Annotated in this window: 50 protein-coding genes, 1 pseudogene and 3 riboswitches (1 of these 54 running past the window's edge); of the genes and pseudogenes, 8 read left to right on the top strand and 43 right to left on the bottom strand. The window is 38.8% G+C overall.

The genetic code is table 11. The features are described 5' to 3' along the window. Window positions 1–99 precede the first annotated feature (99 nt). The 32 genes from ACSU6B_RS12765 to ACSU6B_RS12610 form a co-directional block, all read right to left on the bottom strand. Entirely contained in the window at window positions 100–267 is a 168-nt protein-coding gene (locus tag ACSU6B_RS12765; protein WP_410885687.1) for a hypothetical protein, read from the bottom strand. A gap of 148 nt (window positions 268–415) precedes the next feature. Continuing rightward, complete coding sequence (gene purU, locus ACSU6B_RS12760; protein ID WP_410885685.1) at window positions 416–1,285, bottom strand: formyltetrahydrofolate deformylase; 870 nt, start codon at window positions 1,283–1,285, stop codon at window positions 416–418. A gap of 39 nt (window positions 1,286–1,324) precedes the next feature. Continuing rightward, window positions 1,325–2,725, bottom strand: a complete 1,401-nt coding sequence (gene lpdA / locus ACSU6B_RS12755; protein WP_410885683.1) for a dihydrolipoyl dehydrogenase — start codon at window positions 2,723–2,725, stop codon at window positions 1,325–1,327. Between the two features lie 113 nt (window positions 2,726–2,838). Next, window positions 2,839–3,144 (bottom strand): iron-sulfur cluster biosynthesis family protein, encoded by a 306-nt coding sequence (locus tag ACSU6B_RS12750; protein ID WP_410885681.1) that lies wholly within the window; start codon window positions 3,142–3,144, stop codon window positions 2,839–2,841. Window positions 3,145–3,180: 36 nt separating this feature from the next. Beyond that, complete coding sequence (lipA, locus tag ACSU6B_RS12745; RefSeq protein WP_215004547.1) at window positions 3,181–4,059, bottom strand: lipoyl synthase; 879 nt, start codon at window positions 4,057–4,059, stop codon at window positions 3,181–3,183. Window positions 4,060–4,182: 123 nt separating this feature from the next. After that, a complete protein-coding gene (gene gcvPB / locus ACSU6B_RS12740) occupies window positions 4,183–5,667 on the bottom strand; it encodes an aminomethyl-transferring glycine dehydrogenase subunit GcvPB (protein ID WP_215004549.1) in 1,485 nt (494 codons plus the stop codon). Next, window positions 5,660–7,012, bottom strand: coding sequence for an aminomethyl-transferring glycine dehydrogenase subunit GcvPA (gene gcvPA / locus ACSU6B_RS12735; protein WP_410885678.1), 1,353 nt, complete (start codon window positions 7,010–7,012; stop codon window positions 5,660–5,662). The genes gcvPB and gcvPA overlap by 8 nt, the downstream gene beginning before the upstream one ends. A 1-nt stretch (window position 7,013) precedes the next feature. Beyond that, window positions 7,014–7,409 carry a glycine cleavage system protein GcvH gene (gene gcvH / locus ACSU6B_RS12730; RefSeq protein WP_088088213.1) on the bottom strand — a complete coding sequence of 132 codons (396 nt, stop codon included), beginning with the start codon at window positions 7,407–7,409 and terminating at the stop codon, window positions 7,014–7,016. Window positions 7,410–7,534: 125 nt separating this feature from the next. Continuing rightward, window positions 7,535–8,647: a glycine cleavage system aminomethyltransferase GcvT gene (gene gcvT, locus ACSU6B_RS12725; RefSeq protein WP_410885676.1), complete on the bottom strand. Its 1,113-nt coding sequence runs from the start codon at window positions 8,645–8,647 to the stop codon at window positions 7,535–7,537. Between the two features lie 15 nt (window positions 8,648–8,662). Next, window positions 8,663–9,544 (bottom strand): L-serine ammonia-lyase, iron-sulfur-dependent, subunit alpha, encoded by an 882-nt coding sequence (gene sdaAA, locus ACSU6B_RS12720; protein WP_098934092.1) that lies wholly within the window; start codon window positions 9,542–9,544, stop codon window positions 8,663–8,665. Beyond that, window positions 9,544–10,056, bottom strand: a complete 513-nt coding sequence (locus tag ACSU6B_RS12715; RefSeq protein WP_410885674.1) for a serine dehydratase beta chain — start codon at window positions 10,054–10,056, stop codon at window positions 9,544–9,546. The genes sdaAA and ACSU6B_RS12715 overlap by 1 nt, the downstream gene beginning before the upstream one ends. A gap of 15 nt (window positions 10,057–10,071) precedes the next feature. Beyond that, window positions 10,072–11,322 (bottom strand): serine hydroxymethyltransferase, encoded by a 1,251-nt coding sequence (glyA, locus tag ACSU6B_RS12710; protein ID WP_215004559.1) that lies wholly within the window; start codon window positions 11,320–11,322, stop codon window positions 10,072–10,074. Window positions 11,323–11,563: 241 nt separating this feature from the next. Further along, window positions 11,564–11,666, bottom strand: a riboswitch (glycine riboswitch). Between the two features lie 112 nt (window positions 11,667–11,778). Then, the gene (locus ACSU6B_RS12705) at window positions 11,779–13,167 is read right to left on the bottom strand and encodes an amino acid permease (RefSeq protein ID WP_215004561.1); all 1,389 of its coding nucleotides are present in this window, start codon (window positions 13,165–13,167) and stop codon (window positions 11,779–11,781) included. A 354-nt stretch (window positions 13,168–13,521) separates the two neighbouring features. Continuing rightward, window positions 13,522–13,621, bottom strand: a riboswitch (glycine riboswitch). A gap of 148 nt (window positions 13,622–13,769) precedes the next feature. Beyond that, a complete protein-coding gene (locus ACSU6B_RS12700; protein ID WP_410885671.1) occupies window positions 13,770–13,973 on the bottom strand; it encodes a hypothetical protein in 204 nt (67 codons plus the stop codon). 26 nt (window positions 13,974–13,999) lie between these two features. After that, on the bottom strand, window positions 14,000–14,767 hold the full coding sequence (locus ACSU6B_RS12695) for a response regulator transcription factor (RefSeq protein WP_215004563.1): 768 nt from the start codon (window positions 14,765–14,767) through the stop codon (window positions 14,000–14,002). Then, window positions 14,764–16,602: a sensor histidine kinase gene (locus ACSU6B_RS12690; RefSeq protein WP_410885669.1), complete on the bottom strand. Its 1,839-nt coding sequence runs from the start codon at window positions 16,600–16,602 to the stop codon at window positions 14,764–14,766. The genes ACSU6B_RS12695 and ACSU6B_RS12690 overlap by 4 nt, the downstream gene beginning before the upstream one ends. Window positions 16,603–16,700: 98 nt before the next feature. Further along, window positions 16,701–17,726: a TRAP transporter substrate-binding protein gene (locus ACSU6B_RS12685; RefSeq protein WP_410885667.1), complete on the bottom strand. Its 1,026-nt coding sequence runs from the start codon at window positions 17,724–17,726 to the stop codon at window positions 16,701–16,703. A gap of 53 nt (window positions 17,727–17,779) precedes the next feature. Further along, complete coding sequence (locus tag ACSU6B_RS12680; RefSeq protein ID WP_168244361.1) at window positions 17,780–19,075, bottom strand: TRAP transporter large permease; 1,296 nt, start codon at window positions 19,073–19,075, stop codon at window positions 17,780–17,782. Between the two features lies 1 nt (window position 19,076). Then, window positions 19,077–19,574, bottom strand: coding sequence for a TRAP transporter small permease (locus ACSU6B_RS12675; protein WP_168244362.1), 498 nt, complete (start codon window positions 19,572–19,574; stop codon window positions 19,077–19,079). A gap of 673 nt (window positions 19,575–20,247) precedes the next feature. Continuing rightward, entirely contained in the window at window positions 20,248–21,054 is an 807-nt protein-coding gene (locus ACSU6B_RS12670) for an RQC-minor-1 family DNA-binding protein (RefSeq protein WP_410885665.1), read from the bottom strand. A 308-nt stretch (window positions 21,055–21,362) separates the two neighbouring features. Continuing rightward, on the bottom strand, window positions 21,363–21,548 hold the full coding sequence (locus tag ACSU6B_RS12665; protein ID WP_410885662.1) for a hypothetical protein: 186 nt from the start codon (window positions 21,546–21,548) through the stop codon (window positions 21,363–21,365). A gap of 123 nt (window positions 21,549–21,671) precedes the next feature. Beyond that, entirely contained in the window at window positions 21,672–23,072 is a 1,401-nt protein-coding gene (locus ACSU6B_RS12660) for an MFS transporter (protein ID WP_410885660.1), read from the bottom strand. A gap of 93 nt (window positions 23,073–23,165) precedes the next feature. Further along, window positions 23,166–23,885, bottom strand: a complete 720-nt coding sequence (gene deoD, locus ACSU6B_RS12655) for a purine-nucleoside phosphorylase (RefSeq protein WP_410885705.1) — start codon at window positions 23,883–23,885, stop codon at window positions 23,166–23,168. A 301-nt stretch (window positions 23,886–24,186) separates the two neighbouring features. Then, complete coding sequence (locus ACSU6B_RS12650) at window positions 24,187–24,927, bottom strand: GntR family transcriptional regulator (RefSeq protein WP_410885658.1); 741 nt, start codon at window positions 24,925–24,927, stop codon at window positions 24,187–24,189. 343 nt (window positions 24,928–25,270) lie between these two features. Next, complete coding sequence (locus tag ACSU6B_RS12645) at window positions 25,271–25,720, bottom strand: Gp49 family protein (protein ID WP_251033117.1); 450 nt, start codon at window positions 25,718–25,720, stop codon at window positions 25,271–25,273. 413 nt (window positions 25,721–26,133) lie between these two features. Next, window positions 26,134–26,751 (bottom strand): malonate decarboxylase holo-ACP synthase, encoded by a 618-nt coding sequence (locus ACSU6B_RS12640; protein WP_410885656.1) that lies wholly within the window; start codon window positions 26,749–26,751, stop codon window positions 26,134–26,136. Continuing rightward, window positions 26,742–28,439: a biotin-independent malonate decarboxylase subunit beta gene (gene mdcD / locus ACSU6B_RS12635; protein ID WP_410885654.1), complete on the bottom strand. Its 1,698-nt coding sequence runs from the start codon at window positions 28,437–28,439 to the stop codon at window positions 26,742–26,744. The genes ACSU6B_RS12640 and mdcD overlap by 10 nt, the downstream gene beginning before the upstream one ends. Next, the gene (locus ACSU6B_RS12630) at window positions 28,414–28,725 is read right to left on the bottom strand and encodes a malonate decarboxylase subunit delta (RefSeq protein WP_215004581.1); all 312 of its coding nucleotides are present in this window, start codon (window positions 28,723–28,725) and stop codon (window positions 28,414–28,416) included. Before ACSU6B_RS12630 ends, mdcD begins: the two co-directional genes overlap by 26 nt. A 21-nt stretch (window positions 28,726–28,746) precedes the next feature. Continuing rightward, complete coding sequence (locus tag ACSU6B_RS12625) at window positions 28,747–29,616, bottom strand: triphosphoribosyl-dephospho-CoA synthase (RefSeq protein ID WP_410885652.1); 870 nt, start codon at window positions 29,614–29,616, stop codon at window positions 28,747–28,749. 16 nt (window positions 29,617–29,632) lie between these two features. Beyond that, window positions 29,633–31,279, bottom strand: coding sequence for a malonate decarboxylase subunit alpha (mdcA, locus tag ACSU6B_RS12620; protein ID WP_410885650.1), 1,647 nt, complete (start codon window positions 31,277–31,279; stop codon window positions 29,633–29,635). 36 nt (window positions 31,280–31,315) lie between these two features. After that, complete coding sequence (locus ACSU6B_RS12615; RefSeq protein ID WP_410885648.1) at window positions 31,316–32,251, bottom strand: ACP S-malonyltransferase; 936 nt, start codon at window positions 32,249–32,251, stop codon at window positions 31,316–31,318. 37 nt (window positions 32,252–32,288) lie between these two features. Continuing rightward, window positions 32,289–32,939: a GntR family transcriptional regulator gene (locus ACSU6B_RS12610; RefSeq protein ID WP_410885646.1), complete on the bottom strand. Its 651-nt coding sequence runs from the start codon at window positions 32,937–32,939 to the stop codon at window positions 32,289–32,291. Between the two features lie 297 nt (window positions 32,940–33,236). On the opposite strand from ACSU6B_RS12610, the gene madL reads away from it, so the two are divergent. The 3 genes from madL to ACSU6B_RS12595 all read left to right on the top strand — a co-directional run bounded on the left by madL (window position 33,237) and on the right by ACSU6B_RS12595 (window position 34,879). Continuing rightward, window positions 33,237–33,650: a malonate transporter subunit MadL gene (gene madL, locus ACSU6B_RS12605; RefSeq protein WP_410885644.1), complete on the top strand. Its 414-nt coding sequence runs from the start codon at window positions 33,237–33,239 to the stop codon at window positions 33,648–33,650. After that, window positions 33,631–34,395 carry a malonate transporter subunit MadM gene (madM, locus tag ACSU6B_RS12600; RefSeq protein ID WP_410885642.1) on the top strand — a complete coding sequence of 255 codons (765 nt, stop codon included), beginning with the start codon at window positions 33,631–33,633 and terminating at the stop codon, window positions 34,393–34,395. Before madL ends, madM begins: the two co-directional genes overlap by 20 nt. Window positions 34,396–34,699: 304 nt before the next feature. Then, window positions 34,700–34,879, top strand: a complete 180-nt coding sequence (locus ACSU6B_RS12595; RefSeq protein WP_215004593.1) for a small acid-soluble spore protein H — start codon at window positions 34,700–34,702, stop codon at window positions 34,877–34,879. Window positions 34,880–35,107: 228 nt separating this feature from the next. Here the strand turns inward: ACSU6B_RS12595 and ACSU6B_RS12590 are convergent, their stop codons facing one another. The 7 genes from ACSU6B_RS12590 to ACSU6B_RS12560 form a co-directional block, all read right to left on the bottom strand. Further along, window positions 35,108–35,275 (bottom strand): serine protease, encoded by a 168-nt coding sequence (locus ACSU6B_RS12590; protein WP_215004594.1) that lies wholly within the window; start codon window positions 35,273–35,275, stop codon window positions 35,108–35,110. 20 nt (window positions 35,276–35,295) lie between these two features. Next, window positions 35,296–37,080 (bottom strand): phosphomethylpyrimidine synthase ThiC, encoded by a 1,785-nt coding sequence (gene thiC / locus ACSU6B_RS12585; RefSeq protein WP_410885639.1) that lies wholly within the window; start codon window positions 37,078–37,080, stop codon window positions 35,296–35,298. Between the two features lie 142 nt (window positions 37,081–37,222). After that, window positions 37,223–37,337, bottom strand: a riboswitch (TPP riboswitch). A gap of 176 nt (window positions 37,338–37,513) precedes the next feature. Then, on the bottom strand, window positions 37,514–38,722 hold the full coding sequence (locus ACSU6B_RS12580) for a Ger(x)C family spore germination protein (RefSeq protein WP_410885637.1): 1,209 nt from the start codon (window positions 38,720–38,722) through the stop codon (window positions 37,514–37,516). Further along, on the bottom strand, window positions 38,719–39,810 hold the full coding sequence (locus ACSU6B_RS12575) for a spore germination protein (protein WP_410885635.1): 1,092 nt from the start codon (window positions 39,808–39,810) through the stop codon (window positions 38,719–38,721). Before ACSU6B_RS12575 ends, ACSU6B_RS12580 begins: the two co-directional genes overlap by 4 nt. 25 nt (window positions 39,811–39,835) lie before the next feature. Next, a complete protein-coding gene (locus ACSU6B_RS12570) occupies window positions 39,836–41,407 on the bottom strand; it encodes a spore germination protein (protein ID WP_410885633.1) in 1,572 nt (523 codons plus the stop codon). 344 nt (window positions 41,408–41,751) lie between these two features. Further along, window positions 41,752–42,456 carry a polysaccharide deacetylase family protein gene (locus ACSU6B_RS12565; RefSeq protein WP_410885631.1) on the bottom strand — a complete coding sequence of 235 codons (705 nt, stop codon included), beginning with the start codon at window positions 42,454–42,456 and terminating at the stop codon, window positions 41,752–41,754. A 281-nt stretch (window positions 42,457–42,737) separates the two neighbouring features. Next, a complete protein-coding gene (locus ACSU6B_RS12560; RefSeq protein WP_410885629.1) occupies window positions 42,738–43,097 on the bottom strand; it encodes a protoglobin domain-containing protein in 360 nt (119 codons plus the stop codon). Window positions 43,098–43,227: 130 nt separating this feature from the next. Between ACSU6B_RS12560 and ACSU6B_RS12555 the strand changes: the two genes are divergently transcribed. Beyond that, complete coding sequence (locus ACSU6B_RS12555; RefSeq protein WP_410885627.1) at window positions 43,228–43,437, top strand: hypothetical protein; 210 nt, start codon at window positions 43,228–43,230, stop codon at window positions 43,435–43,437. Window positions 43,438–43,456: 19 nt separating this feature from the next. Here ACSU6B_RS12555 and ACSU6B_RS12550 read toward each other — a convergent pair whose 3' ends face one another. Beyond that, window positions 43,457–43,624 (bottom strand): hypothetical protein, encoded by a 168-nt coding sequence (locus ACSU6B_RS12550; RefSeq protein ID WP_410885625.1) that lies wholly within the window; start codon window positions 43,622–43,624, stop codon window positions 43,457–43,459. 113 nt (window positions 43,625–43,737) lie between these two features. Further along, window positions 43,738–44,037 carry a zinc ribbon domain-containing protein gene (locus ACSU6B_RS12545; RefSeq protein ID WP_410885623.1) on the bottom strand — a complete coding sequence of 100 codons (300 nt, stop codon included), beginning with the start codon at window positions 44,035–44,037 and terminating at the stop codon, window positions 43,738–43,740. Between the two features lie 357 nt (window positions 44,038–44,394). Between ACSU6B_RS12545 and ACSU6B_RS12540 the strand changes: the two genes are divergently transcribed. The 4 genes and pseudogenes from ACSU6B_RS12540 to ACSU6B_RS12525 all read left to right on the top strand — a co-directional run bounded on the left by ACSU6B_RS12540 (window position 44,395) and on the right by ACSU6B_RS12525 (window position 46,160). Then, window positions 44,395–44,781, top strand: a complete 387-nt coding sequence (locus tag ACSU6B_RS12540; RefSeq protein WP_410885621.1) for a hypothetical protein — start codon at window positions 44,395–44,397, stop codon at window positions 44,779–44,781. A 294-nt stretch (window positions 44,782–45,075) separates the two neighbouring features. Beyond that, window positions 45,076–45,204, top strand: a pseudogene (locus ACSU6B_RS12535) (amidohydrolase family protein); the annotation flags it as partial. 54 nt (window positions 45,205–45,258) lie between these two features. Continuing rightward, window positions 45,259–45,393, top strand: coding sequence for a hypothetical protein (locus ACSU6B_RS12530; RefSeq protein WP_410885619.1), 135 nt, complete (start codon window positions 45,259–45,261; stop codon window positions 45,391–45,393). Window positions 45,394–45,782: 389 nt separating this feature from the next. Next, entirely contained in the window at window positions 45,783–46,160 is a 378-nt protein-coding gene (locus ACSU6B_RS12525) for a DoxX family protein (RefSeq protein WP_410885703.1), read from the top strand. 170 nt (window positions 46,161–46,330) lie between these two features. On the opposite strand, the gene ACSU6B_RS12520 is transcribed toward ACSU6B_RS12525, so the two are convergent. Continuing rightward, window positions 46,331–47,713, bottom strand: a complete 1,383-nt coding sequence (locus ACSU6B_RS12520; RefSeq protein WP_215003994.1) for a purine-cytosine permease family protein — start codon at window positions 47,711–47,713, stop codon at window positions 46,331–46,333. Between the two features lie 39 nt (window positions 47,714–47,752). Beyond that, a protein-coding gene (speB, locus tag ACSU6B_RS12515) for an agmatinase (RefSeq protein ID WP_410885617.1) crosses the window boundary here: on the bottom strand, window positions 47,753–47,811 show its 3' portion. It continues 934 nt past the right edge of the window; the window shows 59 of its 993 coding nt (coding positions 935–993); the start codon falls outside the window, past its right edge — the gene reads right to left on this strand; the stop codon is at window positions 47,753–47,755.

Here is a 47,811-nt window from a genome sequence, read left to right as displayed (position 1 = left end):
AAGAATAAAAAATTGCCGAGAAAAATACCCTTTCTCGACAATCTGAAAACGCTCAATTTGAGCGTTTTTTCATTTGCAAATTTGATTGAAGGTTAGCCTTTATGACCACTTCACTAGTGAATTAAGTAATATACCCACGGCAAAAAGCAGCAGCATGATATGTGTGTAGGTTAACGTACGCTTTCGTTTATTTTGAAGAAAAATCAAAATCCAAAGAATAGCTAAAACGATATGAATAAAGTCCAGTAAATGTTCATCTCCTGCCATTAGCATCATCTCCTAGGATCTTCGTTTACATGTGTTTCCGAAAATCCCCCGATATCCCCTCATCCTTATCTTTTGAGCCATTTTTAGGCTCCTATCTTCCGATTCCAAATGACCATTTAAACAGGGGCAACCACCTTATGAAACCCACTCATGCAAATACAATCGTTTTATTTCCATGAACAAGTACTTTATCTTCAACATGCCAGGAAACGGCTTCGGCGAGAACTCTTTTTTCCACATGACGTCCCGCAGTCTTTAAATCCGCTACTGTATAGCGATGATTAATACGCTGAACATCTTGTTCAATAATTGGTCCTTCATCAAGATCATTTGTTACATAATGGGCAGTTGCTCCTATTAACTTCACCCCTCGGTTAAACGCTCTTACATAAGGATTTGCCCCAACAAAAGCCGGTAAGAATGAGTGATGGATGTTTATGATTTGTTTAGGATAATGCGAAATGAAATTAGGAGAAAGAATTTGCATATACCTGGCCAGAACAATAAAATCTACTTTCCCTTTCAATAGTTCAAGTGCTTTCTGTTCGGCATCTCCTTTCGTTTCTTGAGACAGCGGGATATGATAAAAAGGGATGCCATAACCCTCAACCAATTCTTTTAAATCAGTATGATTACTGATCACCATAGGGATATCCACAGGAATTTCATTAGATTTCCACCGCCATAAAAGCTCACTTAGACAGTGGTCCGCTTTGGAAACAAAGATGGCCATTCGCTTTCTTCTTTCATTACTGCTCAATTGCCAATCCAAAGCATAATCTTGCGCCATCACATGTAGATCTTTTTCAAGTTTTTCAAATGTAGAATCAAATTCTTCCAAATCAAACTCGATCCGCATAAAGAAAATTCCTGCTTGGGGATCCGTTGTATGTTGGTCAAAATGTACAATATTCGCTTTGTGTTCTAATAAAAAATTCGTTACCGTCGAGATGATCCCCGGCTTTTCCGGACAAGAAATTAATAATTTTGCACGGTTCAGCTTTACCTTTGTGTTCATTTCTCTTCCACCATCCTTAGGATTATGATTGATGTTATTTTATGCATGAATTGCCTTTCCATCTACGGCAAGGGCAGCTTCACCAATTGCTTCAGCTAATGTCGGGTGGGGATGGATTGTATGAGCAATATCCATGGCTGTTGCGTTTAATACACGAGCGAGGCCAATTTCTGTAATCATATCCGTTACATGAGGACCTACCATATGGGCTCCTAACAGCTTATTCGTTCCTTCTTCAACAACCAGTTTGACAAAACCATCTGATTCACCAAAAACCAATGCCTTTCCGATTGCACGGAATGAAAATTTACCAGTTTTTACTTGATACCCTTTTCCCTTTGCTTCTCCTTCTGTGAGCCCAACACTTGCTACTTCTGGGCTGCTGTATACACATTTTGAAACAAGAGTCGAATCAAGTGGTGCAGGGTTTTCTCCTGCCATATGCTCAATCGCGATGATTCCTTCATGTGAGGCAACATGGGCAAGCTGAAGGCCGCCAATCACATCACCTATAGCGTATATGTTTGGTTCATTCGTTTGATAAAACTCATTTGTTTTAATAAAATCTCGATCCAGATCAATGGTAGTTTTTTCAAGCCCAATGCCTTCCGTATTTGGTAATCGCCCTACGGAAACTAAAAGCTTATCAGCAGAAAATGGCGTTTCTTTTCCTTTATGCTCTGCTTTAATCGAAACACCCTCACCTTTTTCAAGTGTCTCAGGCAGCACCTTTGCACTAGTGACGATTTTCACACCTTTTTTCTTCATTAAACGCTGGATTTCCTTTGATACATCTTGATCTTCTGTTGGTAATATACGGTCGGCATATTCAAGTACGGTTACTTGTAATCCGAAGTCCACGAGCATCGATGCCCATTCGATTCCAATCACTCCGCCGCCAACAATGATAATCGATTTTGGAAGCGTCTCCATTTTCAAGGCTTCATCCGATGTCATCACATACCTTTCATCTACTTCAAGACCATGGAGTGTTCTTGGACGAGAGCCTGTTGCAATCAAAATATTCCGGGGGCTTAAAATGATTTCCTCTTCTTGGTTATTCAATTCCACTAGAACATCTTTTGACTGCAAAATACTACCTTTCCCATCATAAACATCGATCTTTCCTTTTTTCATTAAATGCTGGACACCTTTAAATAGCTGGGCCGTAATTTCTTCTTTCCGAGCCTGTACTTTTGAGAAATCAAGTCCAACTTCTGAGGCAATAACACCATACTTGCCTACGTTTTTTGTTTGAGCGTACACTTCTGCGCTTCTTAATAAGGCCTTACTCGGGATACAACCAGCATGAAGGCATGTTCCACCTAATTTTCCTTTTTCAATGACCGCCACTTTTAAACCTAATTGAGAGGCGCGAATGGCTGCAACGTACCCGCCTGTTCCACCGCCGATAATAACAACATCATATTCTTTTGTCATCTTCGTGACTCCTTTAATAAAAATATGTAATTATATCTATAGGAAAACTTGGTTTAATATTTTCATAAATAGCTATTAGCTCCATTCAGTAATAGACATCAACCATTTTCCAATTAATCGAATTCAATTGCACATGCACTAGAGGCAAAGCTTTCGCCAACTAGAAAACCTTGTTCGTCTCTATAATCAATTTGTGTTTCTTCATCTAAATAGCGTTTTGTAAAACGATCCAACCGAATCTGAATCCCATCCGTCTCAATGCATAAATCATTTCGCCGTGGTCCATCAAAAACAATTGAAAACTTAACAGTCATCCCGCATCCGCCAGCGACCTCGGCGTCAATCCGAGGAGTTTGCTCTCTTTTGACCGACATTTCCTTAAGCTTGTTCATTGCTGCTTCTGTCATTTTTATCATCATAGGACTTCCCGCCCCTTATTCGCCTATTTTAATTGATTACGCATTCGCTTTTGCTGCATTAACCTGTTCGTCTGCATGATAAGAGGAGCGTACGAGCGGACCTGCTTCGCAGTGACTAAAGCCTTTTGACATGGCAATGTTCTTTAGATCTTCAAATTCTTGTGGACTCCAGTATTTTTGGACTTTAAGATGATGTTTGGTTGGCTGCAAATATTGACCGATTGTCATAATATCTACATTGTTTGCACGAAGATCGTCCATTGTTTCTATAATTTCTTCTTTTGTCTCTCCTAGACCAATCATAATGCTTGATTTTGTTGGAATAGTAGCATTCATTTCTTTTGCTCGGCTCAAAAACTCAAGGGAACGTTCGTAAGTTGCCCGTGAACGAATTCTAGGTGATAAACGTTTCACTGTCTCAATATTGTGATTTAAAATGTCTGGCCTGGCATCCATTAATGTTTTTAAGTTGTCATATTCACCCTTCATATCGGACGGGAGAACTTCAATGCTGCAAAATGGATTGCGGCGTCTTACTGCCCGTACTGTTTCTGCAAAAACCCCAGCTCCACCATCTTTTAAATCATCACGAGCAACAGCGGTAATCACTACATGCTTTAGTCTCATTTTTTCCACTGACTCTGCAACACGCTCTGGCTCATCCCAATCCAACTCTGTCGGAAGCCCTGTTTGAACCGCACAGAAACGGCATGCACGGGTGCATATACTTCCTAAAATCATAAAGGTTGCGGTTTTGCGTTCCGCCCAGCATTCATGAATGTTTGGACATTTCGCTTCTTCGCAGACCGTATGTAGCTTTTTTTCACGCATCATTTTTTTTAAGCCAGTATACTCTTCATTCGTATTTAATTTTATTTTTAGCCATTCTGGTTTGCGAACATGATCAATTGACATCTCTTCCACTCCTATGAACAGTCATGAAGTTTTCGGTTTATTTTAAACCACCAAGAATGACATAGTGAGAAAATTTATTTTCTCTTTATCTTCATTCTCAGTGGTTCATGTTTACTAATTCGTTTAAGACATTACGGTTTCTCTTTTTACTGCTTCTTCTTTTGTATAACGTAAGATTGGTGTTCTAGCTGCCTGTACTTCATCCAAGCGGCCAATAACCGTAGTATGTGGTGCGTCTAATACGACACCTGGATTTTCTTCCACTTCTTTTGCAATTTGAATCATGACATCTGCAAAAGCATCTAGTGTTTCTTTTGACTCTGTTTCTGTCGGTTCAATCATCAAACATTCCTCCACATTTAGCGGGAAGTAGATGGTAGGTGGATGGTAGCCAAAATCAAGCAGCCGTTTGGCCATATCAAGTGTTCTTACACCAAGTTTTTTCTGTCTTGATCCAGATAACACAAATTCATGCTTACAAATTTGTGAATACGGTGCTTCAAAATACGGCTCGAGTTTTTTGCGCAGATAATTCGCATGTAGTACTGCACTTTCCGACACTTGACGTAACCCTTCAGGTCCCATTGTGCGAATATAGGTGTACGCACGTAATAGAATACCGAAGTTTCCATAGTATCCCTTAACTCGACCGATAGATAACGGTTGGTTAGAATCTAGCACATATACCTCATTCACTTTCTCAACACGCGGTACTGGTAAAAACGGAATCAGTTTCTCTTTCACACCGACTGGACCTGCACCTGGGCCGCCGCCCCCATGAGGTGTAGTAAATGTTTTATGAAGATTTAAGTGCACGATGTCAAAGCCCATTTGACCCGGAGTAGATTTCCCTAAGATGGCATTCGCATTAGCTCCATCATAGTATAATAAGCCGCCTGCTTCGTGAACAACCTTGGCGATTTCTACAATTTCTTTTTCAAACAGGCCGAGAGTATTTGGATTTGTTAGCATCAGTGCTGCTGTATTATCATTTACATGCTTCTTTAATTCTTCTAAATCGACTAACCCATGCTCATTGGATGGAATCGTTATCGTTTCAAAACCGGCAACCGATGCACTTGCAGGGTTTGTTCCGTGTGCAGAGTCTGGTACAAGGACTTTCGTTCTTACCTCTCCTTTTTGCTTATGGTAGGCTTTGACCATCATTAACCCTGTCCATTCACCTTGAGCTCCTGCTGAAGGCTGTAAAGTCACTGCATCCATTCCTGTGATGACAGCTAACTCTTCCTGTAATTCATATAAGACCTCTAGTGCGCCTTGTACTGTTTCTATTGGCTGGTATGGATGAATGCGGCTAAACCCTTCCAAACGTGCTACATCTTCATTAATTTTCGGATTGTACTTCATCGTACAAGAACCAAGTGGATAGAAGCCATTATCAATCCCATGGTTTTTATTCGAAAGCGCTGTGTAATGGCGAACAAGCTGCAACTCTGATACTTCCGGGAGTTCTGCTGGCAGGTCACGAATCAAATGCTTGGGAAGTTTATCATTTAGATCAACAGTATCAACGTCACTTTCCGGAAGGCTTGATCCAACACGTCCTTGACGACTGATTTCAAAAATTAGGTCATTATATTCAACCATTTACAACTGCCTCCAATACCTCGATAAATTGGTCAATCTCTTCTTTTGTCCTCTGCTCTGTTACTGCTAGCAGCATTTGATTTTCTAAACCGTAATCCGTTCCTAAATCAAACCCACCGATGATACCTGCCTCAAGAAGTTTGGCATTGACTTCCTTTACCGGACGAGGAAGCTTAACAACAAATTCATTAAAGAATGGCGCTTTATTCATAATGGTAAAGCCTTTTTTATTTAGAGATTTTGCCATGTAATCGGCTTTTTCAAAGTTTAATTGGGCCATATGACGAATTCCTTGCTTTCCAAGTGCACTCATGCAAACCGCAGAAGCAAGTGCATTTAATGCTTGGTTTGAACAAATATTGGATGATGCTTTATCACGGCGAATATGTTGTTCGCGTGCTTGCAGGGTTAATACAAATCCGCGTTGTCCTTTTTCATCTTTCGTTTGCCCGACAATTCGTCCTGGGATTTTTCGCATGAATTTCTTACTTACCGTAAAATAACCGCAATGTGGGCCGCCGAAGGACATCGGGATTCCTAATGGCTGCATATCCCCAATCACAATGTCTGCTCCAAGTTTACCAGGAGCCTGCAAGAGTGCCAGTGCCAATGGATTGGCGCTTACAATTAAAATCGCTCCTTTTGTATCCGCGATATTCTTAATTTCTGCTAGATCCTCAATGGAACCGAAAAAGTTTGGGTATTGAACAATAACAGCAGCAGTGTTTTTATCAATTTGTCCTTGCAGCTTCACTAAGCTTGTCTCATCATCAGTAAGATTGACGTCTTCAACTATATAACCTTGGCCATCTGCTACCGTATTTAAAATGGCACGTGATTCAGGATGAACTGCCTTTGACACAAGTACTTTGGAACGTCGTGTTGATGCAACAGCAAGTGATGCAGCTTCCGCAAGAGATGTAAAACCATCGTACATCGAAGAATTGGCCACATCCATTCCCGTCAGTTCACAAACCATGGTTTGGAATTCAAAAATCGCCTGTAATTCACCTTGGCTGATTTCCGGTTGGTATGGTGTATAGGCTGTGTAAAATTCGGACCGTGAAATCATATGATTGACCACACTTGGAATATAGTGATCATAAGTTCCTGCACCAAGAAAGGTTGGGTAATGATTAGCATTTTTATTTTTGGAAGCCAGTTGATTCATTTTTTTCAAAAGAAGCGGCTCAGGCACTGCCGCTGGAATAGGCAGCTCACCGTTTAGTTGAATTTCAGCTGGAATATCTTCAAATAACTCATCTATCGAAGAAATATTTAAAAAAGCGAGCATTTCCTCTTGATCTTGTTTCGTATCAGGGAGGTATCGATAAGTGGAAGTCATTTTATTCCTCTCCTTCATTAATAAATGCTTGGTACGCATCTTCATTTAAAAGTGATTCCAATTCTTCAGGATTGGACATTTCCACTTCCACTAACCAACCTGCTTCAAATGGATGTTCGTTAATCGTCTCCGGAGCATCTCCTAACTCTTCGTTTACAGTAACAACCGTACCTGATACAGGAGAGTATAGGTCAGAAACTGCTTTTACTGATTCGATGGTCCCCATTGATTCATTCGCTTTTACTTCATCATCCACTTCTAAGGTTTCAACAAAGACAATATCTCCTAATTGCTTTTGTGCAAAATCAGAGATTCCAATACGTACTCGATTTCCGTCTAATTGTAATACCCACTCATGTTCTTTGCTATATAGTAAAGTTGCTGTCGCTTTAGTCATTGTTTCTCTTCCTTCCGATTGTAAATTCAAGTTTGATCATTCAGGTCTTGATTTCAAGTAAGTTTACGTACAGTCGGCCTTCCGATCATCTTTATGCAAGTTAACCAGAGAACTCTATCACTCTATTAACCCTTTTTATAGAACGGTGTTTTAACAACAACCGCCTCAATCTGCTTATTACGGATGACCACTTTTAATGGTGTTCCCACTTCTGCATGTTCTGCGGATATTAGTGCAAGGCCTATGCTTTTCTTTAAAGATGGTGATTGGGTTCCTGATGTAACAACACCAATTGCCTCTCCACCTTCTGAAACTACTTGATAACCGTGGCGTGGAATCCCCCGGCCTGTTACCTCAATTCCTACTAATTTTCTTTTTAATCCGGCTTCTTTTTGTGCTGAAAGTGCGGATTTACCGATAAAATCACTTTCTTTTTTCGTTTTTACGGCAAAGCCGATTCCAGCTTCAAGGGGACTAATATCACTTAATAGCTCTTGACCATAGAGTGCAAGACGTGCTTCTAAACGAAGCGTGTCACGTGCACCGAGGCCACATGGTTTTAAGCCATCATCACTTCCTACTTCTAAAAGCTTTACCCAAAGTGCTTCGACTTGTGCAGCATCTAAATAAAGCTCAAAACCATCTTCTCCTGTATAACCTGTCCGAGATACGAGCACATCTGTAATCCCGTCCAGGTTGACATGTTGAGCAAATTTAAATGGGCCAATTTCTGATAGATCTGCTTCCGTTAACTTTTGTAAAATGCCTTCAGCCTTTGGACCTTGGATGGCAAGCTGTGCAATGTCATTCGAAATATTTTGGAGCGTCACATCTCCTTTTACATGCTGCTTCATCCATTCATAATCTTTCTCAATGTTTGAGGCATTAATGACGAGTAAATATTTTTCATCTGCTAATTTGTACACTAATAAATCATCGACTGTTCCGCCGTCTGGATAGCACATTGCTGTATATTGTGCTTGATCGATACTAAGCTTTGTTACATCGTTAGTAACAAGGTAGTTAATATAACTCTCTGCATCTTTGCCTTCAACAAGCACTTCACCCATATGTGAGACATCAAAAAGACCTGCTTTTGTTCGAACAACCTCATGCTCATCTAAAATGCTGGAAAATTGTACTGGCAATGCCCAGCCTCCAAAATCAATGACCTTCGCACCTGAGTTTCCATAAATTCCAAAAAGTGGTGTTTGCTTTAATGCTATTTCTGTCCCCATTGATAGACCCCCTACTTATGATTTCCTACAAAATAGTCGTTCCTTCACCTGTTTACCTGTTTCTGTCGTTGCTAAACCTCCAAGCGCTGTTTCCCGAAGTGTCCGAGGCATATCTTTTCCAACCCTATACATCGCTTCAATTACTTCATCACACGGAATGCGACTTTCAATCCCAGCAAGAGACATATCAGCCGCTGAAAATGCGATAGAGGTTCCAATCACATTTCGCTTTATGCAAGGCACCTCAACAAGACCTGCGACTGGATCACAAACTAAACCCAAGAGTGACTTCATGGCAATGGCCGTCGCATTCACTGCTTGCTGTGGCGTGCCCCCTTTTAACTCAACGATTGTTCCTGCGGCCATGGCTGTTGCAGACCCTACCTCTGCTTGGCAGCCTCCAGCTGCCCCAGAAATGAATGAACGATTTGCAATGACAAACCCGAGCATACTTGCTGTGAACAACCCCATGACTAAATCTTTATAGGGTGTGCCATCATTTTTATGAAGCGAAAACAATACACCAGGCAAAATACCGGCTGCCCCAGCAGTTGGCGTGGCTACAATAACCCCCATCCGTGCATTGCTTTCAGAAGTTGCCAATGAAAAGCTCATTGCATTGCTTACATAACTACCCGACAGAGATTTACCTTGATGTACGTAATCATACATTTTCACGGCATCCCCGCCAGAAATTCCACTCGGTGCGGTTGAGGCATCTTTTATACCGCTATCAACGGCTTCTTTCATTTTGATCAATCGCTCTTCCATCATGCTTATTATGGTTTCTTGGTCTCTTCCTGATTTTTCTGTTTCCATCATCAACATGATTTCACCAATGGTTTTTTGTTCTCTTTCACAAGCTTCAATCAGCTCTTTCATGGACTGTATCTTCATTAAATTGCCTCCATAAGTACTTTCCCTCTTGGTTGATAAGAACTAGCAAGGACTGTAAAGTCATCGCCTGCACTTAAACGAATATCTACCATCTTCTCGTTAATCATAAAGATTTTTGATAAGCCTCCACCAAGTGATGCACCGCCAACCTTTACAACACGATCTTCGAGTTTCACTGTCACGATTGTTGTATTTGGGTGGTCATAGTAGTCACAGATATCTTCAAATTCGAAATGGTACTGCATGCCAGCCTCTTTTGCCCACTCCAATGAATGTTTAATGCGTGTATCATCGGTATCCATCCCAAGCAATCCGCCAAGAAGTGCTTTATCTGTTCCATGTCCTTGATAAGTTTCAGCAAAGGAATCATAAAATACAATCTTGACCTCTTGTGGACAATCTCCTAACAGTTCATAAATAAATTTCCCGATAGATACGACACCTGCTGTATGAGAACTCGACGGTCCCACCATAATCGGGCCAATAATGTCAAAACAACTCTGAAATTCCATCCTCATACCCCTTTCTTATACTGTGACTGCCTGTTGAAATAACGGATAGACTCCACAAATTGCTTTGGTTGTTTCTTTTGCTTTCTCAAGAACGACTTTGTCCCCTTTGCTCTTCAAAACAGCTGCGATAACTTGCCCGATTTTCACCATATCATCCTGTTTCATACCCCGTGTCGTTAAAGCCGCTGTTCCCATGCGAATACCGCTCGTAACAAACGGCTTTTCTGGATCAAATGGAATCGTATTTTTATTTACAGTAATGCCCGCTTCTTCTAATAATTTTTCTGCTTCTTTTCCAGTTAAATTCCACGGACGTAAATCTAAAAGGACGATATGATTATCCGTTCCACCAGAAACAAGGGCTGCACCTTCATTTTTTAATGTTTTGCCTAGTGTGTCGGCATTTAGAATGATTTGTTTTGCATATTCCTTAAAGCTTGGCTGCAATGCTTCATTGAATGCAACCGCCTTAGCTGCAATAATATGCATTAGCGGGCCGCCTTGAATCCCTGGGAACACCGATTTATTAATGGCTTTTATCATATCTTCATCATTTGTTAAAATTATGCCGCCACGCGGTCCTCTCAACGTTTTATGCGTAGTGCTCGTTACAACATCTGCGTATGGAACCGGCGATGGATGAAGACCAGCTGCAACAAGTCCCGCAATATGCGCCATATCTACCATGAATTTTGCGCCAACTTGATCAGCAATTTGTCTAAACCGTGCAAAATCAATCGTTCTAGTGTAAGCACTTGTACCTGCAATGATCAATTTCGGTTTTTCTTTATTCGCGATCGCTTCCAGTTCATCATAATCAATCAATTGAGTATCTTCTCTCACACCATAGGACACTACCTCAAACCATTTTCCTGAAACACTAACAGGACTTCCGTGCGTTAAGTGCCCGCCATGAGAGAGGTTCATCCCCATCACTTTATCACCAGGTTGAAGCAGTGCGAAAAATACAGCAAAATTTGCTTGTGCACCTGAGTGAGGCTGAACATTGGCATATTTAGCACCAAACAGCTGTGTTAGGCGGTCAATCGCTATTTGTTCTGCCACATCGACAAATTCACATCCGCCATAGTAACGCTTCCCTGGATAGCCTTCTGCATATTTGTTCGTCATCACACTTCCCATTGCTTCTAAAACATCTTGGCTTACGAAGTTTTCAGATGCGATCAACTCCAATGTTTGATGCTGACGATGCTGCTCTTTCCTAATTGCTTCAAAAATAGTTGAATCATTTTGTTGTAAACTCAAACCGTTTCCCCCTTGATTCGTTGTATTAGCTACCTCTATCAGTGTTTAACCTCGGATTTTATCTGTTTATTCCAAGATAGAATCTGAAGCGAAACCATACTTTTTTGCACGCAAAAAAGGACAGAAAAGGGTAGCACATGGCTTACTTCTACCCTTCTCTGTCCTTTTACCTGAGAGTTTAAGTTCGATTAAGAACCTTCCCCTTTGGTGGCAAATACTTTATCTGCGCTCTCCAGAGTTGCGTCCAATTGTGGTTCCATCTACCTGAGAGATTTGTTCCAAGGGTCTTTTTGGAACTTGCTCCTTCGGTGGCGTGTAAACTTGCACTCTCCCACAACCATCTTCCGCTTATTTATTTTTATTATTTTCAGAATAATAGTAAATGGAATCTAAGTCAAGCTTTTTTGAAAGCGGAAACATTATTTATTAATAAAAGTTATTTTCTTGGGTTGCAACTTAATTTTCTGCTACTTGTTGTTGATTCTCCTGATCCGCATAATCCGCCTTCTTTATCAACATCTTATAAATTGCAATCAGCATGATAAACCAGACAGGTGTTACGAACAAGGCAACACGAGTGTCTTCCGCAAGTGCAAGGACGACAAGCACGAACGCAAGGAAGGCAAGGATTAAGTAATTGGAAAATGGATAAAGCGGTAATTTAAATTTGTTCGCTTTCGCTAGATCTGGTCTGGTTTTGCGGTATTTCAAATGACTGACGACAGTAATACCCCAAATAAAGATGAAACATACTGTTGAAATACTTGTAATCAACGTAAATACTCCTTCTGGCATTACATAGTTCAAAACAACGGCAATTAAAATAACAACAGTGGAAAAGAACAATGCATTGGAAGGTACCTGACGTGACGTAAGTTTTGCAAATGGTACAGGTGCATTTTTATCTCTGGCAAGTGAGTATACCATCCGGCTTGTACTGAAAATGGCGCTGTTACATGCCGATGCTGCAGATGTTAGAACGACAAAATTGACGATACCAGCAGCTGCAGCGATACCAACCGCCACGAATACTTGAACGAATGGGCTTTTTGCTGGATTGATGGCGTTCCAAGGATAAATACTCATAATGACAATAAGGGCGCCAATGTAGAAAATTAATACCCGAATAGGAATATTATTGATTGCTTTTGGGATAACTTTTTCCGGGTCTTCTGTTTCACCAGCAGTAAGTCCTACAAGTTCAATGCCAACAAACGCAAACACCACCATCTGGAATGAGAGGATAAAGCCATTTATGCCATTTGGGAACATGCCGCCGTGGCTCCATAGATTTGTGAAACTGGATGCTCCTGAATTTGTGGAAAATCCCTTAATAATCATGAAAATTCCGACAACAATTAATGCAAGAATCGCAATAACTTTAATTAATGCGAACCAGAATTCCATTTCGCCAAAAAGCTTTACGGTTGCAAGGTTCATAATTAGCAAAACGACTAGTGCAATTAATCCTGGCATCCATTGTGGTACACTTGGAAACCAAAACTGAGTATAGAGACCAACTGCTGTTAAATCGGCCATTGCAATTGAAATCCAGCAAAACCAGTAGGTCCAGCCAGTAATAAATGCTGCCATATTACCTAAATAGTCTCTAACAAAGTCAACAAAAGAATGATATTTCAAATTGGATAAAAGTAGTTCTCCAAGTGCACGCATGATTAAAAAGCAAATGACACCTGTAATCAAGTAAGCAAATAAAATCGATGGACCTGCTAAATGAATAGATCTACCTGCTCCAAGAAATAATCCTGTTCCGATAGCCCCGCCAATAGCGATAAGTTGAACGTGCCTGTTTTTTAAACCTCTCGACAATGTTTGTTCCTGCATATGAATTCCCTCTTTCTACTTTTTGAGAATGTTTGCAAATTTTTGATGACTTTAAATAATCAAGTAATATGTAAAATCAATAATTGCAAATTGATCCCTATGAAAATTTAATATTTATTTAGTCAATTCGGCATAAATAAGCGCTTACATTTTTCAGAAAAATAAATATTCAACAGGTCAATCATGATGCGCCTCACCAATTATTAGTTTTGTCTTTACCTCCTCCTTTTTATGTTTATTACTATTTTTCTCCACAAAAAAAAGGACAGAGAAAAATAGGCGTTCCCCATTTTCCTCTGTCCTTTTACCTGAGAGTATAACTCCTTTGGTGGCACATGGCGCTCTCCAGAGACGCGTCCTATTGTGGTCCTTTTACCTGAGAGATTGAGCCCAATTTTTGGGACTTGCTCCTTCGGTGCTAAACAATGCGTTTAGTCTCTCCCACAATACTCATCCGCAATTATGAATATAATTTAATCCTAATCTATCGAAAGCATGATGTCAAATGAATTTTCTGAATTTAATTATTATTATAATTTTTTAGAAATATAGAGGGCATTGCTAACAGACTACTATTTAAATCATTCGTGTGCTTTTAACTCTTATTTATATGTTAATCCAAAGTCAAATCCGTAAGAATCCCCATTTTTATTTTTATAGACATAGGAAGGCTTATCTACATACCCTGGAATATCTCCAACCTCGTTATCTACCGCTTCTTTGTTTGCAGGTATCTTTAGACCAAATACGACCGCAAAATTGATATAAATTAAACGCAAACTTAAATCAATAAAAAAAGAAGCCAAAAACTAGATTCTTGGCTCGTCGACCTTTATGGAGTTTTTTCCGGTACCTTTACAAGCGCTGATTTTCGAAACTCTGATGGTGAAAAGCCTGTAATTCTCTTAAAGTTGTTACTAAAATAGGCTAAATCCGAGTATCCCACTCTCTCAGCAATCTCGGCTAATCGTAAGGTTGTATTCAGTAACAAACGTTTGCTTTCCTCAATTCGCAGCTCGGTAATAAAATCGACGAACTTTTTGTTCAGCTGTTGTTTAAATAATTGGCTAAGATAACTAGGATTCATATGGACAGACTCTGCCGCATCCTTCAGTGTAATTTGGTCTAATGGTGTTTTCTCTAAATACTGCAAAACCTTTTCAATCGTTGAGGAAGGAAGATTTTCATCCCCATTTATTGGAGTATTCCTTTTTGTCTCTTCTTTTGATTTCATTTCTAGCCACTTTTCAAGACACCCTTTTAACTCGGCTTCCTCTACTGGTTTTAGAAGGTAATCGGTTACACCGGTTCGAATGGCTTGTTGAACAAATTGAAACTCGTCATGAACACTGATTACAATGACATCCTGTTTCTTCTTCAAATGACTCAATTCTTTTACTAACGAAAGCCCGTCCATTATCGGCATTCGAATATCCGTTAACACTAGATCTGCATCATTATGCTTAATCCAGTCGAGTGCTTCTAACCCGTTTTCACATTCGTGGACCACTTGCAAAGGAAGCTTCAACTTGTTTATCGTCCACTTTAGAGCTGTTCGAACCCATCTCTCATCATCAACCAACAAGATATTTTTCTTCATACTCTCTCCTCCTCCACATGATGATCTAGTATGGGTAAATGGATTAATACCTCAGTCCCTGAACCCTGTTCACTATGAATGGTTATTCCATACTCAGGTCCAAACAAATAATGAATTCTTTGATGAACATTTACGATTCCTATATTTTTCCCATCACTAGTAGACGTTTTTAAGTCCATTCTTTTCTTGATTTCTTCTAAAATATGATCCTTTATTCCTTCACCAGTATCGGAAATGCGAATAACAATGGAAGACTCAGAATGACGGAAAGCTGATATCACAATTTGTAATTTTCTAGTATTAGGACCATAACCATGAACAAAACAATTCTCAACCAATGGCTGGAGTGAAAATTTTACCATTTCTAGTTCCATTACCCATTGAGGAATATCAAACATGTACTCAAAACGGTCCTCAAAGCGAAACTTTTGAATCTGCAGATACATTTCACAAAAATTCACTTCTTCTCTAAAACTCACGATAGATGAATGATTATTAAGATTATACCGAAGTAGTTTTCCAAGTGAGAAAGACATGGTTGCAATATTTTCCTGATTTTCTTCCAATGCCATACCCCTTATAGTTTCAAGAGAATTGTATAAAAAGTGGGGATTCATTTGTGATTGCAGCATTTTTAATTCCACTTCTTTTTGTTTAAGTGACATTTCTGCTTCCCTTAACTTAGAGACGTATACTTCTTCAAGTATGTTGGATAGTTTCTCAACTGTATTATTAAAACCAGCAGTCAATTGTCCGATTTCATCTTTAGAATCCACTCGAACTCTGCCATCTAATTTTCCAATTTCAACTTCCTTCATAAAATGTTGCAGACGACGGATGGGCCGAATGATGCTTGTGGCGAATCCGAACCCGATCAAATAGGCAATGATCAAAGAGACAAGAATGGTTAAGGATATGGCTTTTTCAATTTGAACGATCCCCCCCGCCAAATCTCGGTATGGGACTGCCGATAGAAACCTCCAGCCGAGGTTTCGAGAGAAAGTATAGGTAACAAAATCTCTCCGTTCATTTTCTAAAATTTCCGTGCTGTTTCCTTCTGTTTTCAGGTTTGAAAGTTGTTTGAATTCAACCCTTTTCCCGAGCTTTGAGTAGTCAGGATGGTAAATATAATGCCCGTTCGCATCTAAAATGGAAAAATAGCCATTTTTACTGATGGTTACCTTGTTAGAGATTTCTTCAATTCTTCTGAAATTGATATCAATAATAAGCATGCCTACAGGTAAGAGAGTCTGGGGATTATATAGTCTCCTGACGAGTGAAATGACAGGCTGTTCCTTATTTTCTAATTTTAACTTTCTCATAACTAACATACTCATCCCATTAAGTGGGACAGACGAATACCAATATTCCTCTTTCATTTTCGTAGCAGGATAGAAATTTCTATTTCCAAGAGTATCAATTACCTGATTGTTATTAAGTAGTATAGTGATATTAGTTATATCTGCTCTTGAGTATTCTGCTTCTTTAAGGGTGTTACGAGTTGGTTCAATAAATTGATCTCTATTTTCTGACGTTTTCAATTTCAAAAGGCTCGATAATTCAGGAGAGTTGATAATTTTTAGACTGGTAATCTCAAAATCTTGTAAATAATATTCGATATGTGACTCTACTTGATCAATTACTTGGCTGCTCGATTGTCTAAGTACATTTTCAAGTTCAACCGATGAACGATTGTATGAAATAACTCCAACTGAAATGACTGGAAAAATAACCAGAAAACTGGAGAAAACACAGAGCTTAATCATCAGTGATTGATTTTTTAAGAGGATGTATCGTTCAAGGAATTCTGCGATTTTTCTCCACCACTTCATCATTGTTGTTATTCATTCCTATCTATTAGTGATTTTTTAAACAGAAAAGACCTAGCTGATAAATGGATATATTTACCAGCTAGGTTTACTGCCTCTATCGATTATGGTCGTGCTTTTTCAATGGCATCCATTACCTCTTTATAATCAGTTGAATATTTATCAACCATGGATTTAACAGCGTCTTTCCAAGGTGTAATATCATCAACCTCAGTGAAGGTAACTCCTGCCTCTTTAAGTTTCTTAGTAGAACGCTCTTCCCACTTATCCCATTCATCTCTTTGAGCTTGAACGGAATCAAGTGCTGCTTGTTTCACAATTTTTTGGTCTTTTTCTGAAAGCTTATCCCATGCTGCTTTACTAATAAGCAGGACTTCTGGGATCCGTTGATGATGGTCTAAAATAAAGTTTTTCGCTTCTTGATAATGGTTTGAAGAGTCTAAGCTTGGAATGTTATTTTCTGCGCCGTCAATGATCCCTGTTTGCAGTGCACTGAATACTTCGCCATATGGCATTGGTGTCGCACTTGCCCCAAGAGCTGCCATGAAATCAATATTGATTTTACTCTGCTGCACACGGATTTTTTGCCCTTTTAAGTCCTTTACACCTTTTAGTGGTTTAGTAGAATAAAAACTACGTGACCCAGAATCATAATAAGCAAGCCCTTTCATTTTTGACTGCTCTAAACCATCTAACAATTTTGTACCCATTTCACCGTTAAGAAAATTCCATAAGTGTTCTTCACTTTCGAATACATATGGAAGTCCCAGTGCAGTGAACTGATCATTGAACTCAGCAAGCGGACTGGAATTGATTCTTGTGAACTCAATGGCTCCAAGCTGAACCTGTTCCAATACGGATTTTTCATCCCCTAATTGGGCAGATGGAAATACCTCAATTTTAATTCGGCCATTTGTTCTTTCATCAACCAATTCGGCAAACTTTTTGTCTCCAACAACAGTTGGATAATCTGGCGGCTGATTATCTGCCAACCGGAACGTATATTTAGGTTCCTCAGCTTTCGAACCCCCATCTTTTGTACCCGTCGTTGCTTCTTTCCCACAAGCAGCCAGGATGCTCCCCATTAAAAGCGTTGCTGCAAGAATTCCTGTAATCTTTTTTTTCTTCATTCTTGTAACCCTCCCTTAAAAAATTTATTATTTTATTTTCACCTTTCCTTCGGTTACTTGACTAACATATTAGGAAGCCACAGTACTACCTCAGGAATATAGGTAATAACCAACAGAACAACTAGTAAAGCGTAGAAAAATGGCATCATTGCTTTTGTCCCTTGTTGTATCGAGACCTTTCCTATCGCACATCCGACGAACAAAACGGTTCCTACCGGCGGCGTTAATAGGCCAATCCCAGCATTTAAAATCAGGACAATTCCGAAGTGCACCGGATCCATTCCAAAGCTGGTTACAACTGGAAGGAGAATAGGTGTCATAATTAAAATCATTGGCGCCATGTCCATTGGTGCTCCAAGGAGAAGCAACAAAATATTAATAATCAATAGAATAATAATAGGGTTATCAGAAATACTTAAAAATAAGTTCGTTACCATTGAAGGAATTTTCAGGTAAGCTAATATCCATCCAAACGAGGCTGATGCTGCTATTAAGAAAAATACCATCGAAACAGTTCTCATCGTCCGAGTTAATATTTTCCATACATTAGAAAATTTTGCTTCCCTATAGACAACAAACGCTAGAATAAAAGAATACAAACAAGCTAATGCCCCAGATTCCGTTGCAGTAAACCAGCCACTCATAATCCCCCCCAAAATAATTACTGCTGGGCTCAAGGATAAAAGTCCATGTAGAAGGATCCCGCCAATTTCTGACTTTGGAACAGGGTCCGCTTTTTGGTAGCCTCGTTTTCTAGCAATAATGTAACCCGTGATCATTAAGGAAATTAACATAATAAATCCAGGAACAATCCCAGCCATAAATAAACTGGCGATGGAAACACCACCTGCTGCTAAGGAGTACAAAACAAGATTATGACTCGGCGGAACAACTACACCTTGAATGGCCGATGCAATCGTTACTCCCACTGCATAGTCTGCTTCGTATCCCTTCTTTTTCATCATCGGAATCATAACAGACCCAACGGAAGAAACGTCGGCGACGGCAGAACCTGAGATATTTCCAAAGAACAATGCAGCTACACTGTTAACCATGGCGAGCCCACCGCGTATTCTACCAACCATTAAACTTGCCAGATTCACAATTCGAGTCGCAAGGCCGCCTTCACTCATAATTTGTCCGGTCAAAATAAAGAACGGAATCGCAAGTAAAGAAAAGGAATTCATCCCTTGAATCATTTGCTGGCCCACTACCGGAAGAGGTATACCTAGATAGATAACCGTCAGTAATGACGAGGCAATCAACGTAAGGGCAATGGGAAAACGAAGTAAGATTAAAATAACAAAGCTTGAAAGTAAGATAATGATCCCAATTGTGTTGCTGTCCAAGTTACATGCCCTCCTCTATCTCTTTGTGGCGAGTGGTGTTAATGTTAAAGAATTGTAAAAGAGAATAAACACAAATCATCACACCAGTAACTGGCATCACCGCATAGGTGATACTACTTGGCCATTTTGTCGCCGGCAAGGTTGAATCCATCATCAATACCGTGAAGTCCCAGCCCTGGATCACCAAATATAATCCGAAAGCAAAAATAGAAGCACTGATGATTTTATCTAAAACCTTATTAAAACTTTTAGGAAATAGATTCGTGAAAGAATCAATTCCTAAATGGATATACTCTCGGAATCCCACTGCTATAGCCATAAAGGCAAACCAAGCGAGTAACAAAAGAGTAACTTCCTCTGACCAAAAGAAAACAAAATTAAATAATTTCCTGGTAAAAACTTGTAGGGTGACGACAAAAATTAAAGCAATTAACGATAGTAGAGTGAATTTTTCAAAAATGGTATCGATGACTAGACCTACTTTTTTGATTACATTCATTTGATTCCCCCCATTTGAAAACGTTTTCCTGTCTCTCATTTTATGAATCTTTTGAATGTTTTTGAATGTTCTTTTTTTAGGATAATTTGTGATTTTTTTAGGTGGAATTTGAAATTCTTTCTATTTGAGACTATTTATGTATTTTTGTAAGTTTAATAAACAAATAAATTATATATTTAAACTTATCATGTTACCTGTATTCCATCAACTAGTAATAATAATTGGCTCTATCAATAGTAGTTTCGAAACGGTGGAGAAAGATTATTAATAGCATCAATGCTATTGCAATATATAAATGGCATAGAACATGGGGACGTTTCTTATAGGGGACAATCGGAAGTTTTGCGCGCAAAAAGCACAACTAGTGGATTGTCAGCTAGTTGTGCTTTTTTCTGCGTATGTGAGTCTTAAATCGTTGTGTAAGCTTCCTTTGGTTACTGTCAGACTAGTTTTTCCCACTTAGCGGTCATCATTTTTATGATTTTTATGCAAAAGAAAGAACATTTCTCAAAGGGACTCATTTAGAATTCTCACCGCTTTCGGTCTAACACCATGTAACTTCAAAATGTCTGATTCCGTAACTTCTGATAATTGAGCGAGGTTAATATACCCATAATTGGTAATTAGTGTAAAATATTTTCAAAAGTTATTTGCATTATTGATCATTTCTCCTTTAGTCAATAACTCTTGCCACGTTACCACCACACTTGTGACATTCCCCTTCCAATACAATTCCAGTAGGAAATTCTTTGACTGTATATCTTTCAATTTTAACCACATCACAACAAGAACCGCACCAAACATTTTGTTCTAATTTTCTACGGATTTCTGCAGGAATAGTAAGCCATTGTTTATTTGCGGAAAAAGAGATCACTTCTTGATTATGTATTTTTTCAGGTTCTTCTTCTACTTTCTCCAACAGTTCGATAACTTCTTGGATCCTGGTCCTGACTTTTTTATATTCAATCGATTCCCACGCATCCAGGATTGTGATTAACTCTTTATTGCCTGAATTTGCAATCTTATCTAATAAAAGAAGAATCAAGCTGCGGTTCCGGTCTTTTAATGTTTCAACAAATTCATAAGTTCTATTTTCAGCAGCATCAATAAGCTTTTCCAATAATTCATCAGCATAGGTCTCGCGTTCAATGTCCCAGCCATTATCCGTATAGACAAGCAATGGGAGTCTGCCACTATACTCGATGGCTAAATAATGATGAAGAATCAGCCAGTCTATTTTTGCGAGAATCTCTTTTTGCGGAACACCTTTGAATGCCCCGTATACAGGGCTGTGGTGCAATTCTAGTTCTAATAACTTTTTATCTTTTGATCCCGCAAGAATTTTGGCAAGCATTGCCCGGCCGCCACTCAGGATCAAATCATCTGCCCCACGTAAAATAGTTTTAATTTCATTGTCTGGCATCGACTTAATTCCGTTTGGATTAAGTTCATATCTCACTTGTTTTCCTTTTTTAACCATCGTTTGCATCCCTCATTTTAAAAAAACTCAACCTATTACAAATATAGCACCTCGAAAATGGGCTTTAAACCAATAAACAAGAGCGTATGTTTGTATTATTATATCACACCAGCGAACAAAGACTAATAACCATTGAAGAAAAATAATAGCCTCCCTAAAAACCAGAGAGATTTTTTTACACACGGCCACATTCATTTTTCAATATGGCACCTTATCATGAAATCGAAAGCCAAGAAACCATCTATGAGCTAGGTAAGTTTCGTTTTCTTCAATAGTTTTCCGCATTTGTTGTGGTTGAAGACATAAGTCTATGTTTGCTTTATAAAAAATCGCTCAGTCAATTCAACTGAGCGATTTCCTAAATTAAATAAATTGATGATGAATAATTTAATCACTTTTTCAAAGAAAACCTGAGAGATCCAGACCTCACTTACTGACTCCAACAATCCCATTTCAAAGCAAGTATTAATCATATTTTCAAATGTGATTTGCATTATTGATTATTTCTCCTTTAATCAATAACTCCTGCCACTTCATTACCACACTTTTTACATTTCCCTTCCAATACAAATCCACTAGAACAAAACTCCATAAAAGCATGATCAGCACTGTGTCTTCTAGTTACTTACTGCCATTTTCATCTTTCTGCCCACTAAAACCCAGTATAGAAACAAACTGAAAACAGCCAAAAATGCCAGTACAAATAAGACATTACTATATAAGGATGCATTCGAATTGTTGATGTATCCCAGTAGTTTGACTGTCATAGCAGAATTGTCCATCATTGCTGCTGTATAAGCAATTCCAATGGAAGCAGCGACATTAAGGATCAAATTATAAAAACCGATTGCTGTTCCAGAATTTTCTTTTGAGATAGTCCTAATACAATTATCAAGCATCGGTGCATACATGAATGCAAACGAGCTAGAGAATACAACCATTGATAAAACAAATATTATTACCGAACTTTTTACAAAGAATCCGCCTAACAATAGACTAGCTGTGATTCCGATAATTGCAATCGTAATACACTGCTTGGTGCCCATAATTTTAGCTACTTTTCCAGATAGGGCCCCAACAATAGCTGCTAGGACATATGCTGGAATTAATAATAGCGAAATGGTATCTAGTTTCAAATGATAAATCGATTCTAATAAAAATGGAAACAAGAAAATATATGCTAATTGGACAGAATATACAACAAAAGCAACTGCAAGCAGGGAAAGAAACTGCTTATTTTGAAAGAAAGAAATACCAATGAATGCATTTGTATATTTGCTAATATAAACTAGGAAGAGCGCAATGGCTCCAAAAAATAAGAGAAGATAAATCCAATTGAAATCTGTAATATATAATAGAAGAAATGCAGAAATTGATCCAACTAAAAATAATCCTAGCACATCTACATGATTGCCTTTCCCCTCTTCCTTAGGAAGATATTTTAGAATAAAAGGAAGAATGAAAAGGGTGACTAATGGAACTAAAAATAGCGTTGTCCAATGGAAATAAGTAGATATATAGCCGCCTGTTAATGCACCAATTACTTGTGAAAGCGCAAAGCTGCTAGTACTCAATCCTAAAAACTTCTTTTGTTCACTTGCAGGAAGATGTTTGGTTACAAATATAACATATAATGTTTCAGCAGATGCCAAGCCAGCAGTTTGAACAATTCGTGATAGTACGACCATTATGAACGATTGTTGAAAAATATATCCCATTACAGAACCAACACAAATTAAAATAATTCCGACGCTAAATAGTTTTCTGATACTAATTGAATCTGCCAAGGCTGCGTAAACAACAGCTCCAATTCCAATTACAAGTCCCGCTAATGTTGCTTGCCAGCTAACTGTTGTTGCAGAGATATTGAAATCCTTCGCCATATCTACAGAAATAATTTTAAAAGAATTATCTATAATCAAACATAGTAAAAATAATAGTAAGATAACAGGAACCGCTTTTTTAACATTATACTCTGATGCATCAGTCACACTTATATCTGCACTTATTGTCGCCATCTTTCTCTCTCCTTTTGTGCTACAGGAAATCGTCACATGAATGAAGGAAAATATCCAGTAGATTTGTCATGTTATATATCAAGATTTCGTTTATTAAGCTAGTTCCAAGGCGATTTCCATCATATTGGTAAAAGCTTTTTGTCTTTCTTCTGGTGTCGTTTGTTCATTTCGAATAATATGATCACTTACTGTTAAAATTGTCAGTGCGTTTACCCCAGCATAGGCTGCATTCATATAAAGACCAGCTGTCTCCATTTCAGCACATAAAATTCCCATCTTCCGCCACTTTTCTATTGCGCTTTCATCGGCATTATAAAAGATATCGCTACTAAGGACATTTCCAACATGGACAGGTAGTCTTTTTTCATCGGCTGCTTTTTTGGCCTTCTCTAATAACGTAAACGAGGCAATATTAGAAAATTCTCCTGGCAGATTGTATTGATGAACATAACGAGAATCTGTAGAAGCACCCATCGCCATTACAATATCATACAAATTCATATTGTCCTGAATAGCACCGCATGTACCAATACGAATTAAATTTTTCACACCAAATACATTTATTAATTCCCATGAGTAGAGACTCATACTTGGCATGCCCATACCAGTTCCCATAGTAGAGACTTTCTTTCCTTTAAAGGTTCCGGTAAAACCAAGCATATTGCGCACTGAATTAAACTGAACAACGTCATCCAAATAGGTTTCTGCAATAAACTTTGCTCTTAAGGGATCTCCTGGTAAAAGGATTGTTTCAGCTATTTCTACCCCATTAGGTTTTATATGTGGGGTTTCCTTATGTTCTATAGTACTCATCATATCTCTCCTCCATTTGAGTTTCCTTCTCGTTTTGGAAACAAGAAAGTAGTATGTTTGTTTGCGTTTTCATTTAGATCCACCACTAATCTTACAACGTTGTATAGTTGTATAAAAACTTGTATGCCCTCCAACAATAATAAGGATATCACACCAAACATTTGCCCACAACCTTGTTTTAATAAAAATATGTACAATTTGTAACAAAAAAAGCGGTGTCATTATAAAAATGACACCGCCTTTTTTGTTTCCCAAGGAAATAGCTAGGTAGGATCTGTAAACTCGATACTTACTGCTGACACTATTTCTTAGTATTTATCCTTATTTGACTAAACTCTGTTGGGATATAATATTTATTATAGATAACTGGATATTTATCGCTGATATAGACGCTTTCTAAAATCAAATCACAATCCCCTCCATCAAAAATTTGATATTTTAACGATGGAGTATTTATGGAATGAGAACGTTTTATTTCGATTGTAGAGGAATTGGCTAGTTCATATACTTCTGTTTCTAACATTTCTAATAATTGTTTCTCATTCTGTAAGTCCAACTCTAACTCCGAAACTGCTTCAATAGACATTATGGTAAAAGCATAGGCTGCTACCTTATTGCCGCTCATATACCAGCGGTCCACTGCAACAACCGCAGTCAGCGGACGGTTCAATACCTGCACTGAATAGTCTGTGACTAATTCCATCCTTAAACTAAGCTCGACATCATCCACTTTTTCCGGAAAGCATTTATATAAGGGATTCCCCAATTTCTCCAATCCAATTTTGTTTTCATTTTGATGAACTTTCGTAATAAAATTACCTTTTCCATGGATGTTCTTCACCAGTCCATCTTCTTGCAAAAGGGACAAAGCTTGCCTTAATGTCATTCTACTAACCCCAAATACTTTTGCTAATTCTGGTTCTGTGGGCAGTCGGCTATCAGGCGGAAACGTTCCATCCATAATCTGTTTGTACAGTCGGTCATAGACTGTAACGAATAAGGGTTGTTTATTTTTAGTGGGATCATTCAGTTTATTGTTCATATTAATACACACCTATTAATTTTAATAATATTTGTAATCTTACTTTTAAGGTTGCTTATCTCACTATGCTTTTTGTTTTCTCTATTGTAGCGTACTTTGCTATTGAAATTAATACAATTCATAAAATAGTCCTAATTTAATAATGAAAAATAGGTGCGTTCCTTTTCTTTTCCTAATACGATCCTCCGTTTCATATAATTCACATTTGCTTTGTTTCACTTTTCCCGTCCCTTAGGTGGCCACAGTTTAGCTCTTTCTATTTAGAAAAACAGGGTCAACATAAAAAAAACCTGAACACAATGATTCTTGCATTCAGGGTTCGGACTTTTCGCAGCTCCACATTCTAAGACTGTATCGCTATACTTTGAGTTTTGTAAGCTTCAAGCTCACTAATTTTATGTTTAATCCGTTCCAAACAAATCTGGGTGTTTGTTTCTTTGTTATAGGATGCCGCATCTACACTGGTTATCGATTCGGTGATGATAAACCCATTGGGCAGCTGGACCGCAACCATGGTGCATCTTCCAAAAGCCTTAATAACTTTAACCTGAGATTTTTCGATCATTTCATTGATATCCGCTGGTACACTATGATTTATCATTAGTTTCTTTGCCTGTTGTTTCGCAATAAAGGAATAATCGGATGATGGTTCAAATGCCATTTCAAAGGCTCCCATTGTTGTTTCAATGACCTCATCATTGATGATATCCCTAACCTTCACTTTCCCATTCGCTGTGATTTCCAACAATTCCATTACAATATCTGGCGACCCTTTCACTTGGTATATCTTCAAGCTCTTTCCCTCCACCATGCTTTTTAAAAAAACTTCCGTTAAACTAGTCTATTCAGCATGCAGAAAAGCTGTGAAACTTGAGAAAAAATTACAACCGTTCATACGAAAAAAGCCAGGCCACATCGCAAGAAGGCTGATTGGTTTGCCTGCTTCTGGGGCTTAACTTACGTGGCAATGGGTTATTCAATCTTTACCAAAAAGGATTCAAGTCAATCAGTAAGCGCGGAGGAAATTTCAGTTAAAAAACAAACAATTTTAGAGATTAAATGATTTCACCATAAATCATTAAATGGATAAGTAGTTCAGATAATGTTGTGCCTGGCACTCTATTTGGTTATTCAAATGAACTTGGCTTTTCCTTAAATAAAAAAAGCGGTAGAATTCTATTTTAAAAGAATTGTACCGCTTTTTGTTTATTTTTTTGGATCATTCCAAGGATTTTTACTCATCCTTGGACCGTATATTGTTTTTAATAATACAAGATCACTGCCCCTTACATACTCGCTTAAAGAAAACGAACCAGCTGGTGTTTCTACTTGTACATCTATTCTTACCGGGCTTTTCTTCAATTCATGAATGATCTGGACACCCACATCCATTGGGAGCGGTTCAGGGGCACGAATGATAATATCTAGATCACTTTCTAAAGTTACGGTTTCAACTTTGCTGGCAAGTTCAAAGCCAACACTGCCTCCTGGGCCCCAGGAAAGACTGTATTTGTTAAATAGGTCTGCAGAATTTGTCAGAGCTGAAAACACAGGTGACTGTTTAATTTCCCACAGATAACTTTTAGTAAGATGTTCTGGTTTAATTTGCCGAAACACTCGATTTTTCGGTAAAAATGCGGCAAATCTTTCATTTCTATTTCTGCCCCTAATCCCGACAGATACCTGCCCATTAGGAGCAATTGCCCTGCAGACAACTACAAATGGAGCAATTTCAAGGGAAAGTAAAGCCCAATCAGGGATTGGAGAGTGGCTAATTAAATCCCTACGGTTAATCTCCAGTAGATCATGTGGTTCTAACACCATTGTTCTTTCAACTTTTCTCTGACCAAAATGGAAGCTGACCGTCCGCCATTTCTGGCAAAAGTAGAAGTTAGCCGGCAGCTTAAATCCCTTGGGCTGTTTTTTATGTCTGCGATTGCATACATTAATTTACTGCATACGATCAGTAGATCAGTTTCATTAGGCTCATCTGCATTGACTCCGACAATAAGTTCATGAAGTGCGCCTAGTTTTTCAAAGGATTTGATATCATACGCCATCGCCGGGACTTTTTTCGTTGCTTCTTCGAGTTCATCAATTGTTCGAAGTGTAATTCTTGCAGCTGATTGTTTGGACATCACATGCACATTTACACCCTCATCATCCAAAGCGATTAGCCGATTGGCCTGCATCCCATGGGAAAGGAAAGCTCCTGAAATCGCCTTACCTGGAATAAATGCAATCACTGGATGGCCTGCCAATCTTGCTGATGCATAGGCATCCACAGCTGCTGCGCATGCCTGATGGATGCCCAAAAGTTCTTCACGGTATCCGTACGCCTGACTCGGTACATCGACAATTGCAACAATTGCTCGCTTCGCATTATTTCGGTCCTCCTCCATTGCTTCCCGGATATACTTGGCGATCATCCATCCCTGTTCTAGTCCGAATTCACCTGCCCTGGCTCTTGGAAAGCGGCTGGCTTTATCAGGGACAACTGCAAGGAAACGGGCAGCTTTATTGCCGATAAAGGAGTCTGCACAAAGCACCGAAGGGATTTCTCCGATATCCGGTGACCCCGATGTCAATAGATTAAACCATTTTTGTCCCCTGCTTTTAGCACCTTCGCCTAAGTCAATTTTACCGCGTTGAGCGCAATCCCCCTTAATGGGTAGGTCGGACTGAATCCATAAGGATCTAATCTTTTCCGGGGTCAGTTTCTCAGACGGATTAACGGATTCTAAAAAGGTTATATATCTATCAACCTCAGCACTTCTTGGTGTTTCCTCTTTACCCTGCGCGATGGAAGAAAGTATGGATTGCTTCAATCTGTCGCAATCATCTTCCACCAAGATTTCGGTGAAACCAGATGCTTTTCTTTGATTTCCTCCGATGGTGTTCCAAATCAGACGGCGGTCCATCGAATCGAATTCCTCGATGCCTGCTTCTTGCTCAATTACTTCTGGACCATTTAAGCCGAGGCGTCCTTCGCGTGTCATGATTAACGTACTGCATAAGCCTGCGGTAATGGACATACCTCCAAAGGCACCGATTTTTCCTGGGATAATACCAATGACAGGTACATATTCCCTAAGAGCAACAATCGCTGCCCCGATTTCTGCAATCGACAACAATCCATAATTTGCTTCTTGCAGCCTGACTCCTCCAGAATCAAATATTAAAACAGGATAAATGTATTTGCCGGATTGATTTTCCTTCAAAGCAAGTTCTAAAGCCCCTGCAATTTTAGCACCTGAAACTTCACCAATTCCTCCCCCCTGAAAATTTCCTTCTATTGATATTACTAACAAAGAGTTTCCACTCAATTCTCCTCTGGCAATGATGACTCCATCATCGCTTTGCGGAACAATCCCCTGAGGTTCCAAGTGAGGTGATTCAACCCCAGAAAATGGATCAAGCAGTTCCTTAAAGGTGGAATCATCAAGTAACATATGTGCCCTTTCACGGCCACTACATTCTACAAAACTACTTTTTAATGTATTCAGCAACATTTGCCACCTCCAATGCTTGTGCGAGTCTTAATGTGACAACACCGGGAGTTGCTCCAAAATCATTAATCATAATCCTAGCGGATACAGCATTTTGTATAAAAAACCTCTCAAGGACAGTCTTCCATATTTCTTTATACCCTGTGGTTCCAGTCCGTATGGTAACCTCTGCATATTCCCCATCTGTCGGTTCAATTAAGATTTCAAGATCACCTGATCCAACTACTCCAACGTGTGCATGCGACTTAAGGATTTTAGTTGCAGGAAAACGATAGGTTAATCTTTCCATTTGGCAGTCCTCCTTTTTTTATTAATTAGCTAATGTGATTTGTGGATATGTCTGGTTCTTGGTATACAGATGAAGAGAATCCAGAAATAAAGTAGCCGCCAGCAGATCTGCGCTTCCACCTGGGGAAGCATTAGTCCAGCGCAAGGATTGATCCAGCTGTTTTAAAACCTTCCAGCCATTTACAGTCCAAACTCCGCCTGATTTCAGGATTTCATTGGCAAATTCCTTCGTACTGACCAGTGCTTTCGAACCTCCACGGTGCAAAATACAGGTATCATCCAGATTAGCCATAAGCGCAATTAAGACGTTTAACCTGCAAAGATTTTCTGTTACACCTTTTCTTCTTGACGTATAAAGAACAGGTAAAGCTATCTTTCTTAAATGGGGGAACCCTTGCTGAGCTTCACCTTTGGCACCATTGACTCCGTACCTTTCTTTTACATATGCACCATTGGTCTTTTCTTCTGGTTGATTCCGGTCTGGAAAAAGGGCAAGCTTTCCTGCGGACAAAGCAATATTGTCCATAGATGTTTCTCCAGGGTTCATGGCTGCGCTCGAGACAAGCAGCCCTAATGCCCAAATGGCTCCCTTATGTGTATTAACGCCACATGTAGCTTCGAACATTTCCTTTTCTCCTTGGCGCCCGATAGCGGCAATCTCTTCTCGCAGTTCCTGTGACGACTCGCTTTTATAACTTGCCTTAGCCATCTCTCTGAATGCAGGTTCCAATGCTCTTGCCGATCTGATCATTAAATCTAGCGACATGTCTGTATGCGCTCCGGAATTTTCTTTATCAACGAGCCCTGGTTTTGGCGTTAGTTCTGCTTCCTCTATGAGCGATTGCACTGCAAGCCTCCCAAGATACTGAATATCTGTTTGGATGTGATTCATCTTCAGAGTCCCCCTGTTACCAGCTTCTAAACTTAGCAGGCGGCTCATATAACTCATCTGACCATTCCACCAGCTCTTCAATATTTTTGGCAGCCAGTAAAGAACGCTTTGCTTCTGTCCTTTTAATTCCGAGGTCTTCAGGAAGTGCAATCAACCCTTCTCTCCGCAATTTATCGGTCTTTTTCACATCATGTTCAAGTCCAATAGGGGTAACACCCGCGATCGCTGCTATCGCCTGTCTCCGCTCTTCCAAGCTGCTTGCTTTATACAAGTAGGCAATCCCTTCTTCTGTCACAATATGAGTAACATCCTGGCCGTAAATCATAACGGGTGCAACAGCAAGCCCGGCATCGTGTTTAACATCCACAGCGTCCAAATTTTCAACAAAAATTGGTTTGTTCCCCTTCTGAAATGTTTCGACAACCTGGACAACCAGTTTGCGGCCGCGTACAAGTGGGTCGTCATTTGTCATCATGTCGAGCCAGGCTTGGGAAGAATGGCGCCGTCCCCCTGGATCATGCCCCATATTTGGTGCACCTCCAAACCCTGCCAGCCTGCCACGGGTTACGGTTGAGGAATTACCTGCAGCGTCTATTTGTAAACTGGAACCGACAAACAAATCAACTGCATATTGTCCAGCAAGCTGACATAGTGTACGGTTTGATCGCATACTTCCATCCCGCCCTGTAAAAAATACATCACGCCTTGCTGCCACATATTTTTCCATGCCAACTTCACCGCCAAAGCAATGGATACTTTCTACCCAGCCGCTTTCAATCGCAGGGATAAGCGTCGGGTGAGGGTTCAAAGCCCAGTGTTTACATATTTTCCCCTTCAGTCCTAGCGACTCACCGTATGTGGGGAGCAGCAGTTCAACTGCAGCCGTATTAAAACCAACCCCATGATTCAGCGATTTCACTTGATGTTTTTCATAGATACCTCTTATGATTATCATAGCCTGAAGTACCTGAATATCAGTAATATGCCTGGGATCCCGGGTGAAAAGAGGCTCCAGCTGATACGGTTTATCAGCAACAACAACATAGTCGATCCAGGAACCTGGTATATCAACCCTCGGCAATTTATCTACCAATTCATTTACCTGGGCAATCACAATTCCGTCTCGAAAAGCTGCTGCTTCCACAAGGGTCGGAGTTTCTTCCGTGTTTGGTCCCGTGTATAAATTACCTTCGGCGTCGGCTTTGTCGGCCGCCACCAAAGCAACAGATGGAATCAAATCGATGAACAGCCTTCCATAAAGCTCAACATATGTGTGAATTTCACCTATGGTTAGCTTGCCATCTTCAAGCATTTGCGCGATTCGAAGGCCTTGAGGCCCTGAATAGGAGAAATCCACTTTTTTGGCGATTCCTGATTCGAACAAATCCAAATGTTCAGGACGGGATATACTCGACATAATCATATGCAAATCGTACAATTTTCTTGGATCAGCTTGGGCAAGAGCTTCCGAAAGGAATGATGCCTGTTTCTGGTTGTTCCCCTCCAAAACGACACGGTCTCCAGGCATGATCAAGGTTTCAAGTGCCTCAACGATTTTGTTTGTCGGAATAATCCGATTATGGGCGATTCCTTTCATGTTCGCGATTCTTTTTTCTTTGGCTTCTAATCGAGTTTTCCAAGAACGTTGTTTTATTATCTGCATTTTATGTATCCCCTTTCATTTTATAATTTTTAAAACTTATGAATGGTCCGAAGAAAAACGTTTTGCCAATAACAGACAATTTCTAAACCCATTTTCTTCAACAGATACAGCACGGGCACCAGGCAAAGCTTTTTTTGCTAAACTGGCCAGGACGTTCCCAGGAGGCATTTCAATAAAAAGCCTTGTTCCATATTCACAAAGAACCGAAGAGATATCATGCCATTTGACTGGATGTGAAAGATTAAAAGCAAGATCCTCTCTGATTTTTTCCGGTGATTTTAAAAGCCTTGCTGTCCTGTTACAAGCATAGGGAATAATTGGTGAACGAAAATGAATTTTTGAAAGTTCTTCGTACAAAGAAACTGAAACCGGCCGGAGTAAGGGGCAATGTGAAGGTACACTAATGTTTAGGACATCCGCTTTTCTAGCCCCTCTATCCCTTGCATGATTGATAACCCTGTCGATTCCCGCAATGGAACCGGAAATCGTAACTTGATCTTGTGCATTAATATTTGCTACGTAAACAGGATCCTTTTCGATAAAATATGTTTCTACTATTCCTTTCATCGTACGTCCGTCGATTCCTGTAATAACCCCCATCCCATAACCTGATGGAAAGGCCTGCTCCATCAATTGTCCTCTAAGCTTCACCATTCTGACAGCATCAGTTAAATCAATCGCCTTACATGCGACCGCTGCACTGAAAGCGCCGACAGAATGGCCTGCCGCAATGTCTGGGAGTACACCTTCGGATGCAAATGCTTTTATAACAGCAACTGACGAAACAAACAATGAAACCTGAACCGAAGTCGTCGACTCTAATGCAGCCATCGAATCCAACTTGTATACGCTTTCTCCAAGAATATCACCAGCTTGATGCATAACCTCTGAAATTACAGGGTGATCGTGTAAATGATGAAGCATATTCGGCTTTTGGGATCCTTGGCCAGGAAATAAGAATGCTAGTTTCATCTTTCATACCCCTTTTTAGGCACCAGTCAATATAACTCTATTGAGCAAACTTTTTATTAATACTAGAAATAACATCCTGATTATGGCGAGTTAAGAGTTTGGCAGCCTCTGCTATATTATCCTTTGTTAAAAGGTCAATTAACATTTCGTGTTCGTGTACTGATTTTTCAATGTTTCCGTTATTTGCGAATGAAAGACTCTGGACCCTAAGCAGCGGCCAGCCCAAACGGGAATACATCGTTTTAATTGTTACACTTTTACTCATCTCCACAAGTTTCATATGAAAGGAGTGATTTAACTGGGTATACAGATGAACATCAGTAATATCCTTCATTTCTCTCAAAATAGCAGCCATTTTTTGCAGACATCCATGATCCGTTCCGTTTCTCTGAATCCGTTCGATGGCCATCGTTTCAAGCATATTACGTATTTCAAGGAGGTCATAGATTTCATTCTCTGTATAGTCCTTTACAACCGCTCCCTTCCGCGGTATTCTCTCCACAAGACCTTCAATTGACAGTAAATAAATGGCCTCCCGTACTGGCGCACGGCTTGTTCCATACTCCTCTGCATAAATATGTTCGATCAGTTTTTCCCCTGGTACTAACTCCCCCTTAATTATTTGCTCGGTAATATGTTCAGCTATATGGTTTGATAGAGCATTTTCATTAATTTTACGAGATTCCATGACTCTGTCTCCTCCTCAAAGAAAATTTGGTCGACTGTCGATTATTATTATAACCACCACCTTTAGAAAATTCAATATTTTTAGAAAATTTTAAAAATGAATTGACACTTTCTTTTCTTTCGTTTTATTATGGATTTTAGAATACAGTCGACTGTTGATTCTTATCTTGGAAACGCTTACTCATCTCTTGATCTTTCAATCTCCCCTCTTTGTCTAGGCCAGCATTGTTTTGTTTTCTCCGCGTTATAGCTTTTGTCTCTTTAGTCTAAAGCAAAAAAATTGAAAAGGAGAAATTCTATGATCATTTTTGGTGTCGCTTTATTATCTATTTGCTTTTTAGGAGGGGTATTTTTTGGAGATCTCCTCGGAGACATACTGGGGATTGACGCAAATGTCGGCGGTGTCGGATTTGCCATGCTGATGCTGATTCTGATTGTGGAATACCTGAAAAAGAAAGAAAAGTTAAACAAACAGACGCAAGAAGGACTGGCTTTTTGGAGTGGAATGTACATCCCGATTGTTGTTGCCATGTCGGCACAGCAAAATGTTGTAGCAGCTCTTGACGGAGGAGTACTTGCGATTACTGCAGGTGTGGTCGTAGTACTTATTAGTTGGGCAGTTGTCCCCCTTCTTAGCAGGGGCGGTACGATCAATGAGACTCATGAAAGTGAAATGATAGGAGGCGAACAGCGTGTTAGAAACATTAGGTAGTATATTTCAAAATAATGGTTTAATTGTTTCTTTTGCCATTGTTGGTTTTACTATGTATCTTTCATATTTCATTTCTGACAAGTTAACAAAAGGGCGGATTCACGGATCAGCTATTGCCATCACCCTCGGTCTTTTGCTTGCTTATATCGGAGGAGTAATTACAGGGGGAGAGAAAGGAATTGCAGACATAAGCCTCTTTACAGGAATCGGCCTGATGGGCGGCGGAATGCTCCGGGACTTTGCGATTGTTGCCACTGCCTTCGGGGCCAACTTCAGTGAAATTAAAAAGGCTGGAGTAAATGGAGTCTTATCTCTGTTTATTGGTGTGATACTCTCCTTTATTGTCGGAGTATGTATTGCATTGGCGTTCGGATATAAAGACGCAGTTAGCTTAACCACGATAGGTGCTGGGACAGCGACCTACATAGTGGGTCCGGTTACAGGTGCAGCAATAGGGGCAAGCTCTGAAGTCATTACTATAAGTATTGCAGCCGGGCTTGTAAAATCAATCCTTACGATGATCGGCACCCCATTTGTAGCAAAATATATCGGATTAAACAACCCGCGCACGGCAATGGTATATGGAGGATTAATGGGAACAACAAGCGGCGTCGCCGGAGGATTAGCCGCAACAGACCCAAAGCTGGTTCCCTACGGAGCAGTAACCGCCACTTTTTATACTGGCTTAGGCTGCCTGCTTGGCCCTTCAGTATTATTTTTGATAACAAAAGCAATTTTTGCTTGATTAATTAACTTTCTACTGGTAATTGTTTATACTCATTAACAATGTTTTTTTCTGGTGGAGAACTGTTCAAAACCTTTTCAATTCTTTTAGTAAAAAAAAAGAGCCTTTCCTTATGGAGAGGCTCTCAGTTTGTCGACAAAAGGGGTTCGGAATGGTTTCATTCCGAACCCCTTTTCTCGCGAATCGATCGCTTTAATGCTCGTATTTTGGCACTCATGAAAATTTATAAACAGGCCCATATACGTATAACAAGTAGTTCAGAGGAAATACTTAAAATGTTTCAATAAGGAAAGGAGGTCGTGACATGGACGTACAACGAGCACAGGAAATTTCTAATTCATCGACTATGGCTAATGTAACGTATAACGGAACACGTATCTATATTGAGCATGTTGACAAACAAAACGGAACAACTACAATCCACTCTCTCGATGAACCAAATAGTAAACAAAGTGTTTCCGTATCAAGCCTAATAGAACATTAATTAGTTAAATCTTCTTCAAGTGAAAGCATAGTTCCTAAGAAAACATCACTTCAAAGTGGTGTTTTCAAGTTCCGTTTCGCATTTGTAATAATATAAAGTGATTATAGTTTTTACTATGGGAATTTATAGAAAAAACTAAAAAACCTTACCCCGATATTAATCAAGGTAAGGTTACATGGCTATCTTTTTAATACCCTCTTGTTAGATTATCTTCTTGTCGGTTTTTGTTTAATAATATAATACATTTACCTTATTACACTTCAAACATTTTTCATAATATTGATCGCCATCAAAATGATGATCACAATTTTGCTGAATTTCCTTTAAACGCTCCTCTAAAAAAGCAAGGCTAGTTTTCATTTGCGTAATTTCCTCGTTAATCTTTTGAACATTCATCGTATAACCTCCCAAGAAAGTTACTGATATATGCTGCCCCCAGATTGCTTAAACTCCTTAGCTTTTTCCTTCATACCTGTTTCAATAGCTTCCTTCGTATCAAGTTTGTTTTCTTTCGCATAATTACGAATATCTTGAGAGATTCTCATGCTACAAAATTTTGGTCCACACATTGAACAGAAATGTGCTGTTTTTGCACCTTCCGCAGGTAAAGTTTCATCATGATATTCTATCGCTCGTTCAGGATCTAAAGATAAATTAAACTGATCTCTCCAACGGAATTCAAAACGAGCTTTTGATAAGGCATCATCTCTTTTTTGGGCTCCTGGATGTCCTTTTGCCAAATCAGCAGCATGGGCGGCAATTTTGTAAGTAATAACCCCTACACGAACATCCTCTCTATTCGGTAAACCTAAATGTTCTTTAGGAGTTACATAACAAAGCATAGCTGTACCATTCCAACCAATCATTGCTGCCCCAATAGCAGATGTAATGTGATCATAACCAGGTGCTATATCAGTCGTAAGAGGTCCAAGTGTGTAGAATGGTGCTTCCTGACACACTTCTAGTTGTTTATCCATATTTTCTTTAATCAAGTGCATAGGTACGTGTCCAGGTCCTTCAACCATTACCTGAACATCATGTTCCCAAGCAATTTTTGTTAGCTCTCCAAGAGTCTCTAATTCTGCAAACTGCGCTTCATCATTGGCATCTGCAATAGATCCAGGACGTAAACCATCCCCTAAAGAGAATGCAACATCATAAGACTTCATTATTTCGCAGATTTCTTCAAAGTGAGTATATAAAAAGCTTTCTTTATGGTGGTGTAAACACCATTGTGCCATGATTGATCCACCGCGGGATACAATACCTGTTAACCGTTTTGCCGTTAATGGAACATATCGTAAAAGAACACCAGCATGAATGGTGAAGTAATCAACACCTTGCTCCGCTTGTTCAATCAAGGTATCACGGTAAACCTCCCATGTAAGATCTTCAGCAACACCATTTACTTTTTCAAGTGCTTGATAAATGGGGACGGTGCCGATAGGAACTGCTGAGTTTCGAACAATCCATTCCCTTGTTGTATGAATGTTTTTACCTGTTGATAGATCCATAATATTATCGGCACCCCAGCGCGAGGCCCATGTCATTTTTTCAACCTCTTGTTCGATGGAGGATGAAACAGCCGAGTTGCCAATATTCGCGTTAATTTTAACATGAAAATTACGTCCTATTATCATAGGTTCTGACTCTGGATGATTGATATTAGAAGGAATAATCGCTCGACCTTTTGCCACTTCATCACGCACAAATTCAGGTTTCATATTTTCCCTTATGGCGATAAACTCCATTTCAGGAGTAATAATTCCCTTTTTAGCATAATGAAGCTGTGTGACATTTTTCCCTTTTTTTGCACGTAATGGTTTGCGCTTTAAACCAGGAAACACATTATGATTGGCACGAGGATCATTTTGATCGTTATACCCATTATCTTCAGGTTTAATTTCTCGACCTTCATATTCCTCAACATCTGCTCGTTCATGAATCCATGTGCTTCGAATGGCAGGAAGACCTTTTGTAATATCAACAGAATAATTTAGATCCGTATAAGGACCGCTTGTATCATAGACGCGAACTGGAAGGTTTTCCTCTTCTCCAAACGCACCTGTTGTCGGGCTTAACTCAATTTCACGCATTGGTACTTTAATGTCCGGTCTCGAACCTGTTACATATACTTTTTTACTGCCTGGAAAACTAGACATGATGGAAATGTTTTGTTCGTTTAATGAAGTCTTTGACATAATAAATCTCTCCTTTTTTTGAATATAAAGGACGAGATACAGAACATAACAAGTGGAAAAGCGTATAAAAGTACATCAAAAAGCCGGGCCCATAAATGGTTGGACCCGGCTAATATGTATGCAGAAGTATAGGTGCATTGAAGACTGTCTATTCTAACTTCCCCACGCTGGTATGATCCAGATCAGGTCCCAAGAGTCAAGAAACTTCATCGTGTTTCTTTCTCAGCCCAACTTATTGGGCACCCCTAGTTATTTATATTCAATTAACAATATTATATATGAGTATCGGTTAAAATGAAATACATAATATTATTTAAAGTGATATAGTATTGTTTAGATATTATAATTAGATTGTGAAGTGAGAAAGTTTAGATCTCTTCTTGCTTGGGTTTTAAGAAGTATAATTCTTTTTTCGTACCCTAAAAAAGAAGGCTTACTTGTGACCTGACGCTCCATAATCTTTGATTGTTATTTTTACGTTGTAGTAAATTGGAACCTCACTGAATGTTTTATCCCAATCTTTTTTGACCTTTTCCCATACTTTCGGATGCTCAATTCTTAAACGGGTTCCAAAGCCAGCAACGTCTACTCGATATTCCTTTTGCGTTTTTTTAATCGTATGATCAACTAATCGTTTTACTTCTTTTTCGGTAGATTCTTCTGCCCTTTTTAGAAATGTATTATCAAAAGAGTTTCCTGAAACCACCCAATTCTCAGATAATCTCCCTTCTGATTCGATGTTTACATCAAAAGAGATATTGTTTCCCTTAACATGAGAGGTGATTTTACTTTTCATAGAATCTATCTCATATACGATTAGCCCACTAGTCTGTTTATCAAAACTTTTCACCAAACCGCCTTTCCCCTTGCCTGTTATCCATGTTATCCCATCCAATTCCTCTTCATTTAAAAAACCACGCAGTTTTTTTGTCTTTCCTTTTATCACGGCAGCTCCTGCAAATTTCACTTCACCATTTTCCGAAATGACATTTTGCAAAAGAAAACTGGATCCTGATTTCAGCTTACCGTCTAATTTAATAATCGAGATAGGAGGCAAAATTCTTGTCGTTCGAAAGGCATTATCTACCATTCCAAACAGACGAAATGCTGGAACTTCTCCTGCTTTCTTTGATACTAGGGTATTGCTAGCTCTCCCTTTACTAATAAACATAAGGCAGCTTGGTCTAAAATCATTATCCCGAAGATATTGATCAAGTAATCGATCTAAACTATACGATCGTGCAAGTCTATCACCGATTACAATGACTTTCATGTGACTGGCATTAAAAGGAAGATCCGTTCTTAATGATAATTCACGAACCTCTTGAAGGATGGAATCTCCCGTTTCAGAAATATTAACATAAGATTGTTGTTGCGATCCCCCTTCTTTACTCATTGAACTTGCTAATTGTGAGGTAATAAGTTGATAAGTTGTAGTAATCTGATCTTTTTTGGAATAGCCTTCATCTTGTTCGTTTATCTTTTTCTCTATGGTTGACTTCTTCCCTATATCGAATGCCACCCCTACACCTAAGCTTAGCTCTTCAATTTCATGACTGCTCCAACAGCCTGTAAGAGAAAAGAGTAAAAGGACAGACAGTGAAGCCAAGATAAATCGTATATTGTTATGAGGTAACTTCATTGTTTTCTTCCTTTCCATCTCGCGATAATAAGAAGGAGAAGTGGTAGTAAACCAAATAAAAACAATGCAATATTGCCAATGATATCCCCAAGTTTAAATAGATCATTGATATTTTTTGGGGTGATGGAAATGACGTAAATAAGCGGAAGTAAACCATACATAACTGAACTAATGTTCTTTTTCGAAAGTTGAGCCAGCCCTAAAGCAGCTGCGTAGTAGCTGATGGTAAAGGTAGTAAACATTTGCATAATCCATACCACCAGCAACAAAGAATCAAACCGTTCAAAAATCAAACCGGTTATCTCAAAACTTCGTATCAAATCAAGTGTTGGCCATGTCCTCGTGACCACTTCATCGACGGATAACGCTCCAATGACCATCACAACTGTTATCACATAAAAAAATAATGGAACGGAAATTCCAACTAGAACCATTTTGATTGCTTTGTTCGGCTGTTGCATAAACGCCATGATGACCAGCAGGATTTCAGGACCTGTAAATGCGAGAGTCGTCGCCTTTACTCCTTTTAGCACAGGGATGAAACCAGTCCCTATTACCGGGCGTAAATTATCGATCTCAAATATTTTTAAGCTCATAAGGGCTACTAGCAAAAAAAGGAAAATCGCAATAGGTAATACAATTTCAAACAGGCGGGCAATCGGGTTGATACCACCTATGATCAGATAAAGACCTATCCACATAAATGGCATCATAATTGCCCAGAGAGGGGTACCTTCCAGCAAAAAATACCTTATTACTTCCGCCATTGAACGGAGTTGAAACCCGGAAGTTAAAAGAAAATAACATACTATAAGTAAACTAAGTAACCCGCCCACCCATTTTCCTACAATTTCACGGCTGTATTGATAAATTGTTTTTTGGGGAAACTGTTGGCATAATTTGACCATGATCACCCCTGCGATTATCGCGATCAGCCCGCCTAAAATAACACTTATCCATACATCTGGTGTATTCACCTTCTCTGCAGCTGTTCTGGGCAGTGTGAGGATTCCTGAACCAAGTATAAAGTTGCTGATGATAACAGCTGCTTGTGCCGTGGTAATTCGATCTTTTGGACTGACAATCATCCTTTCATGTTCCTTTCACAATAGGTTATCCTTTACGTATAGGATTTTTCGTATGCATCATCTTTGGACGACGTTTCATCATCATAAGGGGCATGCGAACCATCAAATCTTTCCATTCACTTAAACGATAAGGAACGGCTGGACTCATATAAGACACGCCAAAACTTTTTAGTTTCACTAAATGGCTTGTCATGAAAAGGAAAAATAGAATGACTCCATATAATCCAAGTATGGCAGCACAAAGCATGGCTACGAAGCGAAGAATACGCAATGTAATCCCTACACTATATTGAGGATTGGCAAAAGATGAGATCGCAGTTAACGCCACTACTATCACCAAAATGGGGCTAACAATCCCTGCCTGTACAGCCGCTTCACCAATGATTAACCCACCGACAATTCCCATTGCAGGACCAATTGGCTTTGGTAACCGAAGTCCAGCTTCCCTTAAAATTTCGATCGATATTTCCATAAATAATGCTTCGATAAGTGCAGGAAATGGAACACTGGACCTCGCCCCTATAATGGAAATGGCTAACTTAGTAGGAATCAATCCTGGATGAAATGAGAGGAATGCAATATACAAAGCCGGTGTAAAAAGAGCCAGGATAGCTGCTAGATAACGAAGTAAACGGATGAACGTGCCAGGAATCCACCTTTCATAATAGTCTTCTGGTGATTGTAACATCATACTAAAGGTAACCGGAACGATCAAAGCGAAAGGCGTCCCATCTAGTAAAATGGATACCCGACCTTCCATCAAGGCAGCAATCACACGATCAGGACGCTCTGTACTTTGTACCTGTGGAAAAGGACTAAGATAATTATCTTCGATAAGCTGCTCTACATAACCTGATTCTGGCACATTATCAAGATCAATTTTCTTAATTCGCTTTTCTACCTCTTGTACTAATTCAGGATCCACAATTTCTTTTATGTAAGCGACGACTAAGTCTTTTTTTGAACGCTTTCCCACTTGAAATTTTACTAACGATAAATTTTCAATTTCACCATTCCCTCTCAAAAAAGATGTATTATCACTTAATGATTCAGTGAAACCGACCCGTGGACCTCTGACTAATGCCTCTGATACTGGCTCTTCAATCGTCCTTGTTTTTAATTTTGTTGTACCAAGGATTAGCGCATATAATGATCCATCAATTAAAAGCGCGGTAGAACCTGTTAATACTTTTGATACTAACTCTTTAATAGAACCAATCTCTTCAACTTCACTAATAGGCAGCACATGATTTTTTACAAATTTGTTTAAATTGCTTCCCTTCACAAAGGATAGCTCCTGTTTATATTCTGTTGTGAAATCAACCATCAATGATGTCATAATATGTTTATTAATCAGATCTTTATCTGATAATCCATCCACAAAAATAATGGATGCTCGAATGCCGGTACGCCCAATATTAAACTCTCGAAAGTGCACATCCCAGTTATGACCGATTTCTTGTCTAACTAATTCTAAGTTTAAAGTCAAATCATCTGTAAACAGATGATTTGAGCCTTGAGGCTTAGATTCCTGTTGATCTTCAATTTTGTTAGTTTGTTTTTCTTTTTTTCTAACCTTTAATTTCCGTTCTCTCATTTTCATCACTCTTCCTTGCGAATCCAATTAAAAAATCTGAAGATCATGTAAGGAATCAAAAACACGATAAAAGCTTGTATAAAAACTTTCCAGTCTGGAAGATAGGAAACAATAGAATTCCACATATTAACCACCTTTATATGCCCAATTACCAGTAGCTGAAACCACGAACCAAAGTATGAAAATATAGTGATTTCCTAAATGTTCCTTGAATAGCATTATCTTTAGCTTATACGTGGAAATTTAAACATTATATATAACAACCCTTCATCACTCTGGGCTTCAACGTTTTATATTGCGTAATGGGCTATTCCAAGGAATGTCTGAAAATAACATCCTGACTTTTACTTCTTCAATTTCAATAGTTCATTAACTGTAATGAATTTATATCCCTCGTTTGATAATGATTGCAATATTCCTTTAATAGTATTTAGTTCTTCGCCAGTACCATCATACATGGGGTGAATCAAGATAATAGAACCAGGTTTTACATTCTTTTTCACATAACTCACTTTGTCAGTGGCAGAAGTGTAGTAAGTATCTGGTTCAAGACTCCAAGTGATCGTATCTCTATTATTCTTATATAAATAATAAGGCAAGCCTACGAGTTTTTTTCCATTCGGAGGTCGGAAATCAATTTTACCTTTATACCCGGATTCACGAATTAGTTCGTCGGTTTTTTCAATTTCCTTCTTTATATATGAAGGTGATTTAAAAACCATCCGCTGATGGGAATATGTATGATTTCCAATTTGATGCCCTGCACTTACAATTTTTTTAGCTTTTTCAGGATTTTTTTCAATTTCATTACCGATTAAAAAAAATGTCGCTTTTACATTGTATTGTTTTAACAAGGGTAGAATTTTTTCTACATTTTTTGTTGGTCCATCATCAAAGGTCAATGCGACTACCTTTTGATTGGTCTCCACCTGGTCGGCTAATCGACCAAATAACTGGAAGGTTCTAGAATTCATTAACTTATAGGTTCCAAGTAATAAAAGGAACACTAACAAAATTCCAACTCCACTATAAATTAGTTTCTTTTTCATAAAAACAGCCTTTCTTTCGAATTTTATTAAGTTTATTTTTATAGTAACATAATCTACTAACTTCCCAAGATGAGGTATTTACTGTAAAACTTTAAAACTATCTAGAGTAAATTAAAAAGGTAATTCATCATCATTTGCCTTTTACTAAGTCAATAATGTAAAAAAGTGCCAGTTCTCAAAAGAAACTGACACTTTTCATATAATTTTTTAACAACTCTCTCCCGAACCACTTAACTTCGAGAAGAATCTACAACCTCGGGAAGTGCCACATCCTATGGGACTCATTTAATAATCTTATTTAACAAAAAGTCTACTTTCTCTTTAAGATGTTCCTTTACATTAACATCAAGGTCCATTTCATCCATCGTCTCTTTTAATTTGCCGAACCATGCTGAGGCCCTTTCTGGAGCTATTTGAAATGGGTGTCTTTCTTTAACCTGTGATACTTGCTCACCATGTTCCTGAGTAGATTCCTCTGAAACTAAGCGATTTATAAAAACTCTTTGCCGATTTTTCAGCAGCTCTATATCCGTGTTTCTTTCATTAAACATGTTAACATAGTAAGAATCCTTTAGCAGCTTTTCATAAAAGCGATCAACCAATTCATTCACTTTTTCCTGGTCTAGTGCAATCGACATCATCAATTCCCTCTTTTTCTTGAATGGAGTAGTTTCTACTATTACCGATTCATAATTTAATTGCGTTCCTTTATTGTCCGCGTGGTAATCAACGGCGAAGTCCTCATCGATTCCAAATCGAGCAGCAGTCGAAATGGCATCGATATTGGCTCCAAGGAATAGGAATTCCCAGCCATATCTTGTTACGACTGTATTATTTAATCAAGAGTACGAATTATTCCACGACCGAATCAATGTAAGGGGTATTTCTCCTATCGTTGAAGAAGACTATCAAGTAGGCGGCACCACTGCATTATTAGATACCATTGGTTTTACCATACAAAAATTCGTTTATGTTAGATAAAAGCGGCCCCATGGCAGGACTAACCGGCTGCAGCTAGCAACTCCATCGTTTCCTCCACAGTTAATTTTAACGCAACGGCAAAAGCAATCGTGGTTTTCTTTTTCGGGGTATAATCGTCTTCATTTCGGATCTTGGAGATTGACTTCGCCCCATGGATAAATCCAGGGGATTCTTTTTTAACCTTCATCAAAGCCGCCTTTCGGCCGGGGCTTCCAGGTCTTACTACTTCTCCAGTTCATTACGACATGTAGTAAAAACCACATACCGCAGCCCAATCATAGGCACTACGCCACTGCCCTTTTAGCCGGGAGCTAAAAGGACTCGGCGATACTTTGTATCTTCTATTTTAGATAGTTCCCGATTTTTCGTTAGCTGTTTATTGACAGACTTGTCCAAAATATTCATGGCACCTACTACATCCCGATGTCCTTTCGCGCCACAATGACAGTCGAAGTATCGATTCCTTTGTTTGCGGAATTCTCCACATGATGGGCACGTGCCGGAAGTATAGGACTCTTCCACAAGTTGGACTTTGACTCCTCTAAGTTTTAGTTTGTATTTTATTTTTCCGATTAATTGCCCAAAACTCCAATTGGACAATTGTTGACGAATTTCTTTACGGGTTTTCTTTTTCGTATTCTTTTGAACGCCATCCGGTGTTCCTATATAGAGTGTTTTAAACTAATATTTGATAGTCATTTTTATTGGTATATCAAGCTTTTTACAGAATAAGTGCTTAAATTTGTACAAATGATAATGATTACTTATACATAAAAAACACAATAGGTACTTTTTCCATGTGCATTTTGTCATTTTCATGGTTCTTTCCATATAAGCAGTGGTTACCATCCCATCCATAAGCCATAAAGAGAGACAAATAATTTAAATTATTAATACAAGTTGTCCACACCTCCCAATTTACTCCTACATTTAATGTAGAAAGGGAGGTGAAATTTTATGAGTATAGAGGACGTTATTTCAATAGGAGCAAATTGTATTGTACAAATCAGAAATCGCTTTTTTCTTTTAGTAGAAATCGAAGTGGAAGCAGGTAATGTTGCATTCGAGGAATTCGTGTTTATTCGTATATCACGACAAGAGGCTAGGACATTGTTGGATGCAGGAGTCCATCGATGTGAAATTACAACTCGCATTCCAAGATCTGATGATGTAGAAGTAGAATTTATTTGTATCTTGATTGTAGATGGAGAGGCATTTGCAGTGTTTGATGTAGAAAACGACACGGACGAAGCAGTTCTTGTCGAAATCCCATTAGCAGCAGCACGTCGATTAATTCGCAGAGGTGCAAGGGAATGTACGGTCATTGACAGATTACGAGATTAAGATCTTTAAAAAGAATGAATAGATTTCACAAGAGGGCTATTTACGCGAATAGTCCTTTTGTTTTTTATAATTGGCTGTTTTAAACTTGATTGTTGATTTCCGCTCCAATCAACAGGGGGTACAATAACAACAATTACCTTTAACAGAGCCTATAATAAAAATAAAAGAATCATTATATTTTTCGAAATCGTATCCACACATAAAAATTTTGGATGGTGATGGGTAATTTATTATAGTCTGAAGGTTATTAAGGTACATTTATAGGAGGAAATAAATGAGACTTAACTTGCCACAATTGGTGGAGCAAAAGCTCTAGGGCTGGATAAAAAAATCGGTTCACTAGAAGTTGGGAAATATGCAGATTTTATTATTGTAGACACTCATGCGCCTAATACCTTTCCAACCTATGATCCGTATGCAACGTTAGCGTATGCAGCAGGACCGCAAAATGTAATCGATGTCATCGTCAATGGGAAATTGATTGTAGAAAACAAAAAGCTAAAGACCTATGATTACAAGAAAGATCTGAAGGATATGGAAGGAATCTATAAACAAGTAGCAGAAGTAGAGAAAACTCTTCCCTATCATCAACAAAAACCAACGAGTGAATGATGTATTCAACACAAAAAAGCGAAGCTTGAGGGAATCATCCTCAAGCTTTTAACCCTTTTTTACCGGCACTCATATCATTTTATAACATGAGAACCCTCGCTGTGGAGTTTTACTGTACACTATTTTTGTGACTTCCCCTTCATGCATGTGACCCTCACACCGTTTTCTCCACACATCACTATCCATTTTCCATTATCGAAACAAGATTCTCTTTAAGTAGAGTAGCTCAGCCAATAGGCATGTACATCATTATTGTTACCACTCATTTTATTCACAAAGAGCTAAACCGTCCCTAGCTGTCAGAATTTTATAAACAAAAACTTGTCATTTTAATTTCGATCAGTTAAATTGTATGTTGGTTTTTTGTAATGGTCTGTCCCTCTTCTTGCATAAAGATATACAAAGGGGGGATTTTTATTTTATATCCAAATAAACCTATTAGAATTACTGTTGCTTATGTTTTTATTACCTCAGCACTTATGAAATTAATGGGTACCGAAGTAGCGAATCATTTTCTTGGATTAGGACTTCCCTATCCCCACATGATGTTAAAGCTTGTCATTTTAATAGAAATGGTTTGCGGAATTCTACTACTGGTTAATAAAGCTGTTAAAAATGCAGTGGTACCTTTAATTGGTATTATAATCGTAGCCCTTCTCTTAACAAAGGTCCCTTTACTGCACACTGGCCTTGTACCATTCGCTTTTGGTGCTCGTTTAGACATTGTACTGTTAGTTTTGCTAGTTTATCTATACAAGGCCACATAAGATTTCCCTGTTTTTTGGGGTACAGTTCCAAACGTTTGTAAGGATTTATTTTAGCCAATCGGTACTTCTGAAGTCTAGTGAACAAAAAAAGGATAGAAAAGGAATCACATATTCCCGCTCCCTACCCCTTTAAAAATAATTCCATTTTCTACTTCATTACTTAACTAAATTTAAGATGTTTTACTCTCGTCATACGGGATTGGTACCTGGGACGGTTCCTTCAATTTTCTTTTCATCATTACATAATAGAGTACTGATGGAACCACCAATCCTAATATCCAGGCTATATCTGCTCCCCCCATTGCTTTCGCACCAGGTCCTACATAGAACGATGTGTTCATAAATGGAACTTCGGCGATAATTGAAACGAGGAAGGATAGAGCAGTAATTTTGTTTACTTTTCCATACTTTCCATTTAAATCAAAAATATCTTTAATACTATACTCCCCGTGACGCAGGACATAAAAATCAATCAGGTTAATAGCTGTCCATGGAATTAAAAAGTAACTAATAAATAAGATAAAGTTGATAAAATTGGACAAGAAATTTCCCTGACCCCAAATAGCCAGTAAAGTTCCAACTGTTCCTATTCCAAAGATAAAGAACATCCTTACTTTTGGGGTTACTTTTATTTTTGAAAAAGGCTCAACTGTAGATATGGTTGACATAAAGGCGCCATATAAATTAAAAACATTGATGGAGAACTGACCTAGGATGATCACAGCAATTAAAAGAAACGAAAAACTTCCAAACTGATTAGCGAGATTCGTGCCAGAGTTACTTAGGAAATTCGGAATGGCCGTAGTCAGTAAGACTCCTAAAACCATCATCCAAACAGTGCCCAAAACAGTCCCTGCATACGTATACCAAAACGTTTTTGAGTAATTGGTATCAATTGGCAAATACCTTGAGTAGTCAGCGACATAGGGTGCAAATGAGATCTGCCAGGTTGCTACCACACTAACACTTAACATAAAGATTGGTAGATTGAACTCAGCTGGAGACCAGCTTCCAGACGGAACGGGTAATTGGAAGACAATAAACGTAGCAGCTATGAAAACAAGAAAGAACACCCAAGTCAAATACTTTTGCATCTTATGAATAAGATCATGGCCAATCATTGTCACGATAAAAGTGATGATATTAAGAACAATGATGCTCAAAGTTAAATTAAGGTCTAAGGCACTGCTCAATACTTGTGCACCTAACAAACCACTGCTTGCAAAAAAACCCAAGTACATGAAAATAACTAGAATTAAGGGAATCACGGCTCCAATAACACCAAATTGTGCACGGCTTTGAATCATTTGGGGGATACCGAGTTTAGGTCCTTGAGCAGAATGTGAAGCCATAAAAATTGCTCCTATTAAATTACCAACAATAATAGCTACAACACTCCAAAAAAGATTTAAGCCAAAAGTGACACATAATGCGCCTGTCACAAGTGTGGTAATATGCATATTTGCAGCAAACCAAACTGCAAACAATCCTCTTGGTTTTCCATGACGTTCATTGGCTGGAATATACTCAATACTTCTTGTCTCAATTTTCATAGATCTGCCCCCTGAAATATATTATTTTGGTGACTTATCTTAGGAGTGAACTTCTTCCTTATTCAACTTGCGTTCATCTATGTTTTCTTTTTCTTTTA

It is taken from the genome of Neobacillus sp. C211 (assembly GCF_051842875.1).
Lineage (GTDB): Bacteria > Bacillota > Bacilli > Bacillales > Cytobacillaceae > Neobacillus.
Note: the sequence above shows the minus strand (reverse complement) of the source record. Positions and strands in the feature narration are given on the sequence as shown.

What these genes read in the sequence shown, in the direction of transcription:
- ACSU6B_RS12765 (WP_410885687.1), bottom strand. Translation starts at nt 267, where the DNA reads ATGGCAGGAGATGAACATTTACTGGACTTTATTCATATCGTTTTAGCT.
- purU (WP_410885685.1), bottom strand. Translation starts at nt 1,285, where the DNA reads ATGAACACAAAGGTAAAGCTGAACCGTGCAAAATTATTAATTTCTTGT.
- lpdA (WP_410885683.1), bottom strand. Translation starts at nt 2,725, where the DNA reads ATGACAAAAGAATATGATGTTGTTATTATCGGCGGTGGAACAGGCGGG.
- ACSU6B_RS12750 (WP_410885681.1), bottom strand. Translation starts at nt 3,144, where the DNA reads ATGATGATAAAAATGACAGAAGCAGCAATGAACAAGCTTAAGGAAATG.
- lipA (WP_215004547.1), bottom strand. Translation starts at nt 4,059, where the DNA reads ATGTCAATTGATCATGTTCGCAAACCAGAATGGCTAAAAATAAAATTA.
- gcvPB (WP_215004549.1), bottom strand. Translation starts at nt 5,667, where the DNA reads ATGGTTGAATATAATGACCTAATTTTTGAAATCAGTCGTCAAGGACGT.
- gcvPA (WP_410885678.1), bottom strand. Translation starts at nt 7,012, where the DNA reads ATGACTTCCACTTATCGATACCTCCCTGATACGAAACAAGATCAAGAG.
- gcvH (WP_088088213.1), bottom strand. Translation starts at nt 7,409, where the DNA reads ATGACTAAAGCGACAGCAACTTTACTATATAGCAAAGAACATGAGTGG.
- gcvT (WP_410885676.1), bottom strand. Translation starts at nt 8,647, where the DNA reads ATGGGGACAGAAATAGCATTAAAGCAAACACCACTTTTTGGAATTTAT.
- sdaAA (WP_098934092.1), bottom strand. Translation starts at nt 9,544, where the DNA reads ATGAAGATACAGTCCATGAAAGAGCTGATTGAAGCTTGTGAAAGAGAA.
- ACSU6B_RS12715 (WP_410885674.1), bottom strand. Translation starts at nt 10,056, where the DNA reads ATGGAATTTCAGAGTTGTTTTGACATTATTGGCCCGATTATGGTGGGA.
- ACSU6B_RS12705 (WP_215004561.1), bottom strand. Translation starts at nt 13,167, where the DNA reads ATGCAGGAACAAACATTGTCGAGAGGTTTAAAAAACAGGCACGTTCAA.
- ACSU6B_RS12695 (WP_215004563.1), bottom strand. Translation starts at nt 14,767, where the DNA reads ATGAAGAAAAATATCTTGTTGGTTGATGATGAGAGATGGGTTCGAACA.
- ACSU6B_RS12690 (WP_410885669.1), bottom strand. Translation starts at nt 16,602, where the DNA reads ATGATGAAGTGGTGGAGAAAAATCGCAGAATTCCTTGAACGATACATC.
- ACSU6B_RS12685 (WP_410885667.1), bottom strand. Translation starts at nt 17,726, where the DNA reads ATGAAGAAAAAAAAGATTACAGGAATTCTTGCAGCAACGCTTTTAATG.
- ACSU6B_RS12675 (WP_168244362.1), bottom strand. Translation starts at nt 19,574, where the DNA reads ATGAATGTAATCAAAAAAGTAGGTCTAGTCATCGATACCATTTTTGAA.
- ACSU6B_RS12670 (WP_410885665.1), bottom strand. Translation starts at nt 21,054, where the DNA reads ATGGTTAAAAAAGGAAAACAAGTGAGATATGAACTTAATCCAAACGGA.
- ACSU6B_RS12665 (WP_410885662.1), bottom strand. Translation starts at nt 21,548, where the DNA reads ATGCAAATCACATTTGAAAATATGATTAATACTTGCTTTGAAATGGGA.
- ACSU6B_RS12660 (WP_410885660.1), bottom strand. Translation starts at nt 23,072, where the DNA reads ATGGCGACAATAAGTGCAGATATAAGTGTGACTGATGCATCAGAGTAT.
- deoD (WP_410885705.1), bottom strand. Translation starts at nt 23,885, where the DNA reads ATGAGTACTATAGAACATAAGGAAACCCCACATATAAAACCTAATGGG.
- ACSU6B_RS12650 (WP_410885658.1), bottom strand. Translation starts at nt 24,927, where the DNA reads ATGAACAATAAACTGAATGATCCCACTAAAAATAAACAACCCTTATTC.
- ACSU6B_RS12640 (WP_410885656.1), bottom strand. Translation starts at nt 26,751, where the DNA reads ATGGTGTTAGAACCACATGATCTACTGGAGATTAACCGTAGGGATTTA.
- mdcD (WP_410885654.1), bottom strand. Translation starts at nt 28,439, where the DNA reads ATGTTGCTGAATACATTAAAAAGTAGTTTTGTAGAATGTAGTGGCCGT.
- ACSU6B_RS12630 (WP_215004581.1), bottom strand. Translation starts at nt 28,725, where the DNA reads ATGGAAAGATTAACCTATCGTTTTCCTGCAACTAAAATCCTTAAGTCG.
- ACSU6B_RS12625 (WP_410885652.1), bottom strand. Translation starts at nt 29,616, where the DNA reads ATGAATCACATCCAAACAGATATTCAGTATCTTGGGAGGCTTGCAGTG.
- mdcA (WP_410885650.1), bottom strand. Translation starts at nt 31,279, where the DNA reads ATGCAGATAATAAAACAACGTTCTTGGAAAACTCGATTAGAAGCCAAA.
- ACSU6B_RS12615 (WP_410885648.1), bottom strand. Translation starts at nt 32,251, where the DNA reads ATGAAACTAGCATTCTTATTTCCTGGCCAAGGATCCCAAAAGCCGAAT.
- ACSU6B_RS12610 (WP_410885646.1), bottom strand. Translation starts at nt 32,939, where the DNA reads ATGGAATCTCGTAAAATTAATGAAAATGCTCTATCAAACCATATAGCT.
- madL (WP_410885644.1), top strand. Translation starts at nt 33,237, where the DNA reads ATGATCATTTTTGGTGTCGCTTTATTATCTATTTGCTTTTTAGGAGGG.
- ACSU6B_RS12595 (WP_215004593.1), top strand. Translation starts at nt 34,700, where the DNA reads ATGGACGTACAACGAGCACAGGAAATTTCTAATTCATCGACTATGGCT.
- ACSU6B_RS12590 (WP_215004594.1), bottom strand. Translation starts at nt 35,275, where the DNA reads ATGAATGTTCAAAAGATTAACGAGGAAATTACGCAAATGAAAACTAGC.
- thiC (WP_410885639.1), bottom strand. Translation starts at nt 37,080, where the DNA reads ATGTCAAAGACTTCATTAAACGAACAAAACATTTCCATCATGTCTAGT.
- ACSU6B_RS12580 (WP_410885637.1), bottom strand. Translation starts at nt 38,722, where the DNA reads ATGAAGTTACCTCATAACAATATACGATTTATCTTGGCTTCACTGTCT.
- ACSU6B_RS12575 (WP_410885635.1), bottom strand. Translation starts at nt 39,810, where the DNA reads ATGATTGTCAGTCCAAAAGATCGAATTACCACGGCACAAGCAGCTGTT.
- ACSU6B_RS12570 (WP_410885633.1), bottom strand. Translation starts at nt 41,407, where the DNA reads ATGAGAGAACGGAAATTAAAGGTTAGAAAAAAAGAAAAACAAACTAAC.
- ACSU6B_RS12565 (WP_410885631.1), bottom strand. Translation starts at nt 42,456, where the DNA reads ATGAAAAAGAAACTAATTTATAGTGGAGTTGGAATTTTGTTAGTGTTC.
- ACSU6B_RS12560 (WP_410885629.1), bottom strand. Translation starts at nt 43,097, where the DNA reads ATGATGTCGATTGCACTAGACCAGGAAAAAGTGAATGAATTGGTTGAT.
- ACSU6B_RS12555 (WP_410885627.1), top strand. Translation starts at nt 43,228, where the DNA reads ATGGCATCGATATTGGCTCCAAGGAATAGGAATTCCCAGCCATATCTT.
- ACSU6B_RS12550 (WP_410885625.1), bottom strand. Translation starts at nt 43,624, where the DNA reads ATGAAGGTTAAAAAAGAATCCCCTGGATTTATCCATGGGGCGAAGTCA.
- ACSU6B_RS12540 (WP_410885621.1), top strand. Translation starts at nt 44,395, where the DNA reads ATGAGTATAGAGGACGTTATTTCAATAGGAGCAAATTGTATTGTACAA.
- ACSU6B_RS12520 (WP_215003994.1), bottom strand. Translation starts at nt 47,713, where the DNA reads ATGAAAATTGAGACAAGAAGTATTGAGTATATTCCAGCCAATGAACGT.